This window comes from Serratia sp. LSHTC3 (assembly GCF_057197125.1).
Genome location: NZ_JBXUNP010000001.1, coordinates 961,756 through 1,019,426 on the forward strand (window position 1 = coordinate 961,756; position 57,671 = coordinate 1,019,426).

The window sequence follows — 57,671 nt, forward strand, 5'->3', positions numbered from 1 at the left end:
CTGGCGGAACTGGCGACGCGCCTCGAGGCGCAGGGCTTCCGGCCTTACGTGGTGCCGGTGGGCGGCTCCAATGCGCTGGGCGCGCTGGGATACGTGCAGTGCGCATTGGAAATCGCCGAACAGAGCCAACGCAGCAACGTGGCGTTCAGTTCGGTGGTGGTGGCGTCCGGCAGCGCCGGCACCCACGCCGGGCTGGCGGTGGGGCTGCAGCAGCTGCTGCCCGAAACCGAGTTGATCGGCGTGACCGTCTCGCGCACCGTGATCGATCAGTTGCCGAAGGTGGAACAAATCCAGAAAGCCCTGGCCTGTTCGCTGAATATTGACAAACTGGCGCCGATCGCGTTGTGGGATGATTACTTCGCGCCGCAGTACGGCATGCCGAACGAAGAGGGCATGGCGGCGGTGCAGTTGCTGGCGCAGCAAGAGGGGGTATTGCTGGATCCGGTGTACACCGGCAAAGCGATGGCCGGTTTGATCGACGGCATCGCCCAGCGGCGCTTCCGCGACGAAGGTCCCATCCTGTTTGTTCACACCGGCGGTGCACCGGCGCTGTTCGCCTACCATCCGCAGGTGTAAACACCGCGTGTTATTCCATTTTGAACTATATTTATAAGGTTATATTCCTTTATGCGGGCGGTTGCACTGTTAAAGTGCTGATATCAAAAAAGATAAACAACATACAGGGGTGTTTATGATGTTTGCGAAAGTTCGTCGTCAATGGTTGTTGGGCGTGGTGGGTATTGCGTTGGCCGCCGGTGTGACGACGCAAACCTACGCCGCCGATAACCTGCTGCAGCAGGTGAAACAGCGCGGCACGCTGATCGTCGGGCTGGAAGGTACTTATCCGCCGTTCAGTTTCCAGGGGGAAGACGGCAAATTGACCGGTTTCGAAGTGGATTTCGCCAACGCGCTGGCGCAACATCTGGGCGTGAAAGCCAAGCTGAACCCGACCAAATGGGACGGTATGCTGGCTTCGCTGGATTCGAAGCGCATCGACGTGGTCATCAATCAGGTGACGCTCTCCGATGAGCGCAAGAAGAAATATGATTTCTCCACCCCTTACACCGTTTCCGGCATTCAGGCGCTGGTGAAAAAGGGCAACGAAGGCACCATTACCAAGCCGGATGACCTGAAGGGCAAAAAGGTCGGCGTTGGCCTGGGCACCAACTATGAGCAATGGCTGCGCGAGAATGTGCAGGGCGTGGACGTGCGCACTTACGACGATGATCCGACCAAGTATCAGGATCTGCGCGTCGGCCGCATCAACGCCATTCTGGTGGACCGCCTGGCGGCGCTGGATCTGGTGAAGAAAACCGGCGATACGCTGGCGGTGGCCGGCCCGGCATTCTCCCGCCAGGAGTCCGGCGTGGCGCTGCGCAAGAATAACCCAGAGCTGCTGGCCGCGATTGACCAGGCGATCGCCGAGATGCAAAAAGACGGCACGCTGGCGAAGATCTCCGAGAAATGGTTTGGCGCGGACGTAACTAAATAATGCACGAAAGTATTCAACTGGCGCTGGATTCAGCGCCATTTTTATTGAAGGGCGCCATACTGACGCTGCAGCTTAGCCTGGGCGGTATGGCGTTCGGCCTGTTGCTGGGTTTTCTGCTGGCGCTGATGCGCCTTTCGCCGCTTTGGCCGCTGTCATGGCTGTCGCGCATTTACGTATCGCTGTTCCGCGGCACGCCGCTGATCGCCCAGCTGTTTATGATCTATTACGGTCTGCCGCAGTTCGGCATCGAATTCGATCCTTTCCCGGCGGCGCTGATTGGCCTGTCGCTCAATACCGCCGCCTACACCTCAGAAACGCTGCGCGCGGCGATTTCGTCGATCGACAAAGGGCAGTGGGAAGCCGCCGCCAGTATCGGCATGACCCGTTGGCAAACCCTGCGCCGGGTGATCCTGCCGCAGGCGGCGCGCACCGCCTTGCCGCCGCTGGGCAACAGTTTTATCGGCCTGGTGAAGGACACCTCGCTGGCCGCTACCATTCAGGTGCCGGAACTGTTCCGCCAGGCGCAGCTCATCACCTCGCGCACGCTGGAAGTGTTCACCATGTACCTGGCGGCATCGCTGATTTACTGGGTGATGGCGACCCTGCTTTCCGCACTGCAAAACCGTCTGGAAGCCCACGTTAATCGCCAGGATCAGGAGTAACGCATGAGTGCCATTGAAGTTAAGCAATTGACCAAGCAGTTCAAAGGTCAGACGGTGCTGCATGGGATCGATCTGGCGGTGGATGCCGGTGAAGTGGTGGCGATCATCGGCCCGAGCGGCTCAGGGAAAACCACCTTGTTGCGCTGCATCAACCTACTGGAGGAGCCGGATTCCGGCACCATTCGCGTCGGCGATATCCTGATCGATGGCAGCAAGCCGTTGAGCAAACAGAAAAATCAGGTGCGCGCGCTGCGCCAGCAGGTCGGTTTTGTGTTCCAGAACTTCAACCTGTTTCCGCACCGTTCGGTGCTCGAAAACATCATTGAAGGGCCGGTTATCGTTAAAGGTGAGGCGAAAGCCAGCGCCGAACAGCGCGCTCGCGCGTTGCTGGCCAAGGTGGGGCTGAGCGGCAAAGAGGCGGCTTATCCGCGTCGGCTGTCCGGCGGGCAGCAGCAGCGGGTGGCGATCGCGCGCGCGCTGGCGATGCAGCCGGAGGTGATTTTGTTCGATGAGCCGACGTCGGCGCTCGATCCCGAGCTGGTGGGAGAAGTGCTCAATACCATGCGTTCACTGGCGGAAGAGAAACGCACCATGGTGATCGTCACCCATGAAATGAGCTTCGCCCGCGACGTGGCCGATCGGGTTATCTTTATGGATCACGGCCGCATCGTCGAACAGGGCCCGGCCAAAGCGCTGTTCGCCAATCCGCAGCATCAGCGCACCCAGCAATTCCTCGACAAGTTCCGGAATCAATAAGGCGTCGGGGGTGTTTCCCCCGACTGAATTCACTCTGCTTTCAACAATTCATTGCGCGCGGCGGCGGCGAGAAATCCGCTGCGGCTGCCGTATCCCGGATGTTGCCGAACCAGAGAGTCAATGCGACTTAACAGGCGATGGGGCAACGTGATGTTAATCCGTTCGGCTCGGCCGTCAAATTTATCCATATTGATAGCGACCAATAGCCATTGTCCTCCCTCGAAGGATCCCGCATCTTTGGCAAGATGGGCTGCGACGGCATGCGGGCGCGGTAGCGGTTGATTGTCTTCGCTCAACAACTCAAAGTGCGCATCCAGTGCGCTTTGGGCATCGGCAAAAGCGTCGTCCAGGCTGGTGCCGGCGAAGTAGCAGCCAGGGACGTCGGGAAAGAAACCGCTGGCGCTGCCGTTTGATTCTGTATGGATATAAGCGGGATAAAACATGGTCTCTCCTGTTAACGCGTGGCGATGTGAAGCGCACTTAACCCCGCGTCTTTAAGTATCTGCCGCAGCGTGCCCAGCTTGAGATCTTTCTTTGGATGCGGCACGGTGATGATCAGCGCAAAATCGGGATGTTTGAATTGATGGTGGCTGCCTTTTACCCGCCGCAATACCCAACCGTGGCTTTCCAGCAGCGCAATCAGTTCTGAACTCTTCACGATGTTATTGTCCTTAATCTACACACCATACACACTATCAGGCAAGAAGATTAATACGCTAACGGCTGACCGGGCTGCGGACAATAAAAAACCCTGCACAAGTGCAGGGTTTGCGTAGCGGTTAGCAAATCAGGCGGCAATGTATTGCCGCCTTGAGGATGCGTTAACCGATGGTCATCAGGCTGGCGTTACCGCCGGCGGCGGCGGTGTTGACGCTCAGCGAACGTTCGATCAGCAGGCGTTCCAACAGGATGTTGGTTTCACCGTGAGCGAAGCCCTGCACCGAGACGATGGCGCCGCCGCGCTGCGCGATCTGCTCGCACAGGGTGCGCAGCTGGTCGGCATCGCCGTGGTAGATGGCGGCGTCGAACTCGACCTTGTCCTGCTGCCAGTCTTTGCTGAAGGCGATGCGCGCCTGCACATCGTTCGGCAAGCGGCGGAACAGATTGCGCTGCAGTTCCGCTTCCGGCCACAGCGCGCAGCTGCCAACCGCCAGCACGGCGGCCAGCTGGATCAGCGCGTCGGTTTCGTTATCCGCCAGGCACAGCACGCGTTCACGCGGCAGCAGGGCATAGGTATTGCGCTCGCCGGTCGGGCCCGGCAGCGGACGTACGGTGCCGCCCTGGCCCAGTTCCGCATAACGTTGCGCCAATGCCGCCAGTTCGCCGTGCTGGCTGGTGACCGCCCATTTCTCCAGCGATTGCAGCGCACCCAACAGCTGCGGCCGCGCGGTGGCTTCCATCGGGCGCTCTTCGTCCTGGCGGTGCAGCGTACGTTGCAGCGCGTCGTCCGGACGGTTAGCCAGCAGACGGTACAGGTACAGCGGGCCGCCGGCTTTCGGGCCGGTGCCCGACAGGCCTTCGCCGCCGAACGGCTGCACGCCGACCACTGCGCCGACCATGTTGCGGTTGACGTACAGGTTGCCGACCTTGGCGCGTTCGGTCACCCGGGCGATGGTTTCATCGATACGGGTGTGAATGCCCAGCGTCAGGCCATAACCGGCGGCGTTGATCTGATCGACCAGCGCGTCCAGATTGTTGCGCTGGAAGCGCACCACGTGCAGCACCGGGCCGAAGATCTCTTTTTGCAGCTCGTCGAAGCTGTCGAGTTCGATCAGCGTCGGCTTGATGAAGGTGCCGCGCGCCCACTCTTTTTCATCCTGCGCGCTGCCTTTGGCGGCCTGGTACACCTTGCGGCCTTTGGCGCGCATCGCCTGGATGTGGCGTTCGATGCCGGTTTTGGCTTCGGCGTCGATCACCGGGCCCACGTCGGTGGACAGGCGCTCCGGGTTGCCCATGCGGCATTCGGCCATCGCGCCGCGCAGCATTTGCAGCGTGTGCTCGGCCACGTCTTCCTGAATGCACAGGATACGCAGCGCGGAGCAACGCTGCCCGGCGCTGTCGAAGGCGGAGGCCACCACGTCGGTCACCACCTGTTCGGTCAGGGCGGAAGAGTCGACGATCATGGCGTTCAGGCCGCCGGTTTCGGCGATCAGCGGCGTCGGCCGGCCTTGCGGATCCAGACGACCGGCGATGCTGCGCTGCAGAATGCCGGCGACGTCGGTGGAGCCGGTGAACATCACGCCGCGGACGCGGGCGTCGTTGACCAGCGTCGAGCCAACGGTTTCACCCTGGCCCGGCAGCAGCTGCAGCACGCCTTGCGGAATGCCGGCTTCCAGCAGGATACGCACCGCCTGCGCGGCCACCAGCGGCGTTTGCTCGGCCGGTTTGGCCAGCACGCTGTTGCCCGCCGCCAGCGCGGCGGCGATTTGGCCGGTGAAGATCGCCAGCGGGAAGTTCCACGGGCTGATGCAAACCACCGGGCCCAGCGGGCGGTGGCTGTCGTTGGCGAAGTCGTCGCGCACCTGGCCGGCGTAGTAGTGCAGGAAGTCGACCGCTTCACGCACTTCGGCGATGGCGTTGTTGAAGGTTTTACCCGCTTCACGCACCAGAATGCCCAGCAGGCTTTGTAGCTGGCTTTCCATCAGTTCGGCGGCGCGTTCGAGGATCGCGGCGCGTTCCGTCGGCGGCGTAGCGAACCAGATTGGGCCGGCGGCCGCGGCGGCGTCGAGCGCGCGGCTGACTTCGCCTTCGGTGGCTTCACGCACGTAGCCGACCACATCGCCCGGCTCGGCCGGGTTGATCACCGGCTGCTCCACGCCCTGATCCAATTCGGCGTCGATGATAGGTTCCGCGCGCCACGGATGGCTGGCGCTGGTGAGCAGGGCGCTGGAGAGCGAGGCCAGACGCTGTTCGTTGGACAGATCCAGACCGCTGGAGTTAACGCGTTTCTCGCCGTACAGCTCGCGCGGCAGCGGGATGCGCGGATGCGGCAGGCCAATTTGACCTTCGCTGGCCGCCAGCGCTTCCACGGCGCTGACCGGATCGGCCACCAGCTCGTCGAGCGGCAGGGTGGCGTCGGCGATGCGGTTGACGAACGAGGTGTTGGCGCCGTTTTCCAACAGGCGACGCACCAGGTAAGCCAGCAGCGTTTCATGGGTGCCGACCGGCGCGTAGATGCGGCAAGGGCGATTCAGTTTGCCGTCGGCCACTTTACCCACCACCTGCTCGTACAGCGGCTCACCCATGCCGTGCAGGCACTGGAATTCATACTGGCCAGGGTAGTAGTTGTTGCCGGCCAGGTGATAGATGGCGCTCAGCGTATGGGCGTTGTGGGTCGCGAACTGCGGATAGATCAGGTTCGGCACCGACAGCAGCTTGCGGGCGCAGGCCAGGTAGGAAACGTCGGTGTACACCTTGCGGGTGTAGACTGGGTAGCCTTCCAGGCCGTCCATCTGGGCGCGTTTGATTTCGCTGTCCCAGTAGGCGCCTTTCACCAGACGGATCATCAGGCGGCGGCGGCTGCGTTGCGCCATGTCGATCACCGCGTCAATGGCGAACGGACAGCGTTTCTGATAGGCCTGGATCACGAAGCCGATGCCGTTCCAGCCGGCCAACTGCGGCTCGAAGCACAGTTTCTCCAGCAGATCGAGCGAGATCTCCAGGCGATCGGCCTCTTCGGCGTCGATATTGATGCCGATATCGTACTGACGTGCCTGCAGGGTCAGCGACAGCAGGCGCGGGTAAAGCTCTTCCATGACGCGTTCGTACTGCGCGCGGCTGTAGCGCGGGTGCAGGGCGGACAGCTTGATGGAGATGCCGGGGCCTTCATAGATGCCGCGGCCGTTGGAGGCTTTGCCGATGGCGTGGATCGCCTGCTGGTAGGAAACCAGGTAGGCCTGGGCGTCGGCTTCGGTCAGGGCGGCTTCGCCCAGCATGTCGTAGGAGTAGCGGAAGCCTTTTTCTTCCAGCTTGCGCGCGTTGGCCAGCGCTTCGGCGATGGTTTCGCCGGTCACGAACTGTTCGCCCATCAGGCGCATCGCCATGTCCACGCCTTTGCGGATCAGCGGTTCGCCGCTCTTGCTGATAATGCGGTTCAGCGATCGGGACAGATTGGCTTCGTTATGCGTGGACACCAGCTTGCCGGTAAACAGCAGGCCCCAGGTCGCGGCGTTGACGAACAGCGACGGGCTGCGCCCCAGGTGCGAATGCCAGTTGCCGTTGCTGATCTTGTCGCGGATCAGGGCGTCGCGGGTCGGTTTGTCCGGAATGCGCAGCAGCGCTTCCGCCAGGCACATCAGCGCCACACCTTCCTGCGAGGAGAGGGAGAACTCTTGCAGCAGGCCTTGCACCATGCCGGCGCGGCCGTTTGCACTTTTTTGGTTACGCAATTTCTCGGCGATGCCATAGGCCATTTTATGAGTAGCCTGTGCAAGATCGGCGGGTAATCGCGCCTGTTCGAGCAACATCGGCACCGCTTCGGTCTCCGGGCGGCGATAGGCGGCGGTGATGGCGGCGCGGGTCACCGACTGCGGCAGAATTTGTTCGGCGAAATCGAGGAATGGCTGGTGTGACTCTTCCTGCGCTTGCGGCATAATGTCGTCCGCTTCAGGCTGGCCCGCTGCGGCCAGCGCTGGAATTTCAGGGATATCGGTACCGCTCTCGAGACGCTCGAGGTAATTAAAGATGGCCTGCTTGATGAGCCAGTGCGGCGTGCGATCGATGCGCTGCGCGGCGCTCTTGATCCGGTCGCGTGTTGCCTCGTCGAGTTTCACGCCCATTGTGGTAGTGCCCATGCCTGTCCAACTCCTGTGTTTAGAACCTATCCCATCAGGCTAGACAAACAGCAGGCCGGAAAGCCTGTTGGGATAGGTTCGTGAGATGTGTGGGTTAAGAATGCAGACAATATCCTGCATGTTGCAACTTTGTGCAACCTTGTTAAATCAGGCTGATGAGCGAAGTGTGAGTTTCATCGATTTTTTAACACGGGCAGTTGGCATGAATGTTGCGTTATTGAGCGAATGCGGCGGGGTTTATTACGTCGCAGGCGCTTTACCCTGCGGTATATAAGGGTAATGGTAAGGTGCAACTCATTTTGCTTGTTGTGAGTGCAACCTTTGAGCCCGGTAAATGTGACGCAGGGTAAACTTTGTGTAACTTTGTTGTTAAATATCTTGTTGGTTGATGAAAGGCTCATCTAGGATAACCGACGGTCAACAATTACGGGCAGAAACTATTTTACCTGCACTCGCTCGCAGGCTGCGTCACGTTCCGGCGCGGCGGCCAGTGAAATGCATTGCGCGTGGGTTTACCGGCGCCGGCTTGGCCGGAGCGAAACGCGAATAATAATGAAAGTGGAGAATTAAATGACAATGAGCACACCTATGCTGGTGACCTTCCTGGTGTACATTTTCGGGATGGTGCTGATCGGCCTGCTTGCCTACCGGGCAACCAACAACTTTGATGACTATATTCTCGGCGGCCGCAGTTTGGGCAGCGTGGTGACCGCGCTGTCCGCCGGGGCTTCCGACATGAGCGGCTGGCTGCTGATGGGCCTGCCGGGCGCCATCTTCCTCTCCGGCATCTCCGAAAGCTGGATCGCCATCGGCCTGACCATCGGCGCTTACCTGAACTGGAAGCTGGTGGCAGGAAGGCTGCGCGTGCATACCGAAGCCAACAACAACGCCCTGACGCTGCCGGACTATTTCACCAGCCGTTTTGAAGACAACAGCAAGCTGCTGCGGGTGATCTCGGCCATCGTCATTCTGGTGTTCTTCACCATTTACTGCGCCTCCGGCATCGTGGCCGGCGCGCGCCTGTTCGAAAGCACCTTCGGCATGAGCTACGAAACCGCCCTGTGGGCCGGCGCCGCGGCGACCATCCTGTATACCTTTATCGGCGGTTTCCTGGCGGTGAGCTGGACCGACACCGTACAGGCCAGCCTGATGATTTTCGCGCTGATCCTGACGCCGGTGATCGTGATCTTCGCCGTCGGCGGCATCGATACCTCGATGCTGGTGATCCAGGCGAAGAACCCGGCCAACCTCGACATGCTGAAGGGACTGAACTTCGTCGCCATCCTGTCGCTGCTGGGTTGGGGCCTGGGCTACTTCGGCCAGCCGCACATCCTGGCGCGTTTCATGGCAGCGGATTCTCACCGCACCATCCGCAGCGCGCGCCGCATCAGCATGACCTGGATGATCCTGTGCCTGGCCGGGACCATCGCCGTCGGTTTCTTCGGTATCGCTTACTTCGCCAATAACCCGGATCAGGCCGGTAACGTGTCGCAGAACGGCGAACGCGTGTTTATCGAACTGGCGATGTTGCTGTTCAACCCATGGGTGGCGGGCGTGCTGCTGTCGGCGATTTTGGCGGCGGTCATGAGCACCCTGAGCTGCCAGCTGCTGGTATGCTCCAGCGCGATCACCGAAGACCTGTACAAGGCGTTCCTGCGCAAGGGCGCCAGCCAGCGTGAGCTGGTGTGGGTCGGCCGCGTGATGGTGCTGGTAGTGGCGTTGATCGCCATCGCCTTGGCGGCCAACCCGGAGAACCGCGTGCTGGGCCTGGTGAGTTATGCCTGGGCCGGTTTCGGTGCCGCCTTCGGCCCGGTTGTGCTGATCTCGGTAATGTGGTCGCGCATGACCCGCAACGGCGCGCTGGCCGGCATGCTGGTCGGTGCGGTGACGGTGATCGTCTGGAAACAGTACGAATGGCTGGGCCTGTACGAAATCATCCCTGGCTTCATCCTGGGCTGTCTGGCCATCGTGGTGGTGAGCCTGATGGGCCGCCAGCCATCCTCAACCATGACCGAACGTTTCGATCAGGCGGAAGCCGAATACAAAACGGTATAACGCCGTTTGATGTCAGTCGGCAAGGGGCGCGCAGAGCGCCCCTTCTTTTTGCCTGTTTGCCCGTCATTCGGCTGTAACACCTGGCGACATTTGATTAGAAAAAATCACGCTTGCGCCTCTTGTATTTCTTTTTGCCAGAATGATAATCACTCTCGTTGTATTTTACGTTTCTTTACATACTCGCCGCGGCTCATTTCGAGCCGGTTTTCTCTGCCGCCGCGGTCTTTTCAGGGGTGATTAGTTATGTTCGTTCCCTTTCTTATCATGTTCCGTGAGGGGCTGGAGGCCGCGCTGATCGTCAGCCTGATCGCCAGCTACCTGAAGCGCACGCAGCGCAGCCAATGGCTGGGCGCGGTGTGGATCGGCGTGATTGTCGCCGCGGCGCTGTGTCTGGCGCTCGGCATCTTCATCAATGAGACCACCGGCGAGTTCCCGCAGAAACAGCAAGAGCTGTTCGAAGGCATCGTGGCGGCGGTGGCGGTGCTGATCCTCACCTATATGGTGTTCTGGATGCGTAAGGTGTCCAAATCGGTCAAGGTGCATCTGGAAGGGGCTATCGATCAGGCGCTCAGCGCCGGTAAAGGGCAGGGGTGGGCGCTGGTGGCGATGGTGTTCTTCGCCGTGGCGCGCGAAGGGCTGGAGTCGGTGTTCTTCCTGCTGGCGGCGTTCCAGCAAGACGTGGGCGCCGCGGCGCCGATCGGCGCGGTGCTCGGCCTGGTGGCCGCCATCGTGCTGGGCATGATGATTTACTGGGGCGGGGTGAAGCTGCACCTGGCCAAATTCTTCAAATGGACCAGTCTGTTCATTTTGTTCGTCGCCGCCGGCCTGGCCGCCGGGGCGATCCGCGCCTTCCACGAAGCCGGCCTGTGGAACCACTTCCAGGACATCGCCTTCGATTTCAGCAACACCCTGTCGACCCATTCGCTGTTCGGCACCCTGCTGGAAGGCATTCTCGGTTACCAGGAAGCGCCGACGGTCAGCGAAGTGGCGGTCTACTTCCTGTATCTGATCCCGGCGCTGATTTTCTTTTTCCTGCCGCAGCGCGCGGAGCCGGCAGCGGCCCCGGCGCAACGTAAAATCAATCATTAATGTTTAATAGGGAATCTCGTATGTCTACTCCGTTATTTCGCCGCAAGGCGTTGCACGCAGCATTACTGGCTATCCCGGCGTTTGCGCTGAGCATCGACGCCTTGGCGGCGGACGTGCCGCAGATCAAGGTTACGGTTAACGACAAGCAGTGCGAACCGATGCAACTGACGGTCCCGGCCGGCAAGACACAGTTTGTGGTGCACAACACCAGCCAGAAAAACGTCGAATGGGAAATCCTGAAAGGGGTGATGGTGGTGGAAGAGCGCGAGAACATCGCGCCGGGCTTTACCCAGAAAATGACCGCCACGCTGGAAGCGGGCGAATATGACATGACCTGCGGGCTGCTGAGCAATCCGAAAGGCAAACTGACTGTCACCGCCGCGGCCAACGGCGCCACCGACGGCAAGCCGAACGCGCTGGACCTAGTCGGCCCGATCGCTGAATACAAGGTTTACGTCACCAAAGAAGTCGATGGGTTGGTGAAACAGACCAAGCTGTTTACCGACGCGGTGAAGGCCGGCAACGTGGAGCAGGCGCGCAGGCTGTATGCGCCGACCCGCCAGCACTATGAGCGCATTGAGCCGATCGCCGAGCTGTTCTCCGATCTGGACGGCAGCATCGACGCCCGTGAAGACGACTACGAGAAGAAAGCGGCGGACCCGAACTTCACCGGCTTCCACCGTCTGGAGAAGGCGCTGTTTGCCGACAATTCGACCAAAGACATGAGCCAATATGCCGATCGTCTGTATCACGACACCGTTGAGCTGCAAAAACGCGTGAGTGAACTGACCTTCCCGCCGAGCAAAGTGGTGGGCGGCGCAGCCGGGCTGATCGAAGAGGTGGCGGCCAGCAAGATCAGCGGTGAAGAAGACCGTTACAGCCGCACCGATTTGTGGGACTTCCAGGCCAACGTCGACGGCGCGCAAAAGATAGTCAATCTGCTGCGCCCGCTGCTGGTTAAGGCCAATAAGCCGCTGCTGGACAAAATCGACGCCAACTTCAAAACTGTGGACACCATTTTGGCGAAGTACCAAACCAAAGAGGGTTATGAGTCCTATGAGAAGCTGACCGATGCCGATCGCAATGCGTTGAAAGGGCCGATCACCACGCTGGCGGAGGATCTTTCCCAGCTGCGCGGCGTATTGGGTCTGGACTGAGGCATACGGTTATGAGCAACAAGGCAGGCCCGAATAACGGGCCGCATCCGCAATCGCAGGGGGCGGCATCGCCTTCGCGCCGCCGTTTGCTGCAAGGGCTGGGGCTGGGCGCGCTGGCGCTGGGCGGCAGCCGCCTGGCGCAGGCGGCGGGCAACGCGGCGGAGCCGTTGGCGACGCCGCAGGATGAGCGCTGGCAGAAACAGCCGTTTTATGGCCGCCATCAGGCCGGCGTGCTGACGCCGCAACAGGCGGCGATGATGCTGGTGGCGTTCGATGTGCTGGCGACCGACAAAGCGGGGCTGGAGCGCCTGTTCCGGCTGCTGACCGAGCGCATCGCCTTCCTGACCCACGGCGGCAAGGCGCCGGAGGTGGACGCCAAACTGCCGCCGCTCGATTCCGGCATCATGGGGCCGGAGATTTACCCGGACAACCTGACCATCACCGTCTCGGTCGGCGCATCGCTGTTCGATGAACGCTTTGGTCTGCAGGCGCAAAAGCCGCTGCGGTTGCAGAAAATGACCCGCTTCCCCAACGATGCGTTGGACGCCGCGCTTTGTCACGGCGACCTGCTGTTGCAGATCTGCGCCAACACTAACGAAACGGTGATTCACGCGCTGCGCGACATCATTAAGCATTCGCCGGATCTGCTCAGCGTGCGCTGGAAGCGGGAGGGGTTCATCTCCGCGCACGCGGCGCGCAGCAAAGGCAAAGAGACGCCGATCAACCTGTTGGGTTTCAAAGACGGCACTGCGAACCCGAAAACCGACGACAAACCGCTGATGGATAAGGTGGTGTGGGTCGGCGACAACGTCGGTGAGCCGGCGTGGACGGCGGGCGGCAGCTATCAGGCGGCGCGCATTATTCGTTTTCGCGTCGAGTTTTGGGATCGCACGCCGCTGCAGGAGCAGGAAACCATCTTCGGCCGCGAGAAGCACAGCGGGGCGCCGCTGGGCATGAAGCGTGAACATGACGAGCCGGACTACGCGAACGATCCCGACGGCAAGGTGATCCCGATGGATGCGCACATCCGGCTGGCTAATCCTCGCACGCCGGAAAGCCAAAGCAACCTGATGCTGCGGCGCGGCTACAGCTATTCCCTTGGCGTCTCCAATGCCGGCCAGCTGGAAATGGGGCTGCTGTTCGTCTGCTATCAGGCCGATCTGGAGAAAGGCTTCCTGACGGTGCAAAAAAGGCTGAACGGTGAAGCGCTGGAGGAATACATCAAGCCGATTGGCGGCGGGTATTTCTTCGTATTGCCGGGCGTGAAAGAGGGTGGCGATTATCTGGCCAGCGGCCTGCTCAAGGCCTGAAGCCGAAATGACGAGGCGGGATCTTCCGCCTCGTTTTACGTTTGTCTTACCCGCTGCAGGGGGGCAGTTAACGATGAAACGCAATTCAATGCTTTGCCAGCAGATAAAAAAACACCCATCTCTGCTGCTTTTGATTGCGCAAAATTTAATCGGGAAACCAAAGTGTCATTCGCGGATTTTAATTGTAATTCATTGATATTTATTGATTATAATTTTCTATGGAATGATGTCTTGGGCGTGATATAGTGTTTTAGCGATAACTAAAAACAAAACATATAAAATTTTTTTACATTTTAGTAACGCGACAGGATTGAATGTCATTATACTGTAATCATCTGGCGGTAGTTTTCACACGGTGCACAGCTTGAAGCTGTAAATATCACTGCGGGGATCGCTAATGGTAAAGTCCTTGGTTGGGCTGGAAAGAAAAAATAACACATCTCCCCTGATTTCTCGTTGTAACGAGGGTTCTCTCTCCGACTCTCTTTTACCGGCAACTCCGCACCCTTATCGCTACCGAATCTCATCACTTTTTACTCCACGTTTATTGATGCAGTCCGCGTTGTCCCGTGAAGACACAGCGCTTAAGCGTTGCCGTCGATTCACTTTGTCCCTTGGCTCTTATTGGCTCGGAGGAGGCCAAAACCTAATACGTGTGTGAAACATAATCGCGCGGCCTGGCCGTTGCGGTAGGTGAAACAAACTGTAAGGTGCCACTATGGGTAGACAGAAAGCAGTGATCAAAGCACGTCGTGAAGCGAAACGCGTTATTCGTCGTGACGCTCGTAGTCATCGCCAGCTGGAAGAAGAGTCTGTGACCTCGCTGGTGCAAATGGGGGGAGTCGAGTCTATCGGCATGGCGCGAGACAAGCGCGATAGCTCACCCATCGAGGCTAGAACCGAAGCTCAGGGTCATTACTTATCAGCCATAGAGAATAAGCAGCTGATCTTCGCCACCGGCGAAGCCGGCTGCGGCAAAACATTTATCAGCGCCGCCAAGGCGGCGGAGGCGCTGATCCATAAAGAGGTGGATCGGATTATCGTTACCCGTCCTGTTTTGCAGGCGGATGAAGACCTCGGTTTCTTGCCGGGGGATATCGCCGAGAAGTTCGCCCCTTATTTCCGCCCGGTGTATGACATTCTGGTGCGCCGTTTGGGCTCTTCCTTTATGCAGTACTGCCTGCGCCCGGAAATCGGCAAGGTAGAGATTGCGCCGTTCGCTTATATGCGCGGACGCACCTTCGAAAATGCGGTCGTTATCCTGGATGAAGCCCAGAACGTGACCGCCAGCCAGATGAAAATGTTCCTGACCCGCCTGGGGGAAAACGTGACGGTTATCGTTAACGGCGACGTGACCCAGTGCGACCTGCCGCGCGGCGTAAAATCCGGTCTCAGCGATGCCCTGGAGCGCTTCGAAGAGGACGAGATGATCGGCGTCATCCGCTTTGAAAAACAGGACTGCGTACGCTCCGCTTTGTGCCAGCGCACGCTCAACGCTTACAGTTAACCTATCCGCTAATGGAAAGGCCGCTTCGGCGGCCTTTTTTATCGCCGCCTATTTACCATTTCGTTTAACCTTTGTGTAAATTATTGTGGTTATTTGTATAGATTTTCGTTGAGTTAGCGTTAATGATTAATGGGTTCCAGATTGGCGCGCAGTTTGCGTGCGCCGCCAAAAGGACATTTTCTGGGGTGTGCGCCGCGCGGCGCATAGCGTGTGGGTTCCTTGCTGCGATTCAAACATGAAATACATCATTCTGCTTTTGCTTATTTTATGCGTCGTCTATGTGCATTACCGCGGGCGGGTGCGCTACAACGTGTGGCGGCAGCTGTCTGACCATTCCACCTTTACCGCACCGTTGAACGTCTTCATGTATCTGTTTTCCCGTGTGCCGACCACGCCGTACCTGAAGCCGGAGCAATTTCCTGAGCTGACGGTACTGCGGGAGAACTGGGAAACCATCCGCGACGAAGGACAGAAGCTGATGGAGATCCAGCAGATCAAAGCGTCCGATCAATTCAACGACGCCGGTTTCAACTCGTTCTTCAAGACCGGTTGGAAACGCTTTTATCTGAAATGGTATGAGGACAGCCATCCCTCCGCCATGACCCTGTGCCCGCAGACCACGGAACTGCTGCGCAGTCTGCCTTCGGTCAAGGCGGCGATGTTCGCCGAACTGCCGGACGGCAGCCGTTTGCCGCGCCACCGCGATCCTTACGCCGGTTCGCTGCGTTATCACCTGGGGCTGATTACCCCCAATGATGACCGCTGCTTCATTGAGGTGGACGGTGAGCGCTACAGCTGGCGTGACGGTGAAGGGGTGATGTTCGATGAAACCTATCTGCACTATGCGGAAAACCAGAGCGGGCAGAATCGCCTGATCCTGTTCTGCGATATCGAACGGCCGATGCGCTACCGCTGGGCGCAGGCGGTTAACCACTGGTTGGGGCGCAATCTGATGAGCGCCGCCACCGCGCCGAATGAAGAGGGCGATCGCACCGGCGGCGTCAACAAGATGTTCAAATACATCTATGCAATTCGCCGGGTGGGGAAACGGCTGAAGGCCTGGAACCGCACCGGTTATTACATCATCAAGTGGATTTTGTTCGGGGGGATCGCCGCGGCGATATTCTTCTCGGTATAACGCAGGCAGGGGCGCACAGAGTGCGCCCCTTTTTGATCAGGCGAAGATAGTCATCATGTAGGCGGCGAACAGCGCCAGGTGGGCGGTGCCGTTCAGCACGTTGGTGCGGCCGGTCGAGAACGACAGCTGGCACAGCAACAACACCGTCAACATCACCACGATATGCGGCGTTTGCAGGCCGAAGATCAGCGTCTGCCCGGTCAGGGTAGCGATGATGGTCACCGCCGGCACCGTCAGGGAGATGGTCGCCAGCACCGAACCGAAGAACAGGTTCATGGCGCGTTGCACCTGATTGTTCAACACGGCGCGCAGCGCGCCCAGGCCTTCAGGCGACAGGATAAGCAGCGCCACCAGGAAACCGGTGAACTGCGCCGGTGCATTCATTTTGGTCAGCAGGCCTTCGAGCGGATTGGCGTTGAACTTGGTGACGGCGATAACCGCGATCAGGTGCACGATGAGCCAGGCGGCGTGCCAGGCGCTGCTGTGCGAAGAGGGCTTGCCGTGGTGCGGATCGCCATCGTCGTCTTCATGCTCGTACACGAACAGGCTCTGGTGGGTTTTGGTCTGGATCACCAGGAATACGCCATACATGGCGGCGGAAATCAGCGCCACCAACAGCGCTTGCCCGGTGCTGAAGTTGCCGCCCGGCAGCGCACTCGGGAACACCAGCACGATCACCGCCAGCGGGAAAATCGCCATCAGGTACTGTTTGATGCCGCCGAGGTTGACGTACTGGGTGGCGAACTTGCGCCCGCCGAGCAGCAGCGCGAAGCCGACCAGGCCGGCGGAAACGATCATGATGATGGAGTACAGCGTGTCGCGCATCAGCGCCGGCGCAGCGTCGCCGGTGGCCATCAACGCCGAGATCAGGCTGACTTCGAGGATCACCACCGACAGGCTGAGGATCAGCGAGCCATAGGGCTCGCCCAGTCGGTGGGCGAGCACGTCGGCGTGGCGCACCACGCTGAAGGCGCTGCTGAGGATCCCCACCAGCGCGAGAATATTGATGCCGACGATCAGCGGAAAGTTAGCGGTGCTGCCCCATAAATTCAACACCACCAGCGCGGCGATGGGGAAGATCAGCGAGTATTCGGTGTGGCGAGATTTGGTGGATCGGCCAGGATCGTGTTGCGACTTCATGAGGGTGACACTCCTTCTCAAACAGCGTAGCCCGTCAGCGCCGGTCGCCGTGATGCGGCAACTCTGCGTTTCCAGTAGGTATTTTATATTAGGATACACCCGCGGCGCCGGTGTGATGTTGTTTTTATCTGAGAAAGCAATTGCTTGCTTTATGTGATCAGAGTAACAAAAAAACCGCACGGAGTGCGGTTTTATTTACTTACTTTTACGCAATAACGTCAATTTACAACGTTAGATTTGAGAAAAGTCGTGTTTACTTATTTAGTGCGTGGTTAATCAAGGAAAATACGACCGTTAGTCGTCAATATTATCCATGATTTCATGCCGTTTATTGTGGTATCCCTCTTCATTTAGCCCTTCACGCCAGTAAGGCACGGCATAAAGACGATTACGATCGCATTGACGTTCGCGGCGCAGGTAACGGCGCAGCTCCACCACCAGGCGATCTTCACCGGCGAGCCAGAAGTGCGCTTCCCCCTGCGGCAGGGACTGCGCGCGGAACCGAGCGATCAATTCGTCGGTTTTCTCCGTGCCGCCGACGATCCAATTCACCTCAACGCCGGCAGGTTTTTCCAGGTCAATCACGTCGGCAGTGCTGTCGACGCGGATGAAAGCGCGCCCGGCGCCGTGCGGCGGCAGGTTTTCCAGCAGCGCGGCCAACGCAGGCAGCGAGGAAGGATCGCCCGCCAGGCAGTAGAAGTCGGCGGCCGGCAGCATCGGTTTGGGGCCGCCTGGATTGCTGATGCCGATTTTATCGCCGGCTTTCGCCTGACGCGCAAAGTCGACCGCCGGTCCCTGGTGGTCATGGATGGCAAACTCGATGTCAACTTCCGCCTGTTCCGGGCGCACGGCGCGAATGGAATAGGTGCGCACGATCGGGCGCACGGCATCCGCAGCCCAGCGCGGGCCGTTTTCAGTCAGCGTCGGCAGATCCGGCTGCGTTTGACCGGCGAGCGGCAAAAAGACCTTGATGTGCGCGGCGGCGGCGTTGGCCGGGTAGTAGCGCAGATCGGGCGCGGTAAAGGTGATGCGGCGCAGGTGCGGCGTAATGTCCTGTACGGCGCTGACGGCGATCAGGTAGGGGGCGCGTGAGCGAGGGGCTTCGGTAGTCACGAGGATCTCCTTATAGTTCGTTTGGCGGTGAGTATACCATGCCGTTTGATAATGAGAATTGTTTGCTCATTGAGGCGCAACCGCGTGTGAGCTAGGCTTAAGGTTCACGCAATACGCACGGGAGGACGTGATGCCATACCAAGACACGAGCGACTTGCCGGACAATGTAAAGCATGTGCTACCGGAACATGCGCAGGCGATCTATAAAGAAGCGTTCAACAGCGCCTGGCAACAATACCGGGATCCCGACGATCGGCGCGGTGACGACAACCGGGAGGAGACGGCGCATAAGGTGGCCTGGGCGGCGGTCAAGCAAAGCTATCGCAAGGGCGACGACGAACGCTGGCATAAAAAGTAACGCTTTTATGCCCCGGTAAAAAACGCGCAGACGTTATGCTGACCTCGGCAATTAATATTATTGCTGCTCAGTACAAATACTTTTCCACGTTAACGCCGCTTTGCAACTTGATTGCGCGGCGGGAAAAGAATATGGTCATTATTAATCGGCGCGGTTATTGAATTAATAAAATTCCGCACCAAAAAATAAAATTGCAAAGGTTCAGTAGTGGCGAGGGAGGACGAGAAATCGTATTCCCGGGAGGTTGTAACAGTGTTAACGCGAGATTTTCTGCAAAAAGCGGATTGCAAAACCGCCTTTGGCGCTATTGAGGAGTCGCTGCTGCTGACGCCTGAACAGCGCGCAGCCTCGTTGGAATGCACGTTATCGCGCCGGCCGGATCACAGCCCGGTATGGGTATTCGGTTACGGTTCGCTGATGTGGAATCCGGTTTTCGAATCTGAAGAAGTGCGGCCCGCCATGCTGCAGGGCTGGCATCGGGCGTTCTGCATGCGTTTGACCGCCGGGCGCGGCACGCTGCATCAGCCGGGGCGCATGCTGGCGCTGAAAGAGGGCGGTCAGACCACCGGATTGGCGTTTCGTCTGCCGGAAGGTAAGCTGCGTGAAGAGCTGGAGCTGCTTTGGAAGCGCGAAATGGTGACCGACTGCTACGTGCCGACCTGGTGTGAACTGCAGTTGGATGGCGGAGAGACCGTCACGGCGCTGGTGTTCGTGATGAACGCGCAGCACCCGTTGTTTGAAGCAGACACCAGCCACCAGGTGATCGCGCCATTGATCGCCAGCGCCAGCGGCCCGCTGGGTACCAACGCGCAATACCTGTTTGCGCTGGATAACGAGCTGAAACACCACGGCATGCAGGATGATTGCATCGGCGATCTGGTGCGCTATGTACAGCAGTGGTTGCAACAGAACCGCCCTGGCGCTTTCGGGGCTGAGGCTACCGCCTGAGGCGTTAGCAGGGCAGCAGACACTTAAGGGCTCAGCATGCTGAGCCCTTTTTCATATATCTAATACCTCTATTTAATAACTTTATTCTGCATGACGACTTAAGGCTCTTTATTTGTATGGTTATTTATCTCATTATTTTTAAAGCCATTCATCATTTTCCCCCGTCCTCACCCCCCGAGAGCCACGATAAATAATTCACTTAGCATTAAATTGCATAAGTAAAGGTTATTTCTTATTTGTTCAGCCCCGCAGGACTCCGTATCAATATGGCAGACGCTACTGCAAGTAACAGGGAGACGGGAATGAACTTTCAACAATTAAAAATTATTCGAGAATCGGCGCGCTGCAACTACAACCTGACCGAGGTCGCCAATACCTTATTTACTTCGCAGTCCGGCGTTAGCCGGCATATTCGCGAGCTGGAAGAAGAGCTGGGCATCGAAATATTCATTCGCCGCGGCAAACGGCTGTTGGGCATGACCGAACCCGGCAAAGAGCTGCTGGTGGTAGCGGAACGGATTCTCAACGACGCGAACAACATCCGTCGCCTGGCGGATGTCTTCAGCAGCAACGATTCGGGGCAGCTGCATATCGCGACGACGCACACCCAGGCGCGCTATAGCCTGCCGGGGGTGATCAAAGAGTTTCGCGCGCTTTATCCACGGGTGCGGGTGGTGCTCAATCAGGGCAGCCCGGAGGAGATCGTTTCGATGTTGGCCGCCGGTGAAGCCGATATCGGCATTGCCAGCGAACGGCTGATGAGCGACGAGTCGCTGGCGGCGTTCCCCTACTACCGATGGCATCACACCATTTTGGTGCCGGAAGGGCACGAGTTGACGCGGCAGCCGCAGGTGACGCTGGAGATGCTCAGCACCTTGCCGTTGATCACTTACCGCCAGGGCATTACCGGCCGCGCGAAGCTGGATGCGGCGTTCAAATCAGCGGGCCTGACGCCGGACATCGCGCTCAGCGCGCAAGATTCCGACGTGATTAAAACCTATGTCGAGCTGGGGTTGGGCGTGGGCGTGCTGGCGGACATGTCGTATGAAAAAGAGCGCGATCGCGGGTTGGTCAGCCTCAACGCCGAGCATTTGTTTGAACCCAATACGGTCTGGCTGGGCCTGAAACGCAGCCAGCTGCAGCGCAACTATGCCTGGCGCTTTATTCAGCTGTGCAACCCGACGTTGTCGCTGACCGAAATCAAAGACAAGGTCTTCTCGTCGCAGCTGGATGCGGTGATTGACTACCAGATTTAACAACACGGGATTGCCCTGCAGGATCGCTTGCGGGCTAATGCATGGTCAGTCATCGGTACGTTCGATAAGGTGACGCTTGCTTTTTCTGAACGGGCCGATGGCTTCCCATTCCGGGAGTTCTTCGGCTGGACGTGGGTTAGCCATCTCCCAGCGATGGTATTGACGTAAAATCTCGATGGCGATGCGTTTTTGCTCTTGAATGGAGAGCGTGGGGTCGGTCAGATCCTTATTTTCCATTTTGGCTTCCTTGCTGCTCGTTATTTATACGCACCTTATCACATCTGGCACCGTATTTTTCCAGCGATTGTATGTACTTTTTCAGTGCGTTGAAGCTGGTTTTACATGTCATGGTGTCGGGTATTACTTCAAAGGCGGCCTGACGTGTATACAGTGCTAACACGTGATGGTTAATGGCGTGGCTGATAAGTATGTCCGGCGGATACGCCGGCGTCAGCCCCTGCTCTTGCAGGTTCAGCCCATACAGATATAGCGCCTGCAAGCAGTTGCGCAGCATATTGCCTTTCAGGGGATGTTGCGTTTCGCGCAGGGAGAAATTCTCCAGCGCGACAAGTTCGATAACGTTCTCCGCCTGGAGATAACGGCACAGGCAAAAGCCGGCGCGGCTCAGCGGGCTGGCTATTTGCCGGTAGACAAAAGCGAAACTCATCGGCATTTGGACATGATATTTAAACAGAGAGCGCCAATTTAACGTATGGCCGTTTTTTCTGCCTTTTTGCCAGCGCCGGTCTTGTACCGTCAGACGAGTCATAGACAGATTCGACTCAAGCAGCACGCTGTTCATGTCTGCCAGCGTTTGCTCTATCGCTCTCTCATGCAGGAGTGAGCAGCCATTTTCTGATGGATGGTTTGCCATTTGCCCGTCCTTTGGGTGACTGAGCTCACGTTAGTCACCCGATGAAACAGACTCAAACCCCGACTTTCATCGCTGCGAATCGTGCTGCAAAGACAGTAGGCAATTGCCGCGACGTGTCGCGAGAGTGCGACCTGCCGCGCAATCCTTGCCCTAATAATCAAAATCCCATCTATATACATAAAAAGAATATCTATAGTGATTTAAGTACCTTCAGCTGCCGATCGTGCTCGCATACACTCGAAAAATTATTATAAATTCCATCCGCTTGGAGAGTTTCAGATGAAAGCGCTCGTTCCTTCTTTGCTGTTTTTGGCCGTGGCGGCCAGCGTTAACGTACAGGCGGCGACGCCGGCCAACACGCTGGTGATCGCGCAATCTATCGATGACGTGGTCAGCTTTGACCCGGCCCAGGGATTTGAGTTAACCACGGTGCAGTCGTTCAACAGCCTGTATCAACGTCTGATCCAGTCAGATCCGCACAATCCCATCGATCTTAAACCAACCCTGGCCAGCAGCTGGCAGGCCGGCGCCGACGACCGCAGCCTGACTTTCAGCCTGCGCCCGGACGCCAGGTTCGCCAGCGGCAATCCGCTGCGGCCGGAAGACGTGATCTTCTCGCTTTCACGGGTGGTTAAACTCAATCTCGAACCGTCGTTTATCCTGACGCAGCTGGGCTGGAACGCGAAGAACGTGGAGCAACACCTGAGCAAGGTGGACGAGCACACGGTAAAAATCAGCTGGAGTGAGAACGTCAGCCCGGCCTTCGTGCTCAGCCTGCTGTCGGCGCCGGTATCCTCGATCGTCGACGCCAAAGAGGCGCTGGCGCACCAGCAGGGCGACGATCTGGGGCATCAATGGTTGAACAGCCACTCCGCCGGCAGTGGCCCTTACAAAATCCGCACCTATGTGCCGCACGAAGTGGTGGTGCTGGACGCCAACCCGGGCTCGCCGGAAGGGGCGCCGACGCTGAAAACCATCCTGATCAAAAACGTGCCCGATCCGGCGGCGCGCCGTTTGCTGATCGAGCAGGGCGATGCCGATATCGCACGCAACCTGGGGGCAGACCAGATGGTGGCTCTGAAGGGCAAGCCGGGCGTCAAACCGCTGGCTATTCCTTATGCTTCGCTTTATTTCCTGCAGTTCAACGCCAAGGCGTCGCCGGCGCTCGGCAATCCGGCGTTCTGGGAGGCGGCGCGCTGGCTGTTCGATTATCAAGGCATCGCCGACGATCTGCTGAAAGGGCAGTTCCAGAGCCATCAGGCATTCCTGCCGGACGGTTATCTGGGCGCGCTCAAAGATAGGCCGTACAGCTTCAATCCGCAGAAAGCCAAAGAAATACTGGCCAAGGCGGGGCTGAGCAACGTCAGTTTCCGTCTGGACGTCAACAACCAGCCGCCGTACCTGGACATCGCTCAGGCGCTGCAGGCCAGTTTTGCTCAGGGCGGCGTGAAGGTCGAACTGGTGCCGGGCATCAGTTCGCAGGTCTCCACCAAGGTGAAAGCGCTTAACTACGATGCGACGCTGACCTCCTGGGGGCCGGATTACTTCGACCCTAACACCAACGCCGCCGCCTTCGCCTACAACCCGGAAGACGGCAGCAAGACGCTGGCCTGGCGCGCCAACTGGCAGATCCCGGCGCTGAGCAAGCTGACGCTGGCCGCCACTGCGGAAAACGACACCGCCAAACGGGTGGCAGACTACCAGCAACTGCAAAAACAGGTGCAGCAAAGCTCGCCGTTTGTCATCGGCCTGCAGGCGCGCAGCCTGATTGCGGTGCGTGATAACCTCAAGGGCTATGTGCAGGGCATCAACCCTGACATGGTGTTCTACAGCAAGGTCAGCAAGTAATGGCCGCTGATCTGTCCGCCGGCGCCGGGGCGGCCCGGCGGTATTGGCGCTGGGGCGGGCGACTGCTCGGCGGCGCGCTGTCTCTGGCGTTAACGCTGCTCGGCCTGCTGCTGTTCACCTTCATGCTGTCGCACCTGGCGCCGATCGATCCGGCGCTGCAGGTGGCGGGCGATCACGCCAGCGAAGCCACCTATGCGCAGGTGCGGCACGAGCTGGGGTTGGATCAGCCGCTGCCGGTGCAATTTTGGCGTTACCTGGTGCACCTGGCGCACGGCGATTTGGGCATTTCGCGTATTACCGCGCAGCCGGTGTTGAGCGATCTGTTGCGTACCTTCCCGGCGACGGTGGAGCTGGCCACCTGCGCCATTATCCTCGGCGCCCTCGGCGGCATTACGCTGGCGTTTCTGGCGGTGCTCAAACCGGGCAGCTGGCTGGATAACGCGGCGCGTCTGCTGTCGCTGATCGGTTATTCGGTGCCGATTTTCTGGCTGAGCCTGCTCGGGCTGTTGCTGTTCTACGCCACGCTGCATTGGTCGGCGGGGCCGGGGCGGCTGGACGACATTTACTTGTACAGCATGGAGCCGCGCAGCGGTTTCGTGTTGATCGACAGCTGGCTGTCCGGCGATCGTGAAATGTTCTACAACGCCATCGGCCACCTGTGGCTGCCGGTGGTGGCGTTGGCGCTGCTGTCGATGGCGGGCATTACCCGGCTGCTGCGGGCGGCGATGCTGGAAGAGTGCAACAAGGAATACGTGACGCTGGCGCGTTCCAAGGGCGCCGGCCGCCTGCGCATTCTGCTGCGCCATGTATTTCCCAATGTGCTTGGTACGCTGATCACCGTACTGTCTCTCTCCTACGCCAGCCTGCTGGAGGGCGCGGTATTGACCGAAACGGTGTTCGCCTGGCCCGGCGTCGGGCGTTACCTGACCTCGGCGCTGTTTGCTGCCGACACGCCGGCGATCCTCGGCGCCACGCTGCTGATCGGCACCTGTTTCGTGCTGTTGAATGCGCTGGCCGACGCCTTGACCTATTTAGTGGATCCGCGAACTCGATGAGCCAATATCTCTCTGAACACGAACCGCAAAGCGAGCCAGCCGTCGGTGACCGCCGCGGTCGGCGTCTGACCACGCTGACGCTGGGTGCGGCGCTGGTGGCGATCCTGATTGTCACCGCGCTGCTGGCTCCGTGGCTGGCGCCTTTCGATCCCAATCTGCAGCATATCGAGCTGCGGTTACTGCCGCCTTCGGCTGCACATTGGCTGGGCACCGACGGCTTTGGCCGCGATTTGCTCTCCCGCGTGATTTACGGCGCGCGGCCGACGCTGATCCTGGTGTCGCTGATTCTGGTGTTGACCATTCCCATCGGCCTGCTGGTCGGCATTTGCGCCGGTTACCTCGGCGGCTGGGTCGAGCGCATTTTGATGCGTCTGACCGACATTTTCCTGTCGCTGCCGAGTCTGGTGATCGCGCTGGCGTTCGTGGCGGTGATGGGGCCGGGGCTGATGAACGGCGCGCTGGCGCTGGCATTGACCAGCTGGCCGGCCTTTGCCCGCCAGGCGCGGGCCGAAACCCTGGCGCTGCGCCGCAGTGACTACCTGGCGGCGGCGCGCATGCAGGGCATCAACGGGTTGCGGCTGATGGTCGGCCACATTTTGCCTTTATGCCTGCCGAGCGCGGTGGTGCGTGCGGCGCTGAGCCTGGGCGGCATCATCCTGTCCGCCGCCGGTCTGGGGTTCCTCGGCATGGGCGTCGCGCCGCCGACCGCCGAATGGGGTTCGATGGTGGCCGAAGGCAGTAAAGTGATTTTCGACCAATGGTGGGTCGCCGCCGCACCAGGCGGGGCGATCCTGTTCGCCAGTCTGGCGTTTAACCTGCTGGGCGATGGCCTGCGCGACAAAATGGATCCTCGTCATGGGCACTGATAACACTTTATTGACCGTCGAACGGCTGGCGATCGGCGTGCCGGGGCCGCAGCCGGCGGCGCTGGTGAAGAATATCTCGTTCAGCATGGGGCGGGAGCGGCTGGCGCTGGTCGGCGAGTCCGGTTCCGGCAAGTCGTTGACCGCGCGTGCGCTGATGGGGCTATTGCCGCCGCCGTTGCAGCTGCAGGCGCAGCGCCTGACGCTGGGCGATGAAGACTTGACGCGCCTGAGCGAACGCCAGTGGAGCCGCCTGCGCGGCGACCGGCTGGCGATGGTGATGCAAGATCCCAAACATGCGCTGAATCCCAATCAGCCGATCGGCCGTCAGGTGGAGGAGCCGCTGGTGCTGCATGCCAAGCTGAGCCGCGCCGAGCGGCGTGAAAAGGTATTGGAGATGCTGGCGGCGGTGGGATTGCCCGATCCGGCGGCGCTGTGCGGCCGTTATCCGCATCAGCTCTCCGGCGGCATGGGGCAGCGGGTGATGCTGGCCATTGCGTTGATCAACGATCCGCAGCTGTTGATTGCCGACGAACCGACTTCGGCGCTGGATCACCAGATGCGCGATCAGGTGCTGCAACTGATAGACAATCTGGTGGCGCAACGCAACATGGGGCTGATCTTGATCAGCCACGATTTGCAGCAGGTGGCGCACCACTGCGAGCGAGTGCTGGTGATGTACAAAGGCGAGCTGTTGGATCAACTGCCGGCGGCAGAGCTGGCGCAGGCCACGCATCCTTACACTCGCACGCTGTGGGCGTGCCGGCCGAGCCGCGAGACGCGCGGCAAACCGCTGCCGGTGCTGGACCGCGCGCTGTTGGAGACGTTGAAATGAGCGTAATTGCACTGGAGAACCTGAGCGTCAGTCACCGCCAGGGCTACGAGCTGCGCACCGTGGTGCATGAGGTTAACCTGCACATCGAAGCGGGTGAGTGTTTCGGGCTGGTGGGGCCTTCCGGCTGCGGCAAGTCCTCGTTGCTGTGGGTGCTGGCCGGGCTGAATGGCAGCTGGCAGGGCGGTTTTGAGCTGCTGGGGCGGCGGCTGCAGCCGGGGCAGGCATTTACCGGCGAGCTGCGGCGCGAGGTGCAGATGGTGTTTCAGGATCCCTATGCTTCGCTACACCCCAAGCACCGGCTGTTGCGCACGCTGTCGGAACCGCTCAAACTGCTGCAGGAAAGCGATATCGAACGCAAGATCAGCGCGGGCTTTCGCCAGGTGGGGTTGGATCCGCGCCTGCTGGATCGCTACCCGCATCAGCTGTCGGGCGGCCAGCGGCAGCGCGTGGCGATCGTGCGCGCATTGTTGCTGCGGCCTAAGTTGTTGTTGCTGGATGAACCGACTTCGGCGTTGGACATGTCGGTGCAGGCGGAGATCCTCAATCTGCTCAACGAGCTGAAGCAGGCGGGCGATCTGACTATGGTGCTGGTCAGCCACGATGCGGACGTGATTGACCATATGTGCGATCGTTCGGTGGCAATGGCGCACGGCCGCATCATCATTTAAACCTGTGCCCGCCAACGCGGCGGGCATATCCATCTTGGTAATAAATAAAGCAATTTATCGTCGTTCTTCTGTTAATTCTTACCCCCTACACTCGAAAAACAGCGCAACCGCGTGATTGTGGAGAGTGTATCGATGAAACGGTTAATTCCAACCTTATTGTATGGCGCGCTGGCGGCCGCTTTCGGTGCGCAGGCTGCCACCCCGCAGGATACCTTGGTGGTGGTCAGTTCGTTGGAGGGCATTATCAGCCTCGATCCGGCGGAGAGCTTTGAAACCGTCAGTTCGGCCAATCTGGTCAACCTCTATCAGCGCCTGGTGGCGCCGGATCGCGCCGCGCCGCAAAAGCTGGCGCCGGACGCCGCAGGCAGTTGGCAAGCGGGCGCCGATGGCCGCAGCCTGACCTTTACCCTGAAACCGCAGCAGCGTTTCGCTTCCGGCAACCCGCTGCGGCCAGAAGATGTGATTTTTTCGCTGGTTCGCGCGGTGAAGCTGAACAAGGCGCCGTCGTTTATTCTCGGCGAGTTTGGCTGGACGCCGGATAACGTTGAGCAACAGCTGAAGAAGGTGGGAGATAACCAGGTGCAACTCAGTTGGCCCGCCAACATCGGCAGCGAGTTGGCGCTGCGGCTGCTGACGGCGAATGTGGCTTCGATCGTGGATGAAAAGCTGTTGAACGAGCACGCGCAGCAGGGGGACTACGGTAACGGCTGGCTGCGCAGCCATTCCGCCGGCGGCGGCCCGTATCGGGTGAACAACTATGTGCCGCATGAAGCGCTGCTGTTTGGCCGTAATGACTACGCTCCGTCGCCGGCAAGGTTGAAAACGGTGTTGTTCAAGAACGTCAGCGACGCCGGTACCCGCCGTTTGCTGTTGCTGAAAGGGGATGCCGACGTGGCCTACGATCTGGGGGCCGACCAGTTCGACTCACTGCGTAACGCGTCTGGCGTGCGCATTGAGCAGGCCGATGCGCCCCGGATCTATTACCTCGGTTTCAACACCGGCAGCAAAGACAATCCGGCGCTGGGCAATCCGGCGTTGTGGCAGGCGGCGCGCTGGCTGGTCGATTATCAGAGCATCGCCGAGCAACTGCTGAAAGGGCAATATCGCGTGCATCAGGCCTTCTTGCCGCAGGGATTGGACGGGGCACTCGACGATCGGCCGTTTAAGCTCGACGTGGACAAAGCCAAACAGATCCTGCGCGATGCCGGCATCGCTGAAGGCACGCGCATCGATCTTATCGTCATCAACCAACCGCCGTATACCGACATCGCGCAGGCGCTGCAGGCCAGTTTTGCGCAGGCCGGGCTGCGGTTGGATATCCATCCGGTGGTAGAAAGCGATCTGTGGGGCAAGATGCGCGGCCGCGATTTTCAGGCGATCTTCACCTACTGGGGCGCCGACTACCTGGATCCGAACACCAACGCCAGCGCCTTTGCCTATAACGTGCCCGGTGGGCCGAAAACCCTGGCCTGGCGCACCCAGTGGAACATTCCCGCCATCAGCGCGGAAACGCGCGCCGCGGCTGCGGAAGGGAACAGCGCCGCGCGCAGCGCACGTTACGTCACGTTGCAACGGGAACTGCAGGCCAGTTCGCCGTATGTGGTGGCGCTGCAGGGGCAAACGCTGGTGGCATTGCGGGACAACGTCGAAGGTGCCCGGTTGGATATCGCCAACAGCATGCTGTATCTGGATCGGGTCAGCAAGTAGCGGGCCTGGCCGAGCTTTCTGTCGCACCAAAGGCCAACGGCGAGTGAAATCGCTGGCTGTTGCTACCTCGGATCGCGAGATGTTGTGTCAGGGTGAAATAAAATGAAATTTCATAACGCGCTCATATGACGGTGATAGATTGGCACTGAAAGGCGGCGTTGTTTACGCCTTTCACCGCGGCCGTCCGCAATGATGCGGACACATCACGTCAGGAGATATTATGGACAATAACGAAAACGCTTCAGGAGCGCGCGCAGCAACCTTGATCGCCACCGGTGAGGTTGTTACGCCGGAACAGTTTTATCAGGACAGCGATGGAAGCAACTGGGGGCCGGCGATCAACAAAGCGGCGGCGGCGGCGCTGCAAGCCGGCGGTACGCTGTCCCTTGGGAAGCGGGTGTATACGGTCGCCGGACACGTACTCATTCAGACGACAACGGACATCTACGGCGGCATCGGGTTGCGGGTGGTCGGATTGGGACGGGCGACCAAAATTGTCAAGACGGCGGACAGCAGTTACACCAACGAACAGGGCGAAACGAAGAAAGCGGTGATCGTGGTGAAAGGCTTCGCCAATCTGACGCTGCACGGCTTGACGTTGCGGGATGATACCGGCGTAGACGACACTCACGGCGTGTGGTTCAGCGATCGCAATATGACGAAGTTTGATATTCGCGACATCTACACCAAGGTCGGCGGTTATTCGCTGTTTGTCTCGGGCGACATGTTCATTAACTGGCTGGTGAACGTGCAGATGGAGGCAAACGCCAATCGCCCGGGCGATGGGGTGCTGTGGATGGACAAGTCCGGCACCACCAATTTTATAGACGGCCTCTACGCCGCTCGCGCCAAGGGGACTGCGTTCAGAATTTCAGGGTTTTACTCTACTATCGGCTCGTTGGCTGCGGATGACTGCATCGGCGATATCTACTCGTTCAAAGATTTTAACGGCACGATCAATTCGTTGGGTTGCGAGAACCGCAACACGCAGCGCGCCGCCAATGTCAGCGTGTTGTCCACCAACTTTGCCCAGGGCACGATAGGCAATATCAATATCCAGGACGCGCAGAATGTGGAGAGCGGGAGCGTGTTGTGCCGATTCATCAACGAATCTCGTTGGGACATCGGTCAGTTGACTCTTTACAGCGGTTCTAAGACGCCGTTCCCGGCGGCGATCGCCGCCTGCAGCAACAATACCGAGGTAACCTTCAGTAACGTATACAACGGCGGCGTCCCGGTGGCCGGCAAAAGCACCGTCGACGTTACGTCGTTTTTAAGCGGGGTCGAAGCGATGTACAGTCTGGGCGAGCGGGGAATTGCCCCTTCCGCCACCAGCAACCATTTGCCGCGCAATATCTCGAAACAGCAATCGTGGACTTTTTTAGGCACCCTGACCGCGCCGGATCGGCAACCAACAACGCGCATTACTCTGCAACAGGGCGTAAGCACCAAGGTGCTGGCGTGCGATTTATATATCACGTTCGATCTGTCTTCGCAGGCGACCGCCTTTGTCGTCAATAAAGGCAGCTATAGCGCGAAAGGCGCCTTTATGTTGCGGCGCACCGGGCCGTTAAGCTGCGAAATATATTACCGCGTCGAGAAAGATTTCGGCTTTGGCAGTTATCAGGTGCAGACTACGCGCGGCAGCTACTGGCGGCCGGACGGCGTTTCATTGAGCACGCCACCCGCCGATGCGTTGGAAATCCGCAGCGATGAGGTGTTATCCACCACCAGGCTCGCGGTGATCCAGCCACTGGCCAATCCGACAACGGCCAGCACTGCGGAAGTGGCCGGATTGCTCAATCGGCTGATCGAGACACTGAAGAACTAACCGAATAACGCCGGCGCATTCTGGCCGGCGTCCATCAAGAGCAACAGCCAGCCGGCGGCCGCCAAGGCGATGCCGAAAGGTTGCCGCGTTCGCCAGGCGCGGCGGTTGCGGCGGCCGCGCGTCAATGCCATGCCTAATCCGAACATGGCCGCCAGACAGACCAGCAGCGGCAGCATCGTCCAACCGAGCCAGGCGCCCAGCGCCGCCAGCAGTTTGAAATCACCCTGGCCGATGCCGTTACGCCGCCGCACCTGCCGATAAAGCGCATTGAGCAGCCACAACCCCCCGTAGCCGGCGGCGGCGCCGATAACCGCGTCGCCCAGCGTCGCCCAGCGTCGCCCAGCGAGCATCAAGATTGCACAGCATCCCGCCCCACAGCAGCGGCTGGGTTAACCGGTCCGGCAGCCACCGGTGGCGCCAGTCTAGCCAGGCCAGGGCGATCAGCAGCGCCGCGGCCGGCGGCAACCACAGCCGGTGTGCTGCCGGCAGGTCGAAGGGCAGCGCCGTCAACGCCAAACCGAAGGCCGTCAGCAGCAGGCTACGGCGGCGCAATTTCGGTGGGCTGGCGCGCCCGGCCGCCATTCGCTCCAACCGGGTGATGAGCGTGAAGGCGACCGCACCTGCTGACAGCAGCGCGGTGAAAAACAGCGCGGGCCACAGTAAGGAAAGAAACATCGGGGCTCCGTCAGTCGTGAAATAGATGTTTAAAATAACGGCAAAATGCGTATTTCATCGGGGTGAAATGCGGTGGGCTGTGAGGAATGCGCAGTTGTACGCATCGCCACTTCACGTATTGCAGAGTGAGGCAATGTCATGCGCGGAGGCGTGCAGCAGTGGGGTGTTGCGTTTTTTATCGGCAAAATCGGTGCTGAAATGGTGTGAATTCACCTGGCGGCCGGAATGGATCGGTAAATGGCGTAAGTGACGGCGTCACTGGGGAGTGATTGAGGTTTATCCTATTGTTTCTGTTCGTCAAGCCGTTAGGCTTTAAGGGAGAGGCGCCCCGGCCTGGACGGGGCGTAGGGTTTCCAGAACTGCCGCGGGAAAGGCGACAGCAAAGCAGTGGGTTGGCCCGCTCCAGGAGGGAGGGGGGACAACGGTGCCATGAAAGACGAAATTCAGCCGGGACTCATCAAAACCAAAAAACGACGCTGGCACAGCCGGCGGACGATGTGGCTGGCCGGGGCGCTGGTGTGGCTGGCCGGCGCGGCGCCCGCCTGTGCCGAATCCCCGCCGGCGCCGGAGAGCGTTGTCTCTTCCGCACCGGCCGCCGCAGATCCGGCGGCGAACTTGCCCGAACTGGGCGGCGCGCCCGATGACGCCGCGCGCGAGAAGCAGTGGGCCGAGATGGCGAAGCAGTTCGGCGAAAAAGATCTGAATAACGTTTCCCGTCAGCAGATGCGCAGCCGCGCCGAGGATTATCTGCTGGGCCAGGCGACCGGCGCGCTGCAACAGCAGGCGCAGGAACTGTTGTCGCCGCTGGGCACCGCCCGATTATCGCTGAAGATGACCGGTGAGGGGGACTTTACCGGCAGCAACGGGCAGTTATTCAGCCCGCTGTACGACGTCGACGGATTGCTGACCTACAGCCAGATCGGCTGGCTACAGCAAAGCGCCGGGGCGCTCGGTAATTTCGCGCTGGGGCAGCGCTGGATCGCCGGTGACTGGCTGCTGGGGTACAACACGGCGCTCGACAGCGATTTCGCCCGGCAGCGCAATCGCGGCAGCGTCGGCGCGGAGGCCTGGGGAGACTACCTGCGTTTCTCCACCAACTATTACTACCCGCTGTCGGCGCTGGCGCAACAGCCTGGCGATGGCGTGTTTTTCAGCCGCCCGGCGCGCGGTTACGACATTACGACGCAAGGCTATCTGCCGTTTTATCGCCAGATCGGCGGTTCGCTCAGCTATGAGCAGTATCTCGGCGATAATGTCGATCTGTTCGGCAGCGGCAAAAAACAAAACGATCCGCGCGCGATGCAGCTGGGGCTCAATTACACCCCGGTGCCGCTGGTGACGATGAAGGCGCTGCATAAGATTGGCGCGGGCGGGCAGAGCCAGGATCAGATCGAGCTGGCGCTGAGCTATCGGCTCGGGGTGCCGTTGGTGAAGCAGATTTCGCCGGAGTATGTGGCGCAGGCCAAGTCGCTGCGCGGCAGCCGCTACGATCCTATCGAACGCAAGAACGTGCCGGTGTTGGAGTTCCGCCAGCGCAAAACGCTGCAGGTGTTCCTCGCCACGCCGCCGTGGAGCCTGCAGGCGGGGGAAACCGTGCCGCTGGTGCTGGAAATCAAGGCATTGAACGGGATTTCTCACGTCAGTTGGCAGGGGGATACGCAGGCGCTGAGCCTGACGCCGCCGCACAACGCCAACGATCCGCAGGGCTGGACGGCGATCGTGCCACCGTGGGACGATGCGCCGGGCGCCGCCAACAGCTACCGGCTATCGGTCACGCTGGAGGACGATAAACAGCAGCGCGTGACGTCCAACTGGATAGAGCTGAAAGTGGCGCCGCCGCTGACGGCGACCGCCGGTGATGACGCGGGCCTGCCGCCGATCAAAACCCTGACGCCGCCGCCGATCCCGGCGCAAACCGGGCCGCTGTACGGCGGCGACTAACCGTTTTTACCCTGCAGCACCCACACGGCGGCCTCGACGCGGGATTTTAGCTTCATCTTTTTCAGCAGGTGTTTGACGTGTACCTTGACGGTGCTTTCGGTGATGGTCAGGCGGCGGGCGATCAGCTTGTTCGGCAGCCCCTGGGCGATCAGCTTCAGAATATCCCGTTCGCGCGGCGTCAATTGCTGAATATCGCGATCGGCGCTGGGGCGGTTTTCCCGCAGGCTGGCGGCGAGGATCGGCGTCAACGTTTCGCTGAGCACCATCTGCCCGGCCGCCGCCTGATGCAGCGCCTTCAGCAGATCCTCCGGCTCCATGTCTTTCAACAAATAACCGTCGGCACCGCGTTTGAGCGCGCTGACGACGTCGTCTTCATGGTTGGACACGCTGAACACCACAACGCGCCCCGACAGGTCGGTCTGGCGCAGACGATCCAGCGTTTCCAGCCCGTTGATGCCGGGCATGTTGAGGTCGAGCAGGATCAGATCCGGATCGTGCTGCTCCGCCAGCGTGACCCCTTGTTCTCCGTTGCTGGCTTCGGCGATGACCTGCAGGCGAGCGTCCAAGCCAATCAGCTGTTTTACGCCGTTGCGCAGCATCGGGTGGTCGTCGATCAGTAAGATGGTGGCGGCGGTTTCTGTCGTCATGGTGTCTCCGTTAGTCGATGGCGTGGTTATCCGGCGTGAAGCTGACTCGCACCTCGGTGCCGCCGCCGCTGCGCGGTAAAATGTCGCAACGGCCGTGCAGGCTCTTGGCGCGATCGCGCATGATGATCAAGCCGTAATGGTCGGGGCGGGATGTTTCGGCCGGCAGGCCGCGTCCGTTATCGCATACGCTCAGGGTCACTTCGCCCCGTTTGTTGATGACCTGAATGCTCACCTCGCTGGCGGCGGCATGCTTAAGGATGTTGCTGAGCGCCTCGCGGGCGATCTGCAGCAGATGAATGGCCTGGTAGGCGGGCACCGTGCGAGGCCCCAGTTGGTAATCGAGGCTGATGTTCAGGCCCAGTTTGGGATTGAACTCCGCTACCGTCGATTGCAGCGCCGCCAGCAGGCCCGGTTCGGTCAGCTGCAGGCGGAAGGTGGTCAGCAGCTCGCGCAGCTGGCGATAGGCGCCGTTCAGCTCTTCGCGCATCTGCTGCACCAGCGCCTGGCTGGCGGACGAGAGCGTTTCGCCTTGCATCTGCAGGCAGGCGATCTGCATTTTCAGGCAGGAGAGCGATTGGGCGATGGAGTCGTGCAGCTCGCGGGCGATTGCCGCCCGTTCTTCCATCAGCATCAGCTGCTGCTGGTGGTCTACCTGACGTTCGATGGCCAGCACGCTGGTCAGTTGCTCCACCAAAGTGTTGACCAGCTGGCGGTGCTCATCGTTCAGCGGCTGTTGCGGCGCATGTTGCGCCACGATCACGCCGTAGTCGCCAAGTTTGTCACTCAGGCTCCAGCTCAGCGACGGGTTGTCGGGATGCTGGCGGTCGCTGTCGTGCAGGCAGGCGCTGCACACCGGATTATGGCAATGCTCCGGCCGCAACGGCTGGTTGCCGCTCAGCTGCAGCAGCGGCTCCCGGCTGTCGTTTTCATACAGCCGCACCTGAATGGCGCGCAGCGGCGTCAGGATTTGCAGTTGGTTGAGCAGCGGCGTCAGGCGGCTGCACAATGGCTCGCTGGCGTGCAGCAGGCGGCTGGCGCGATAGAGGAAGCTCAGCATCTGATTTTTTTGCTGCAGGTCCGCGGTCTTCTCGGCTACGCGCTGCTCCAGCCCGCTGTAGGTGGCCGACAGTTCGTCAGACATGGTGTTCAACGCGCCGCCGAGCGACGCCATTTCATCCTGATGGCCGCGCTGCGCGAAGCGGCGGCTAAAGTCGCCGCGGCCCACCGCCAACGCCATTTCCACCAGCTGCCGCCACGGATGCAGCAACCGGCGGCGCAGGTAGCAGGTGGTGCCGATCAGCAGCAGCAGGGTCAGCGCGATAAAGCCGGCCTGCACCAGCGTCACCATCAGCAGGCGGCGTTCGGTTTGCCTGTCGATATCCGAGACCAGCTTATCCAACAGCTGCACGAAGTGCGCTACCTGCGGCGCGGCGTCGGCCGGGCGCTGCGCGCTACGCAGGCGAGGTTGCAGGGTCTGTTGCCAGTAGTCGCGCAAGGTGTCGAAAGGTTGCGTCAGCCCTTCCTGTTCCACCGAACGCTGCAGGTCGGGGCTGTTTTCGTCGCGCTCCAGTTCGCGGATCAACGCTTCATGCCGTTCATCCAGCGGCACCTGCGCCAGCAGACGGTAGCTTTGCATACGCAGCGAGCCGGCCTTGTTGATGGCATGCGCGTTGCCTTGAATGCTTTGCGACATCCAGGCGGAAATCCCCATGCCGGCCACGCCCAGAATGCCCGACAGCAACATCAGCAGGGCGACCTGATTTACGATCGAAAGCGGGGCCAACAGGCGTTTCATAAGCGCGGGTTCCTGGCATTTGGCGCCGCAGAAGCTCAGGGGCGAAGGCGGCGATGGGGTAAACAAGTAACGATTCAGCCGTATTTTTGATTATCCCTGAGCATAACCCCATACCTCGAATGAAGTACCCATTAGTTTCCAGCGGGGCGGCAAAACGGTAAGAATGACGAAGTGGTTGATTATAATTTATTGATTATAAATGATTTAATTTTTATCCGGAACGTACCCCTAAGGGGATGAAGGCGCTATTTGTGCCGCCAACTACTTGCATTCGGGTTGATATACATCAACTTTGCCGCCGGGGCCGCCCCCTAGGGTGTCGGAATAATCCCCCGTGTCTGAGGTTTTTATGTCGCAACTTGCAACGCCTTCATCAAAGAAAACCGGTGCGCTGATTCAGGATTGGCATCCTGAAGACAGCGCCTTTTGGCAGCAGCGTGGCCATCGCATCGCCACCCGCAACCTGTGGATTTCCATTCCCTGTCTGCTGCTGGCCTTCTGCGTCTGGATGCTGTTCAGCGCCGTTGCGGTCAACCTGAACAAGGTTGGCTTCAACTTTTCCACCGATCAACTGTTCCTGTTGACAGCGCTGCCGTCGGTCTCGGGCGCTATTTTACGCGTGCCGTATTCCTTCGTGATCCCGCTGTTTGGCGGCCGTCGCTGGACCGCTATCAGCACCTGCTTCCTGCTGGTGCCGTGCTTGTGGCTGGGATTCGCGGTGCAGGACAGCAGCACGCCGTACAGCGTGTTCGTCATCATTTCCCTGCTGTGCGGTTTTGCGGGCGCCAACTTTGCCTCCAGCATGGCCAATATCAGCTTCTTCTTCCCGAAAGCGCGTCAGGGCGGCGCGTTGGGTCTCAACGGCGGGTTGGGGAATCTGGGCGTCAGCGTCATGCAACTGGTCGCGCCGCTGGCGATCTCTTTCAGCCTGTTTGGTCTGTTTGGCGGCACGGCACAAGATCAGGCAGAAGGGGGGCAGCTGTGGCTGGAAAACGCCGCCTGGATCTGGGTACCGTTCCTGCTGGTTGCCACCTTGGCGGCCTGGTTCGGTATGAACGATCTGGCGGCGGCCAAGGCATCGCTGCGCCAGCAACTGCCAGTGCTCAAACGTGGGCATTTATGGATGCTGAGTTTGCTGTACCTCGCGACCTTCGGTTCTTTCATCGGTTTCTCCGCCGGTTTCGCCATGCTGTCGAAGACGCAATTTCCGGAGGTCGTGATCCTGCATTACGCTTTCTTCGGGCCGTTCCTCGGGGCGCTGGCGCGGCCGGTCGGCGGCGCGCTGTCTGACCGTTTCGGCGGCGTGCGGGTGACGTTGATCAACTTTGTGGTGATGGCCGTGTTCGCCGCGCTGTTGTTCCTGACCTTGCCGACGGCGGGCGAGGGCGGTTCGTTCATCGCCTTCTACGGCATCTTTATGGTGCTGTTCCTCACGGCGGGGCTGGGCAGCGGATCGACTTTCCAAATGATCGCCGTCATTTTCCGTAAAATCACTGTCGATCGCGTGAAAGCGGCCGGCGGTAGTGACGAAAGCGCACAGCGTGAAGCGGTGACGGACTCCGCCGCCGCATTGGGCTTTATCTCGGCGATCGGCGCTGCAGGCGGCTTCTTTATTCCCCAGGCATTCGGTACCTCGCTGGCGCTGACCGGTTCGCCGGCGGGGGCAATGAAAGTATTCCTGGTGTTCTATATCTTGTGTGTGGTCATCACCTGGGCGGTGTATGGCCGCAAGAAAAAGGCCTGAGTATCAAACTGCTTTCTCAATCCCTCCCGCCAGGGGAGGGATATTTCTCTCATTCCGAGTCATCTCTCCTCGCCTCCTCAGTGAAATTTTCTGTCTTTAGGTAAAATTCTCATCTTCGCTTGCCGTTTTTTTCTTTTTTTATAGCACTATCTCTCAATGTGAGAATGTTTTCGCCAAAACGGATTATATTATTTGCACGTTTTTTTCGTTTTATTGAGAGTATTCTTACATTAAGGCGTTAATGTTTTTTCGCAGATTAAATGAAATTTCCGGGAGGGCAAAGCATAATTAGTGCGATTGTTATAAAATCAGTAATAGGATTTTGTCTTAGATGCAGCACACACCGAGTGGAATGTGTAACGGGGTTAAATCAGATAACTCTCATTCTGTTTTTTTCGGCTTTTTGTAGTCTATCTGACAATCAGATTAGGTGGGAAAACACCATGAATTCACGGATAAGAATGAAATTTCACAATTTCATTCGATTAACAATCGAACAACATAGTTAGTTTTTTCTTTTTAAATCAATGAGGTGTTCATTTGAATTTTACGGTAACCATGAAAGAAATCCATGTTGCCAACAGGGAAAAAGAGTCATTTGGATAAACGGAACATCCTTAATATGGCCTAATGTAAAAAATGAAATCAGAAAATTTTTATAAAGGCCAATATCCGATGAATGCAACCTGTTGAGTTTACATTTAATTTCTTGAACATTTTTTGATATTTCTATACAAAGTGTGCAGGACAGGCACGCTAAGGAAATTAAAAGTGAATCTTGATAAAAGAATAAAGATTAGGAATCTAGATGTTCTGACTCCTGCCGGGGAGAAATTTCGTCTGCGTTGGAAGGAGTATCAAATTCTTTCGCTGCTTGTCGCCAGATCGCCAGAACTGGTTACCCGAACGGAAATTATAGAAAATATCTGGAAAGGAACCTATTGCTCAGATTCAACGATAAATCAAACAATTAAATCTATTCGCCAAAAGATTAGCGATACGGAACACACGCTTATCAGAACCATTCCTCGTTTGGGTTACAAGGTGGAAAATCAAGCGGCTTTTCACTTTATATCCGAGGATGAAGACTACGCTGATGATGATATATTAAATGGCGGTGAAGATATTGGTGTTAATATTCAAGCGGAACTTTCTGAAAGTGAAAGTGAGTCGTCTGAAACAAACGATGAAAAAATAGATAAGCCGCATAAATCGACGCTGGTTGCTGCGCCTGTTGCAACGGTGGAGTCATCCAAAGAACCGGCGCGTGAAAAAAAGTCGGCGGCGGCGCGTCGCTTTTTCAGCATGCCCGCCAGCCGTGTAGTGAAATACCTGACGGTATTCGCCTCTTTGCTGGTTATTTCACATTTTTCATACGTGCTTGGCAACCAAACTCGCCCCCCGGTGATCAATGATATTCAGAACAACACGCGTGTGGTGTTGACGCTGACGCTGAATAACCCTCATACCAACAGCCCGCAAACTCTGTTCTGCCTGTACCAGGGCGAGAGCATGGAGCAGGCGACCATCGAATGTGTCGATCCTAAGCAAGGCCAGCTGAAATTGCCGGTAAAATATGAGACCTCTTCGTCCACCGGCAAGGGTCGGATTAATCTTATATTGCCGAATAAAACCTTGCAATATCAAGTTGCTTACGATGTTAAAAATTAGCGCTGAATGAGGTTTTATCTATAGCGATAATTTTACATTTGATGAAATCTTTTATTTCATTATTTGTTATTTGAAAGCCAGGTTCGATTTGTCCAGTCTGGAACTCATTACCTAACGCGTATTAGCGTCCTGCCCCAATCGGGTGACGGGAATAATGAGAACCTGCTGAGTGACAAATTATGGATAAGCGTAAAGTAGCTATTATCGGGGGTTCCGGTTTTATCGGAACACGCCTGGCGAAACGTCTCAGTAAGCGCGATGATCTGACATTGGTCATCGTCGATAAGCAACCCAGTGCACATTTTCCATCCCTTTATCAGTATGGCGATGTGACGCAACCCCAGACCTTGCAAGAACCGCTGGCGGGCTGCGACGCCATCATTAATCTGGCGGCGGAGCATCAGGACAATGTCGATCCTATTTCGCTCTATTATCAGGTTAATGTCGAAGGCGCGCGCCATGTCTGCATGACCGCCTCCGCCCTGAATATCCGTCAAATCATTTTCACCTCCTCGGTCGCTGTTTACGGCTTCGTCAAACAGGAGACCGGCGAAGAAGGACGTTTCGAGCCTTTCAACCATTACGGCAAGTCCAAGCTTGAGGCGGAATACGTTTATGAAGCCTGGCGCAAGGCCGATGAGGAAAATCGGTTGACTATCATCCGCCCAACGGTGGTATTCGGCGAAGGCAACCGTGGCAACGTGTATAACCTGTTCCGTCAGATCGCCAGCGGACGTTTCGTGATGATTGGCAGCGGCAATAATATGAAGTCGATGGCCTACGTTGAAAATATTGCCGCGCGGCTGGAATATGCGCTGGATCAACAGTCAAGTTATCAGGTCAGCAACTACGTCGATAAACCGGACTTTACGATGAATCAATTGGTTGACGTAATTTCCTCTTCATTGGGGAGAGAAAATAAGACGATTCGCATTCCTTATGCCGTAGGCATATGCGGTGCAACCGCATTGGATGTTGTGAGTAAAATAAGTCGCAAAAAATTCCCAATCAGTCGCGTCAGAGTACAGAAATTCTGCGCCAGAACGCAGTTTAAAAGTAATGTGAAAAATAATTTCGTGGCGCCTGTTGAACTTGATTCGGCAATCGAAAGAACCATTAAACATGAGTTTTCTGATAGATAACTTAATCGCACGCTGACGTTATTTGATTATTCCGCCGACAAGCGGATAAATCTGTATTTTTCAGGATAAATTCATGCTGACTTATATCCTGGCAGGATCAATTTTGTTTTTGTTAATAGCGCATTGGGAGCTGTAACTCAAGGGCGGTAGCGTGCTTATTCGCTGGAGGAACGATGTTATATCAACTGAGCGTGATATTTGTGCTGGCGGTCGCGTGGATCCTTATTGCCCGCCGGGTCGCCTTGACGGTGGGATTAGTGGATAAGCCCAATGCGCGCAAGCAACATCTGGGACATATTCCGTTGGTCGGCGGCATCGCCGTGTACCTGACGCTGATGCTGATGACGCTGTGGCAACCCGACTGGCTGCCCGACAACACCGTCTACCTGCTGTGCATCACGGCGCTGGTGGTGTTGGGCGTACTGGATGACCGCTTTGATCTGCCCGTGGCGCCGCGCCTCATGGTGCAGGGAGGGATCGCGCTGGCGATGATGCTGGCGGCAGGGATGCAGCTTTCCTCATTGGGCCATGCCTGGGGCCATCAGGAAGTGATGCTCGGTTATGGCGCGTTGCTACTCACGCCGCTGGCGGTATGGGGGGCGATCAACGCCTACAACATGGTGGATGGCATCGACGGGCAACTGGGCGCCTTGTCCTGCGTGACCTTTGTTGCGCTGGCCATCGTGTTCGGACTGGGTGGCCGGGAAGATCTGGCGCTGTGGTGCCTGGGCATGATCGTCGCGCTGGCGGCTTATCTGCTGTTCAACCTGAGCTTGTTCGGCGCGCGTAACAAAATCTTTATGGGGGACGCCGGCAGCATGGTGATCGGCTTCAGCGTGCTGTGGCTGGTGTTGCTGGCGACGCAGGGGCAGCAGGCGGTAATGCGCCCGGTCACCGCGCTGTGGCTGATCGCCATTCCGCTGATGGACATGGTGACCGTGATGGTGCGCCGCCTGTTGCGCCGCCAAAGCCCCTTCAAAGCGGGCCGCGATCATTTGCACCATATTCTGATGCGTCGCGGGCTCAATGCGCGTCAGGCACTGGCGATGAGCACCATGCTGGCGGTGACGCTGGCCTGCATCGGCATTTGCAGTGAAGTGTTGCAGCTGCAGGAAAGCCTGATGCTGGTGGCGTTTCTGTTCTGTTTTTGCGGTTATTTCGCCATGTTGCGCGAACCGCGTCAGGCGACGATGCTCAGCGATAATCCAACCGTCGGGCGTTAATCCTCTCACGGGCTGCGGCAGCAGCCCGTTTATCACGGTATTTCCATGAATTTTCATTTGCCTCTTTTGATGCCGTTGGCCTTCACCTCCGCGTTGTTGAGCGGTTGTACGGTGGTTCCCGGCTCACATTTACCGACCAGCGGAAAAGCCATCGTCGTGCAACAAGACGACGATTTCGATTTGAACAGCCAGGTACAGGTCTACCGCATGTCACCGATGCTGCTGCAGAAAATGCGGCGTATTGAACCGGTCGCCCAGCCGAATCCGGCACTGGATCAGCGGTTGCAGAGCTACCAATACCGTATCGGCGTTGGCGACGTGTTGAACGTCACCGTCTGGGATCATCCCGAGTTGACCACGCCGGCCGGGCAATATCGCAGCGCCAGCGACACCGGTAACTGGGTGCATGCGGATGGCACGATCTTTTACCCCTATATCGGGCGCGTGGCGGTGGTGGGCAAAACCGTCACCGAAGTACGCAGCCTGATCGCCGGCCGTCTGGCGCAGTATGTGGAAAGCCCGCAGGTGGATGTCAGCATTGCCGCGTTCCGCTCGCAGAAGGCTTATGTGACCGGTGAGGTGAAAACCTCCGGTCAGCAGGCGATCACCAACGTGCCGCTGACCATTCTGGATGCGATCAACGCCGCCGGCGGCCTGACGGACAATGCCGACTGGCGCAACGTGGTGCTGACCCATCAGGGCAAAGAGCGGGCCATCTCGCTGCAGGCGCTGATGCAGCGTGGCGACATCAGCCAGAACGCGCTGCTGCAGCCGGGCGACATCCTCTACATTCCGCGCAATGACAACTTGAAAGTGTTCGTGATGGGCGAGGTGGGCAAGCAAGCGACGCTGAAGATGGATCGCAGCGGCATGACCCTGACCGAAGCCCTCGGATCTTCCGAAGGGATCAGCCAGACGGTGGCGGATGCGACCGGGGTGTTCGTGATCCGGCCGAGCGGCGGCAATCCCCCGCAGCGGCTGGCGACGCTGTATCAGTTCGATCTCTCCGACGCCAGCGCGCTGGCGATGGGCGCTGAATTTCAGCTGCACCCTTACGACGTCGTGTACGTCACCGCGGCGCCGGTCGCGCGCTGGAACCGTTTGATCAGCCAGCTGGTGCCGACCATCAGCAGTTTTAACGATCTCAGCGAGGCTACCTTGCGCGTGCGCAACTGGTAACTCAGCAGGGTGAATAAGGAACAGAAGATGAAAAATAATGCGCTGTCCGTGATGGTGGCCGAACAAGATGAAAAGCTGGAGTGGGAGCGTCTGGTAGGGCCGCTGTGGGATAACCGCTGGCGGATCGCCGTCGTGACCGGCGTGGTCGGTGCGCTGGGCGTCGCCTACGCTCTGTTGGCTACCCCGGTGTACCAGGCCACGGCGGTGGTGCAGGTGGAGAATCAGCTGTCCGGCGATTCGCTGCTGCGTGAAACGCTGGACAGTTCGCTGGGGCAAAATGCGGCGACGCAGGATGAGGTGACGCTGGTCAAGTCGCGCTACGTGCTCGGCAAAACGGTGGATGCCCTCGGCCTGACGGTGCGCGTCGAACCGGACTATTTCCCGGTATTCGGTAAAGGCTTTGCCCGACTGAGCGGTGAAAAGGCGCCGGTATTGGACATCGCCACGCTGACAACGCCGGCGGACATGCAGGGCGAAGCGCTGACGCTGACGGTGCGCGATGGGCAACATTACGAGCTGAGCCATGACGGCGCCAAATTGTTCAGCGGCGTGGTTGGGCAACCGGTGGCGCAGGGCGAGTGGGGCATGACCGTTTCGGCGCTGGACGCGGCGCCGGGCACCAGTTTCACCGTGGTTAAAGTCGCGCGTCAAGAAGCGGTGGACGATCTGCGTAAATACCTGGGCGTAGTGCCGAGCGGCAAAGACAGCGGCATCATGACGTTTACGCTGCCGAGCGAAGATCCGCAGCGTGCCGAGGCGGTGCTGAAGAACATCACCGATAACTACCTGCAGCAGAACGTGGATCGCAAAACGGAAGAGGCGCAGCGGATGCTGGCCTTCCTGCAGGAGCAGTTGCCGCAAACGCAAACCTCGCTCAACAACGCCGAAACCCAGCTCAACCAGTTCCGCCAGCAAAACGACTCGGTGGATCTGTCGCTGGAAGCCAAGTCGGTGCTGGACACGCAGGTACAGCTCGAAGCCCAGCTCAACGAGCTGACCTTCAAAGAGGCGGAGATTTCCAAGCTTTATACCCGCGTGCACCCGGCTTACCGGGCGCTGATGGAAAAGCGCGCCACGCTGGAGGCGGAAAAGGCGCGGCTCGGCAAACAGGTACAGACGCTGCCGAAAATGCAGCAGGAGATCCTGCGCCTCACCCGCGACGTGCAGGTGGATCAGCAGGTTTACATGCAACTGATGAACAAACAGCAGGAGCTGAGCATCAGCAAGGCCGGCACGGTGGGTAATATTCGCATCGTTGACGAGGCGGAAACCGCTATCCGACCGATTCAGCCGCAAAAGATGCTCATCGTGTTGTTGGCGTTGATATTGGGCGCTGCAGGCACCGCGGCCGTGGTGCTGCTGCGTACGGCCTTCCATCGCGGCATCAATGATATCGATACGCTGGAGAAGCGAGGCATCAACGTCTACGCCACCGTGCCGCTGTCGCCATGGCAGGCGAAACGCAATCGCGAACAACGCCTGCTGTTGCCCAAATCCGGCGGTCGTCGCCTGCCGATCCTGGCGGTGGCCGAGCCGGCGGATCTGTCGGTGGAGGCCATTCGCAGCCTGCGCACCAGCCTGCATTTCGCTATGCTGGAGGCCAAAAACAACATTTTGATGGTCTCCGGTGCCAGCCCGGAAAGCGGCAAGAGTTTTACCAGCACCAACCTGGCGGTGGTGGTGGCGCAGGCCGGGCAGCGGGTGCTGTTGATCGACGCGGATATGCGTAAAGGATTTTTGCATCGTTGGCTATCGGACGACGCTCATCAAGGGCTGTCCGACATGCTGGTGGGCAAAGTGACGACGGAACAGGCGGTGCGGAAAACCGCCATTGCCAATCTGGATTTCGTACCGCGTGGCCAGGTGCCGCCGAACCCGTCCGAGCTGCTGATGCATCGCCGTTTCGCCGATTTCCTGCGCTGGGCCGGGCAAAACTACGATCTGGTGCTGATTGATACGCCACCGATTCTGGCGGTGACGGACGCGGCCATCGTCGGCAATCACGCCGGTACGTCACTGTTGGTGGTGCGTTTTGAGGTGAACACCGTCAAGCAGATCGAAACCAGCATGCGCCGTTTCGAACAAAATGGCGTGGCGATCAGAGGCGTAATCCTCAACGGCATCGTGAAGAGGGCGGCGACCGACATGAGCTATTACAACTTCGCCTATCCAAGCCATCGGGAAGATCACCGGCAGGCAGAGGAATAAGCGGGTGAAGGCCATTATCACCAACGCCCTGTGGCTGATGCTGGAACGCGTTTCGCTCAGCCTGTCCGGCATCTTCGTCTCCATTTACGTTGCGCGCTATCTGGGGCCCGCCCAGTTTGGCGCTCTCAACTATCTATTGGCGACGATCGCCATCGTGGTGCCGCTGGTGCAGCTGGGCGCCGACAGCATCATTTTCAACCGCGTCGCCCGCCGCCAGCCGAGCGGCATTCGCCTGATGTTGGCTTCGATGCGTTTGCGCCGCCGGCTGTTCCTGGTGGTGGCGCTGCCGATGCTGATATGGAGCTATTTCAGCCAGCCGCCAGCCAGTCAACTGATGACGCTGTTGCTGCTTATCAGCGCCTATTTCTCGATTCAGGACGTGTACAAAATTTATTACGATGCCCGCCTGCAGTCGAAACGCAATACGCTGATCAACAACCTGGCGCTGCTGCTGTCGATCGGGCTGCGGCTGGCGCTGGTGAGCGTTGCGCTGCCGCTGGTGTGGTTCGCGGTACCCTACATCCTCAGCAGCGCCGTACCTTATCTGGCGCGCCTCTGGCTATTCCGTGGGGAAGCTGCGGCCACGCCGCGGGTTACGCCGCGCCAGGCCAGGCGCTATGGCCGTTATTTGCTGAAAGTGGGCCTGCCGTTGGCCATCTCCAGTCTGGCGATAGTGATTTATACCCGCATCGATCAAATCATGCTGGGCAATCTGGTCGGCGAGCAGGCGGTGGGCTGGTTCAGCGCCGCTACCACCCTCAGTCAGGGGTGGGTTTTTGTGCCGATGGCACTGATCACCTCGTTGATGCCGGGTATTGCCAACTGTCGCGATCCGTTGGAGCAGGAGTACCGCATCCGGGTGCTGTATCTGGTGGTATTGGGCCTGTCGTTGCCGGTGCTGCTGGGGCTGTGGTGGTTCGCCCACCCGGCTATTGCGCTGCTGTATGGCGCCGCTTTTCAACCGGCCGCCGACATCCTGGCTATTTGTACGCTGACCTCGCTGTTCTCAGTGATGGGGACGGTTTCGTACCGCAGCATCGTGCTGTTCGCCGGTTATCGCTTTATCGCCATCAAGATGCCGTTGGTGGCTCTGATGAACGTGGCGATGAATCTGCTGCTGATCCCGCGGTACGGCCTGACCGGCGCTGCGGTGTCTACGCTACTGGCGGAATTCATTTCATTCTTCGTTCTGAACAGTTTATTCCGTGGCGGGAAAATTACCCGACTGCAGCTGACCTGTTTTTACTGCCTGCCGCGTCTTGTCAGCAAATTAAGGAGAGAGCATGTTAAACACCCTGGTTAAAAGCATTTCCAAGCGCCTGCCCGATGCCTGGCACCATCAGGTTAAATACGCGCTCTATTTCAAAAAACTGCCGCACCTGTCAAAACCGACCGGCTTCAGCGAAAAGATCATGCGCCGCAAAATTTATCCGCGCAGCATCTACACCACCTTGTCGGACAAATACAAGGTCCGTGAATTTATTGCCGGCCTGTGGGGCGAAGAGTATCTGGTGGAGCTGTATGCGCATGGCACGGAACTCAGCTACGACACGTTCAGGCAGTTGCCCGACGCCTTCGTGCTGAAGGCCAACCATGGCAGCGGCTATAACCGGTTGGTGTTCGACAAGCAACAGGTTAGCTACGCGGAATTGTACGATCTCAGCAGTTCGTGGATGCGCAGCAACTTTTACGAGCAGAGTCGCGAAAAGCATTATCTGGACATCGAACCCTGCATCATGGTGGAACGCATGTTGCTGGATGGTGAGCAGGTGCCGAACGATATCAAGTTTCATTGTTTCAACGACAACCATGAAATTCGCATGTTCATCCAGGTGGATTACCAGCGTTTCGGCACCCATCGGCGCGACATTTTTGATATCGACTGGAACCGCACCGAAATCCGCATCAGCTTGCCGAATGCCGACGAACCGATGCCGCGGCCTACGCGGCTGGAAGAAATGACGCGCTTGGCTCGCCAGGTTGCGCAGCAGTTCTCTTATGTCCGCGTGGATTTCTACCAGGTCGGTGAGAAGGTCTATTTCGGTGAATTGACGTTTACGCCTGGTGCGGGGTTAAGCAAGCTTAAGCCGGAAAACATCGAGCAGGAATGGGGCAGTTATTTTACTGAGTAAACGCTTATGCAGAGAGTCGCCTCCAATTTTCACATGCATGCCAATGTCGGTTATAATCAGTCGCGGGATTTGGTCAATCAATCAATCATATTGACCTTCCTGTTGATCTTTTTCGTGAAAACTTTCCTGACCTCGGGATCGTTCAACAGCGAGCTGATTAATAAAACCGTGACGGGGCTTAATGCCCTAATGTTGCTCTATGTCGGCTATGCATTTTTCATCGCTACGATGGCGGAAAAAGCGGTTGCGGGTTTTTTGGTTCTGCTGTTTCTGGTTAATATCGCCACCGGACATGGTGATTACCTTTTTGGCGCGGTATTCAGCTCGGCGGTGATAATTTTATTCCGCCGCATCGAGATGGTGCGCGGCGCTGAAATGTTCGCTATCGCTTTTGTGGTTGCCGGGCTGTTGATGGTTATCCCCTATACCTTTTACACCGAGGGATTTGTTTATCTTGATGAGCGCTATGGCAACAGATTAACGCTGGGTTTCGATAACCCGAACACCTTGGCGTATTATTCTTTTGCCTTGTTCGCCATGCTGCTGTGCCTGATCGACCATGCAAAATTAACGCGTGGAATGAAAAATATCGCCTCACTGGGGGTGTCGGCGTTAATTATCCCGGTGCTGATGTATTCCTATTCCCGCACCTGTTTTATGTTGGCGCTGTTGATGTTGTTGCTGTTTTGGCTGGCGCCGCTGCTGCGTTTTACCCCCAATAGAAAAGTCTGCATTGCGCTGACGTTGGCTATCATAGGCTTTCAGTTCGCCAGCGTTATACGCTGGGGGAACAATCCGGCATTGGACGCGCTGTTGAACCAGGCGTTGACCGGGCGCATCTGGTTCTCCTGGCAGATGTTTCAGGCGGTGGGGCTACCCAATCCGCTGTTCGGCATGAATATCGAACCCTATAAGCCGGTCGATTTTTTCTTCATCGCCATGTTTTATTCGGCTGGTGGGATAGCCTCTGTTGTCATGCTTTTTTGTTATTTTCACCTGTTGGGGAATATGCGCAGGCTGAGTCGATTCATGCGCTGGGTGGTGGTGGTTTTCCTGCTAACAACTTTTACGGAAACCTATTTTTTGGTCCCGGTATTTAACGTGTCGTTATTGCTGCTTTGCCGTGGAAAAGAAATGATAAATTCTAAGTTGGAGGGTTAAGAAATGGATTTCTCGATCGTGATCCCTATTTATAATAGTGCGCGTTACCTGCCTAAAACTCTGAAGCGGATTTTCAACGCTTGCCAAGGGTTCGACTATCAGGTGATTTTGGTTGATGATTGCTCTGACGAGGATGATATCAAATATATTCGCCAGATAGCGGCGACTAATAGCAACGTGATGCTGCATGAGAAAAAACAAAAGAGCAATGCGGCGGTATCGCGCAACCTGGGCGCCAATTTAGCGCAATCGGAGATCGTGTTTTTTCTCGATTCGGATGATTACTTCACTACCAACTATATTATTCGCCGCATGAAGAAGCATGAAGATCGCCATATTGATATTATCTTCGGTAATTATGCAGAGGTGAGTGGTGATTCGGTACGCGACTTCAATTTCCACTACAAATCCGGTTCTTCCGGTGAGGATTTTCTTTTTCTGGAAATGGGTGATATTCGGTCATCCACCATCAGCATGCGTAAAAAAAGCGATCGCCGCTTTTTATTTCCCGAGTTTCTCAACAAACATCAGGATTGGGGCTTTCTGGTCAACGCCACCAATTTGGGCGCGCAAGTGGCGCATGACGCCGGCGGCGGGGTGTTTCTCGACGTGGGGCGCTACGGACGCATGACGGCGAAGCTTAATCTGGAGGCCAGCGACCGCTTCATCAATACCTTCCTCAGCCCCAGCGATCGCCATATCAGCGGATTCGCCTGCAAGCACCTGCTGGCCTCGCTGTATTCGGAAAACGCCCAGGCGTTCAACTATTATTCGTCGCGCATCGTGCGGCACAGCCTGAGCGGCAAGTTCAAGATGATCAAATGGTATGGCGATTGTCTGACGCGGCTGGGGTTGTTCTCGGTTGGCGGCCGGCTGTTGCGCAATGTGCGCCAGGGATTCAGGAGATGATATGCAAGCACGCAAGGTAATCATCGTCATCGAAAATATGGCGGGCAAGGGCGGCACTGAACGGGTCGCCAGCGGTTTGGCCAATGCGCTGGCGCGTCTGCCGAATTACGAGGTGGCGGTGTTTTCGCTGTGTGGCGAACGGAGCTTCTTTCCGCTGGCGAGCAACGTCCGGTTACGCTGTGGCGGCGGCGATTCGCTGTTCTGGCCATGGCGGCTGGCGTTGGCTCTGCGGCGTGAACGCGCGGATGTGATCATTACCGTTTCCATGGGAAAACTGTCGGTGGTGATGACGCCTTTTCTACGTTTGTTCTGTGCCCGCAGCCGGCTGTTATTGAGCGAACACGTCAGCTTTCACCAGTATCCGCGCGTATTTAAATGGTTGAAGTTGTTGGTTTACCGCTTGAGCGATCGCGTGATTTTCCTGACGCGGCAAGATAGCGACGCCATCGCTCGCTGGGTGGGCGCCGGGAAATGCCGGGTGATCGAGAACGTTTCGCCGTTCGGCGCACAGGCGCCGACGCCGGCGCTGCAGGAAAAGGTGGCGCTGGCGGTGGGGCGGTTGAGCAATCAGAAAGGCTTCGATCGTCTGATCGCGCTGTGGCGAGGGGTGGCGGCGCAGATGCCGGATTGGCGGCTGTTGATTATTGGCGACGGCCTTGAGCGCGACGCACTGCGGCGGCAGATTGAAGGCGCCGGGCTGGAGCAGCAGGTGAGCCTGCTGCCGGCCACCGCCGACGTGGCGGCCTATTATCGCCAGGCCAGTTTGTACGTGATGACGTCGCGCTATGAGGGGTTGCCGATGGTGCTGATCGAAGCCATGAGTTTCGGCCTGCCGCTGGTGGCCTACGACTGCAAGACCGGCCCGGCCGAGCTGATAGACAACGGCGTCAACGGCTATCTGGTGCCCGATGACGATGCCGCCGCCTTCAGCGAAGGCGTGCTCGAACTGATGCGCGATCCGGCTCTGCGCGAGCGCTTTTCTGTCGCTGCGCTTGATAAGTCTCGCCGTTTTTCTCCCGAACGTATTTATCCCCAGTGGCAACAGCTCATTGAGTGAGGACCGAATGGAAAAGATATCCGTGATAATGCCCGCCTACAACGCGGCAAACTCAATCAAAGAATCGATTCTTGGTGTGCTGAACCAGCAATTTACCGACTATCACCTGTATGTGATCGATGATGCGTCCACCGACAACACCGCCGAGGTGGTGCGGCCGTTTATCCACGATCGCCTCACCTATATACGCAATGAGCATAACCAGGGCGTGGCGGAAACGCGCAACATCGGCATTGAGGCGGCGAGCGGGGATTATATCGCTTTCTGCGACAGTGATGACGTATGGCTCCCCAACAAGCTGTCGCGCCAGGCGAGCATTTTGCAAACCCGCCGCTATGACGTGGTGTGTTCCCATTATTACACCTTCGAAGACGATCTGAAGTTGATCAAAAACACCCGTGGTGCGGATGAGCTTATCGGCTATCAGGACATGTTGAAAAGCAACTGGATCGGCAATCTCACCGGCATCTATAACCAGAAGCGCATCGGTAAGGTGTATCAGCAAAAAGTGGGGCATGAGGACTATTTGATGTGGCTGGCGGTGCTGCAGAAGGCGCGTAACGGCCTGGCCTACTGCATTCCCGAACCGCTGGCCTGTTACCGATTGTCTACTCATTCGCTGTCGGGCAACAAAATCCGCGCTGCGGACTGGCAATGGCGGATTTACCGTCAGCATTTGGGGCTGTCGTACCAGAAATCCTGCTATTTGTTCGCCACCTATCTGTTCAATGCCGTGGTGAAAAGGAAATGACCATGAGGGGGATGTATCGGCGGGCGGCTCTGGGCTGTTGCGCCTTGTGGGGCGCAGCGGCTCTGGCGCAGAACTGCCAACCCAATCTGTTGATCAACCCCGGCTTTGAGCAGGGGCTCAGCGGCTGGCGAGCGCAGGGCGCGCAGGCCGACGGCGATACGCACAGTGGCAGGGGGAGTCTGCGTTATGACAATGCAGATGTAGCGCAATACCGTACCTTCAACCAGGCGCTGCAGGTTGTGCCCGGACAGACGATAGATTTCGGCGTCTGGCTCAAGACTCGCGGTGTACGCGGGCAAAGCCGCGACGGCGGCGCTGGGGTTTATCTGCAGAGCTTTGATGCGCAGGGGCGCTTTCTGGAAGGCAGCTATCCGGCTGGGGTAACCGGCGACAGCGGCTGGCGGCAGGTGAACGCCAGCTATACCGTGCCGCCGCAGGCGGCGCGAATCACTTTTGGCGTTTATCTGCGTAAGGGGAGCACCGGTACCGCCTGGTTTGACGACGCCTATGCCTGTGCTCGAGCGTCTATGCCGGCGTTATATCAGCTCGGCGCGTCGGCGCAGGGGAAGGTTGACACGCTGGTCGTCACTTCGCAGCCGCAGCATTTGCAGGTCGACAGCGAATTGCTCAATGCCGAGGGGCAGGTTGTTCACAGTAGCCGCGACCGTTATCAGGTTGAGGGACAACGCCGTATCGAATACCAACCGCCGGCCGGCCTGGCCCAGGGTGAATACCGCCTGCGTCAGCAGGTTACCGGTCCACAATCCCGCCAGGCTCAGGGCAGCGAGCTGTCTTTTCGCGTCGGGCAGCCTGCGGCCAAAGTGGCGATCGACAGCGAAGGTTTTACCCTGCGCGACGGTCAACGGCTTTTCCCGTTGGGCATTTACGCCAACGTGGCTACCGATGAGCATTTGGCGCGCATCGCCTCGGCGGGATTCAACACGGTGCTGAACTATGATTACGGGGAAAAGAAAGATCCATACGCCTTTTTCCGCAACGCACGCAAGCGCGGGCTGTTGGTCATTTACTCCGTCAAAGATCAGTACCGCGGCAGCCGCTTCGCGCCGGCCGTCCGCGGTGGCGACTACGCGGCGCTGACTGCCTGGTACGTGCAGCGTTTGCGCTCTCAGCCCAACCTGCTTGCCTGGTACATCAACGATGAGCTGGGGCCGGAATATCTCGATAAAATCGAGGAAAAAAACCTGCAAATAAAGCGACTTGACGGCGATCATCCGACTTTCCAGGTGCTGAACAAAACCGGGGAGTTGGACGCTCACTTCAACAGCAGCGACATTTTGGCGACCGACCCTTATCCGGTGGGGAACGATAGCGATCTGACGCGCACCACGCGTTATACCGCACTGACGGTGCAGGCCGCCCGCCAGGCACGCGGAGCCTGGGTGGTGATGCAAATCATGGATCACGCCGCTTATGACGCCCGCCGCAAGCCACATCCGCCGTCAGAGGCGGAAATCCGCAATCAGGCCTGGCAGGCGCTGATCGGCGGCGCCAAGGGGCTGTTGTTTTATTCTTATACCGATCTGTTTTACAAACGCAAAACCGGCCGCTTCGACCAACGGGAGTTTGACGCCACCTGGCGTGGTGTGGCTGCCGTGTCGCAGCAAATCGCCGCCTTCACCCCTTATCTGCTGACGGGAAAATCGACGCCGCTGGCGGGAAGCGACCCGCAAATGCCGGCGCGGATGTTTATTCTGGGCGATCGCGCCTTGCTGCTGGTAGCCAATCCTTACTATCGGGAGGGAAGCACCCGCTTGCGCCTTCCGGCGGGCTGGCGGCAGCAGGGCGCGGGTGCGGAGATCGCGCTGGCGTTGCCCGCAGTGGGCACCGCGACGCTGTGGCTCCAACGCTGAAAGCATCGAGTTAGCATCACGCGGGAGGTTTCTCCCGCGTGAGATTGATGACAAACCTTATACCCTTGCCGGGTTGGCAGAGAGCACCAAATAAAAAACAAGGAAAATCAATTTATTGATTTTCGGCCGCTCACCACAAAGGGGGAAAAACCACGCTTTTTCCCCCTGTGTCAACAGTCTGACGCGGGAGGTTTATCCCGCGTCCTACCCCCAAATACCCCGCCTTGCCTCCCTCCTGCCCACCTTTATCTCTATATTCTGTTTTACTCGTTTTAATTCAATCAATTAACTTAATTTTTCACACCTATACTTTGGTGGTATTTCTCAGCCGACGCGCGCGGTGCCTCCCGCTTTCTCTTGATCGCAATCAATTTGCCGCCTCTTGGCCGTCAGTAGGCTGGCGGCAGATTGAGCATGTCTTCTTATAACGACAAGAGCCTTCAGGAGCATTCCGGATGAGCAAATTTTTAGACCGTTTCCGCTATTTCAAGCAGTTGGCGGAGCCTTTTTCTGGCGATCACGGCCAGACCTTGAACACCAACCGCGACTGGGAAGACGGCTACCGCAGCCGTTGGCAGCACGACAAAGTGGTGCGTTCCACCCACGGCGTGAACTGCACCGGTTCCTGCAGTTGGAAGATCTACGTGAAGAATGGTCTGGTGACCTGGGAAACCCAGCAAACCGACTATCCGCGCACCCGCCCCGATCTGCCCAACCATGAACCGCGCGGCTGCCCGCGCGGCGCCAGCTACTCCTGGTACCTGTACAGCGCCAACCGGCTGAAATACCCGCTGATGCGCAAGCGCCTGCTCAAGCTGTGGCGCGAAGCGAAAGCGCAGCACAGCGATCCGGTCGAAGCCTGGGGCTCTATCGTCGGCGATGCGGAAAAAGCCAAGAGCTACAAGGTGGCGCGCGGCCGCGGCGGTTTCGTCCGCTCCAGCTGGCAGGAGGTCAATGAACTGATCGCCGCCGCCAACGTCTACACCGCCAAAACCTTCGGCCCGGACCGCATTATCGGCTTCTCGCCGATCCCGGCGATGTCGATGGTGTCCTACGCCGCCGGCGCCCGCTACCTGTCGCTGATCGGCGGCGCCTGCCTGAGCTTCTACGACTGGTATTGCGATTTGCCGCCGGCTTCGCCGATGACCTGGGGCGAGCAGACCGACGTGCCGGAGTCCGCCGACTGGTATAACTCTTCTTACATTATCGCCTGGGGCTCCAACGTGCCGCAAACGCGCACCCCGGACGCCCACTTCTTTACCGAAGTGCGCTACAAGGGCACCAAAACCGTGGCGGTGACGCCGGACTATGCCGAAGTCGCCAAGCTGTGCGACCACTGGCTGAATCCGAAGCAGGGCACCGACAGCGCGATGGCGCTGGCGATGGGCCACGTGATGCTGAAAGAGTTCCATCTCGATCGCGAAGTTGGCTACTTCCGCGACTATGTGCGTCGCTATACCGACATGCCGATGCTGGTGCTGCTCGAGCCGCGTGAAGGCGGCCACTACGCCGCCGGCCGCCTGTTGCGCGCCGCCGATCTGGTGGACGGGCTGGGCCAGGAAAACAACCCCGAATGGAAAACCGTCGCTATCGACAGCCGCAGCGGCGAGCTGGTGGCGCCGCAGGGCTCCATCGGCTTCCGCTGGGGCGAGAAGGGCAAGTGGAACCTGGAGCAGCGCGAAGGCAAGTCGCAACAGGAAGTCGAGCTGCAACTCAGCCTGTTGGGCATGCATGACGACGTTGCCGAGGTGGGTTTCCCGTACTTCGGCGGCGCCGACAGCGAGCATTTCAACAGCGTGGCGCTGGACGAGATCCTGCTGCACAAACTGCCGGTGAAACGCCTGCAGTTGGCGGACGGCAGCGAAGCGCTGGTGACCAGCGTGTACGATCTGACGCTGGCTAACTACGGCCTGGAGCGCGGGTTGGGCGACGCCAACTGCGCCGCCGACTATGACGAGGTCAAGGCTTACAGCCCGGCCTGGGCCGAGCAGATCACCGGCGTGTCGCGCCATAACATCATCCGCATTGCCCGCGAATTCGCGCAAAACGCCGAGAAGACCCACGGCCGTTCGATGATCATCGTCGGCGCCGGCGTCAACCACTGGTATCACATGGACATGACCTACCGCGGCCTGATCAATATGCTGATCTTCTGCGGTTGCGTCGGCCAGAGCGGCGGCGGCTGGGCGCACTACGTCGGCCAGGAAAAACTGCGGCCGCAAACCGGCTGGCTGCCGCTGGCGTTCGGCCTCGACTGGCAACGCCCGCCGCGCCATATGAACAGCACCTCGTTCTTCTACAACCATTCCAGCCAATGGCGCTATGAAACCGTCGGCGCCGATGAGCTGCTGTCGCCGCTGGCGGACAAATCGCGCTTCGGCGGCAGCCTGATCGACTTCAACGTGCGCGCGGAGCGCATGGGCTGGCTGCCGTCGGCGCCGCAGCTGGGCGCTAACCCGTTGCGCCTGGCGGAGCAGGCCCGCGCCGCCGGCCAATCGCCGGTCGAGTTCACCGTCGACAGCCTGAAGAGCGGCGCGCTGGGCTTTGCCGCCGAGCAGCCGGACAATCCGCAGAACTTCCCGCGCAACCTGTTCGTCTGGCGCTCCAACCTGCTGGGCTCTTCCGGCAAGGGTCATGAATACATGCTCAAATACCTGTTGGGCACCGAGAACGGCATCCAGGGGAAAGATCTCGGCCAGCAGGGCGGCGTGAAGCCGCAGGAAGTGGAATGGCGCGAGCAGGGCGGCGAAGGCAAGCTGGATCTGGTGGTGACGCTCGATTTCCGCATGTCGAGCACCTGCCTGTATTCCGACGTGGTGCTGCCGACCGCCACCTGGTACGAAAAAGACGACATGAACACCTCCGACATGCACCCGTTCATTCATCCGCTGTCGGCGGCGGTCGATCCGGCCTGGGATTCGAAGAGCGACTGGGAAATCTACAAGGGCATCGCCAAAGCCTTCTCCGAGGTGTGCGTCGGCCATCTGGGCCAGGAAACCGACGTGGTGACCTTGCCTATTCAGCACGACTCCGCCGCCGAGCTGGCGCAGCCTTACGGCGTGCAGGACTGGAAGAAAGGCGAGTGCGAACTGATCCCCGGCAAAACCGCGCCGCACATCATCGCGGTGGAGCGCGATTATCCGGCCACCTACGAGCGTTTTACCTCCCTGGGGCCGTTGATGGACAAACTGGGCAACGGCGGCAAGGGCATCAGCTGGAACACCCAGACCGAGGTCGATTTCCTCAAGCAGCTGAACTACGTCAAGGCCGACGGCCCGGCGGCGGGGCGGCCGAAGATCGAGAGCGCGATAGACGCGGCGGAAGTGATCCTGTCGCTGGCGCCGGAAACCAACGGCCAGGTGGCGGTGAAAGCCTGGGAAGCGCTGAGCAACGTCACCGGCCGCGATCACCGGCATCTGGCGCTGAACAAGGAAGACGAGAAAATTCGCTTCCGCGACATTCAGGCGCAGCCGCGCAAAATCATCTCCAGCCCAACCTGGTCCGGCCTGGAAGACGAACATGTCTCCTATAACGCCTGCTACACCAACGTGCACGAGCTGATCCCGTGGCGCACCCTCAGCGGCCGTCAGCAACTGTATCAGGATCACGAGTGGATGCGCGCCTTCGGCGAAAGCCTGCTGGCGTACAGGCCGCCGATCGACACCCGCGCCGCGCAGCCGCTGCTCAACAGCAAGCCGAACGGCAACAAGGAGAAGGCGCTGAACTTCCTGACGCCGCACCAGAAGTGGGGTATCCACTCCACCTACAGCGACAACCTGCTGATGCTGACGCTGTCGCGCGGCGGGCCGATCGTCTGGCTGAGCGAAGACGACGCCAAAGATCTGGGCATCGCGGACAACGACTGGATCGAGGCCTTCAACGCCAACGGCGCGCTGACGGCGCGCGCGGTGGTCAGCCAGCGTATCCCGGCCGGCATGACCATGATGTACCACGCACAGGAGCGCATCGTGAATCTGCCGGGCTCGGAGATCACCAGCCAACGCGGCGGCATCCACAACTCGGTGACCCGCGCCTGTCCGAAGCCGACCCACATGATCGGCGGCTATGCGCAGTTGGCCTACGGCTTCAACTACTACGGCACCGTCGGTTCCAACCGCGACGAGTTCGTGGTGGTGCGCAAGATGAACCGTATTGATTGGTTGGACGATGAAGGCAACGACTACGCGCAGGGCAGTCAGCAGGAGAACCACAAATGAAAATTCGTTCGCAAGTCGGCATGGTGCTGAATCTGGACAAGTGCATCGGTTGCCACACCTGTTCGGTCACCTGCAAGAACGTCTGGACCAGCCGCGAAGGCATGGAATACGCCTGGTTCAACAACGTGGAAAGCAAACCCGGCGTCGGCTATCCGCACGCCTGGGAAGATCAGGAAAAATGGAAGGGCGGCTGGATCCGTAAAATCAACGGCAAGCTGGAGCCGCGCATGGGCAACCGCGTCGGCGTGCTGGCGAAAATCTTCGCCAACCCGGACGTGCCGGCGCTGGACGACTACTACGAGCCGTTCGATTACGACTACCAGCATCTGCACACAGCCAAACAGGGCAAACACCAGCCGGTAGCACGCCCGCGCTCGCTGATCACCGGCCAGCGCATGAACAAGATCGAAAGCGGCCCGAACTGGGAGGAGATCCTCGGCGGGGAATTCGAAAAACGCTCGCAGGATAAAAATTTCGACAACCTGCAGAAGGCGATGTACGGCCAGTTCGAAAACACCTTCATGATGTACCTGCCGCGCCTGTGCGAGCACTGCCTCAACCCGGCCTGCGTCGCCACCTGCCCGAGCGGGGCGATCTACAAGCGCGGCGAAGACGGCATTGTTCTGATCGACCAGGACAAGTGCCGCGGCTGGCGCATGTGCCTGACCGGCTGCCCGTACAAGAAAATCTACTTCAACTGGAAGAGCGGCAAGTCCGAGAAGTGCATCTTCTGCTACCCGCGCATCGAAGCCGGGCAGCCGACGGTGTGTTCGGAAACCTGCGTCGGCCGCATTCGCTACCTCGGCGTGCTGCTGTACGACGCCGATCGCATCGAGCAGGCGGCGGCGGTGGAGAGCGACAAGGATCTGTACCAGAGCCAGCTCGATATCTTC

The 57,671-nt window shown here is 58.7% G+C and carries 47 protein-coding genes (2 of these 47 only partly in view); 36 read left to right on the forward strand and 11 right to left on the reverse strand.

The window, feature by feature from the left end:
* The 4 genes from AC2CGI_RS04610 to tcyN all read left to right on the forward strand — a co-directional run.
* Window positions 1-576: the 3' portion of a D-cysteine desulfhydrase gene (locus AC2CGI_RS04610; RefSeq protein WP_015378235.1), read on the forward strand. It extends 417 nt beyond the left edge of the window; only the last 576 of its 993 coding nucleotides appear in the window; its start codon lies beyond the left edge, outside the window; it ends in the stop codon at window positions 574-576.
* Between the two features lie 115 nt (window positions 577-691).
* Window positions 692-1,492 (forward strand): cystine ABC transporter substrate-binding protein, encoded by an 801-nt coding sequence (tcyJ, locus tag AC2CGI_RS04615; RefSeq protein WP_015378234.1) that lies wholly within the window; start codon window positions 692-694, stop codon window positions 1,490-1,492.
* Window positions 1,492-2,154, forward strand: coding sequence for a cystine ABC transporter permease (gene tcyL / locus AC2CGI_RS04620; RefSeq protein ID WP_015378233.1), 663 nt, complete (start codon window positions 1,492-1,494; stop codon window positions 2,152-2,154). The genes tcyJ and tcyL overlap by 1 nt, the downstream gene beginning before the upstream one ends.
* Window positions 2,155-2,157: 3 nt before the next feature.
* Window positions 2,158-2,910, forward strand: a complete 753-nt coding sequence (gene tcyN / locus AC2CGI_RS04625; RefSeq protein WP_015378232.1) for an L-cystine ABC transporter ATP-binding protein TcyN — start codon at window positions 2,158-2,160, stop codon at window positions 2,908-2,910.
* Window positions 2,911-2,939: 29 nt separating this feature from the next.
* On the opposite strand, the gene AC2CGI_RS04630 is transcribed toward tcyN, so the two are convergent.
* The 3 genes from AC2CGI_RS04630 to putA form a co-directional block, all read right to left on the reverse strand.
* Entirely contained in the window at window positions 2,940-3,353 is a 414-nt protein-coding gene (locus AC2CGI_RS04630) for a type II toxin-antitoxin system HicB family antitoxin (RefSeq protein ID WP_015378231.1), read from the reverse strand.
* Window positions 3,354-3,364: 11 nt separating this feature from the next.
* A complete protein-coding gene (locus tag AC2CGI_RS04635; protein WP_015378230.1) occupies window positions 3,365-3,568 on the reverse strand; it encodes a type II toxin-antitoxin system HicA family toxin in 204 nt (67 codons plus the stop codon).
* Between the two features lie 163 nt (window positions 3,569-3,731).
* Window positions 3,732-7,703, reverse strand: coding sequence for a trifunctional transcriptional regulator/proline dehydrogenase/L-glutamate gamma-semialdehyde dehydrogenase (putA, locus tag AC2CGI_RS04640; protein WP_015378229.1), 3,972 nt, complete (start codon window positions 7,701-7,703; stop codon window positions 3,732-3,734).
* Between the two features lie 570 nt (window positions 7,704-8,273).
* Between putA and putP the strand changes: the two genes are divergently transcribed.
* The 6 genes from putP (at window position 8,274) to lpxO (ending at window position 15,959) form a co-directional block, all read left to right on the forward strand.
* Window positions 8,274-9,758: a sodium/proline symporter PutP gene (putP, locus tag AC2CGI_RS04645; RefSeq protein WP_015378228.1), complete on the forward strand. Its 1,485-nt coding sequence runs from the start codon at window positions 8,274-8,276 to the stop codon at window positions 9,756-9,758.
* A 243-nt stretch (window positions 9,759-10,001) separates the two neighbouring features.
* The gene (efeU, locus tag AC2CGI_RS04650; protein WP_004934730.1) at window positions 10,002-10,847 is read left to right on the forward strand and encodes an iron uptake transporter permease EfeU; all 846 of its coding nucleotides are present in this window, start codon (window positions 10,002-10,004) and stop codon (window positions 10,845-10,847) included.
* Between the two features lie 20 nt (window positions 10,848-10,867).
* Window positions 10,868-12,004: an iron uptake system protein EfeO gene (gene efeO, locus AC2CGI_RS04655; RefSeq protein WP_021504077.1), complete on the forward strand. Its 1,137-nt coding sequence runs from the start codon at window positions 10,868-10,870 to the stop codon at window positions 12,002-12,004.
* An 11-nt stretch (window positions 12,005-12,015) separates the two neighbouring features.
* A complete protein-coding gene (gene efeB / locus AC2CGI_RS04660) occupies window positions 12,016-13,314 on the forward strand; it encodes an iron uptake transporter deferrochelatase/peroxidase subunit (RefSeq protein WP_076740734.1) in 1,299 nt (432 codons plus the stop codon).
* Window positions 13,315-14,032: 718 nt separating this feature from the next.
* Window positions 14,033-14,821: a phosphate starvation-inducible protein PhoH gene (phoH, locus tag AC2CGI_RS04665; protein WP_004934726.1), complete on the forward strand. Its 789-nt coding sequence runs from the start codon at window positions 14,033-14,035 to the stop codon at window positions 14,819-14,821.
* 235 nt (window positions 14,822-15,056) lie between these two features.
* On the forward strand, window positions 15,057-15,959 hold the full coding sequence (lpxO, locus tag AC2CGI_RS04670; RefSeq protein WP_021504035.1) for a lipid A hydroxylase LpxO: 903 nt from the start codon (window positions 15,057-15,059) through the stop codon (window positions 15,957-15,959).
* 36 nt (window positions 15,960-15,995) lie between these two features.
* Here the strand turns inward: lpxO and chaA are convergent, their stop codons facing one another.
* Both chaA and AC2CGI_RS04680 read right to left on the reverse strand, forming a co-directional pair.
* Window positions 15,996-17,099: a sodium-potassium/proton antiporter ChaA gene (gene chaA, locus AC2CGI_RS04675; RefSeq protein ID WP_004934723.1), complete on the reverse strand. Its 1,104-nt coding sequence runs from the start codon at window positions 17,097-17,099 to the stop codon at window positions 15,996-15,998.
* Between the two features lie 294 nt (window positions 17,100-17,393).
* Entirely contained in the window at window positions 17,394-18,212 is an 819-nt protein-coding gene (locus AC2CGI_RS04680) for a siderophore-interacting protein (protein WP_021504034.1), read from the reverse strand.
* A gap of 130 nt (window positions 18,213-18,342) precedes the next feature.
* Here AC2CGI_RS04680 and chaB point away from each other — a divergent pair, with 130 nt between their 5' ends.
* From chaB to cbl, 3 genes are all read left to right on the forward strand, one after another.
* Window positions 18,343-18,570, forward strand: a complete 228-nt coding sequence (gene chaB, locus AC2CGI_RS04685) for a putative cation transport regulator ChaB (protein WP_076740735.1) — start codon at window positions 18,343-18,345, stop codon at window positions 18,568-18,570.
* A 252-nt stretch (window positions 18,571-18,822) separates the two neighbouring features.
* A complete protein-coding gene (locus tag AC2CGI_RS04690) occupies window positions 18,823-19,518 on the forward strand; it encodes a gamma-glutamylcyclotransferase (protein ID WP_021504033.1) in 696 nt (231 codons plus the stop codon).
* A 302-nt stretch (window positions 19,519-19,820) separates the two neighbouring features.
* A complete protein-coding gene (gene cbl / locus AC2CGI_RS04695; protein ID WP_004934716.1) occupies window positions 19,821-20,774 on the forward strand; it encodes an HTH-type transcriptional regulator Cbl in 954 nt (317 codons plus the stop codon).
* 45 nt (window positions 20,775-20,819) lie between these two features.
* On the opposite strand, the gene AC2CGI_RS04700 is transcribed toward cbl, so the two are convergent.
* Together AC2CGI_RS04700 and AC2CGI_RS04705 are read right to left on the reverse strand one after the other, a co-directional pair.
* Entirely contained in the window at window positions 20,820-21,011 is a 192-nt protein-coding gene (locus AC2CGI_RS04700; protein WP_015378216.1) for a hypothetical protein, read from the reverse strand.
* Complete coding sequence (locus AC2CGI_RS04705; protein WP_076740736.1) at window positions 21,001-21,648, reverse strand: hypothetical protein; 648 nt, start codon at window positions 21,646-21,648, stop codon at window positions 21,001-21,003. The genes AC2CGI_RS04700 and AC2CGI_RS04705 overlap by 11 nt, the downstream gene beginning before the upstream one ends.
* A gap of 279 nt (window positions 21,649-21,927) precedes the next feature.
* On the opposite strand from AC2CGI_RS04705, the gene AC2CGI_RS04710 reads away from it, so the two are divergent.
* The 7 genes from AC2CGI_RS04710 to AC2CGI_RS04740 all read left to right on the forward strand — a co-directional run bounded on the left by AC2CGI_RS04710 (window position 21,928) and on the right by AC2CGI_RS04740 (window position 30,455).
* Window positions 21,928-23,496, forward strand: a complete 1,569-nt coding sequence (locus AC2CGI_RS04710) for an ABC transporter substrate-binding protein (protein ID WP_076740737.1) — start codon at window positions 21,928-21,930, stop codon at window positions 23,494-23,496.
* Window positions 23,496-24,551: an ABC transporter permease gene (locus AC2CGI_RS04715; protein WP_004934713.1), complete on the forward strand. Its 1,056-nt coding sequence runs from the start codon at window positions 23,496-23,498 to the stop codon at window positions 24,549-24,551. Before AC2CGI_RS04710 ends, AC2CGI_RS04715 begins: the two co-directional genes overlap by 1 nt.
* Window positions 24,548-25,417 carry an ABC transporter permease gene (locus AC2CGI_RS04720; protein ID WP_033632776.1) on the forward strand — a complete coding sequence of 290 codons (870 nt, stop codon included), beginning with the start codon at window positions 24,548-24,550 and terminating at the stop codon, window positions 25,415-25,417. Before AC2CGI_RS04715 ends, AC2CGI_RS04720 begins: the two co-directional genes overlap by 4 nt.
* Window positions 25,407-26,249 (forward strand): ABC transporter ATP-binding protein, encoded by an 843-nt coding sequence (locus tag AC2CGI_RS04725; protein ID WP_076740738.1) that lies wholly within the window; start codon window positions 25,407-25,409, stop codon window positions 26,247-26,249. Before AC2CGI_RS04720 ends, AC2CGI_RS04725 begins: the two co-directional genes overlap by 11 nt.
* Window positions 26,246-26,917 carry an ABC transporter ATP-binding protein gene (locus AC2CGI_RS04730; RefSeq protein WP_076740739.1) on the forward strand — a complete coding sequence of 224 codons (672 nt, stop codon included), beginning with the start codon at window positions 26,246-26,248 and terminating at the stop codon, window positions 26,915-26,917. Before AC2CGI_RS04725 ends, AC2CGI_RS04730 begins: the two co-directional genes overlap by 4 nt.
* A 132-nt stretch (window positions 26,918-27,049) precedes the next feature.
* On the forward strand, window positions 27,050-28,624 hold the full coding sequence (locus AC2CGI_RS04735) for an ABC transporter substrate-binding protein (RefSeq protein WP_004934699.1): 1,575 nt from the start codon (window positions 27,050-27,052) through the stop codon (window positions 28,622-28,624).
* A gap of 220 nt (window positions 28,625-28,844) precedes the next feature.
* Window positions 28,845-30,455, forward strand: a complete 1,611-nt coding sequence (locus AC2CGI_RS04740; RefSeq protein WP_004934698.1) for a hypothetical protein — start codon at window positions 28,845-28,847, stop codon at window positions 30,453-30,455.
* Here AC2CGI_RS04740 and AC2CGI_RS04745 read toward each other — a convergent pair.
* Window positions 30,452-30,736, reverse strand: a complete 285-nt coding sequence (locus AC2CGI_RS04745; RefSeq protein WP_484593935.1) for a prepilin peptidase — start codon at window positions 30,734-30,736, stop codon at window positions 30,452-30,454. The genes AC2CGI_RS04740 and AC2CGI_RS04745 overlap by 4 nt on opposite strands.
* Complete coding sequence (locus tag AC2CGI_RS04750) at window positions 30,693-31,130, reverse strand: prepilin peptidase (RefSeq protein ID WP_484593936.1); 438 nt, start codon at window positions 31,128-31,130, stop codon at window positions 30,693-30,695. Before AC2CGI_RS04750 ends, AC2CGI_RS04745 begins: the two co-directional genes overlap by 44 nt.
* 429 nt (window positions 31,131-31,559) lie before the next feature.
* On the opposite strand from AC2CGI_RS04750, the gene AC2CGI_RS04755 reads away from it, so the two are divergent.
* Entirely contained in the window at window positions 31,560-33,071 is a 1,512-nt protein-coding gene (locus tag AC2CGI_RS04755; protein WP_130054771.1) for a YchO/YchP family invasin, read from the forward strand.
* Here AC2CGI_RS04755 and narL read toward each other — a convergent pair.
* Both narL and narX read right to left on the reverse strand, forming a co-directional pair.
* Window positions 33,068-33,718 carry a two-component system response regulator NarL gene (gene narL, locus AC2CGI_RS04760; protein WP_033632781.1) on the reverse strand — a complete coding sequence of 217 codons (651 nt, stop codon included), beginning with the start codon at window positions 33,716-33,718 and terminating at the stop codon, window positions 33,068-33,070. The two genes, AC2CGI_RS04755 and narL, sit on opposite strands and share 4 nt — an antisense overlap.
* Before the next feature lie 10 nt (window positions 33,719-33,728).
* Entirely contained in the window at window positions 33,729-35,513 is a 1,785-nt protein-coding gene (narX, locus tag AC2CGI_RS04765; protein WP_015378206.1) for a nitrate/nitrite two-component system sensor histidine kinase NarX, read from the reverse strand.
* A gap of 349 nt (window positions 35,514-35,862) precedes the next feature.
* Here narX and AC2CGI_RS04770 point away from each other — a divergent pair, with 349 nt between their 5' ends.
* The 15 genes from AC2CGI_RS04770 to narH form a co-directional block, all read left to right on the forward strand.
* Entirely contained in the window at window positions 35,863-37,257 is a 1,395-nt protein-coding gene (locus tag AC2CGI_RS04770; protein WP_004934679.1) for a NarK family nitrate/nitrite MFS transporter, read from the forward strand.
* Window positions 37,258-38,028: 771 nt separating this feature from the next.
* Window positions 38,029-38,928: a winged helix-turn-helix domain-containing protein gene (locus AC2CGI_RS04775; protein WP_033632783.1), complete on the forward strand. Its 900-nt coding sequence runs from the start codon at window positions 38,029-38,031 to the stop codon at window positions 38,926-38,928.
* A gap of 179 nt (window positions 38,929-39,107) precedes the next feature.
* Complete coding sequence (locus tag AC2CGI_RS04780; RefSeq protein WP_015378203.1) at window positions 39,108-40,070, forward strand: NAD-dependent epimerase/dehydratase family protein; 963 nt, start codon at window positions 39,108-39,110, stop codon at window positions 40,068-40,070.
* A 173-nt stretch (window positions 40,071-40,243) separates the two neighbouring features.
* Window positions 40,244-41,293, forward strand: a complete 1,050-nt coding sequence (gene wecA / locus AC2CGI_RS04785) for a UDP-N-acetylglucosamine--undecaprenyl-phosphate N-acetylglucosaminephosphotransferase (RefSeq protein WP_076740741.1) — start codon at window positions 40,244-40,246, stop codon at window positions 41,291-41,293.
* A gap of 45 nt (window positions 41,294-41,338) precedes the next feature.
* Entirely contained in the window at window positions 41,339-42,472 is a 1,134-nt protein-coding gene (locus tag AC2CGI_RS04790) for a polysaccharide export protein (RefSeq protein WP_076740742.1), read from the forward strand.
* A 27-nt stretch (window positions 42,473-42,499) separates the two neighbouring features.
* On the forward strand, window positions 42,500-44,680 hold the full coding sequence (locus AC2CGI_RS04795; RefSeq protein WP_015378200.1) for a polysaccharide biosynthesis tyrosine autokinase: 2,181 nt from the start codon (window positions 42,500-42,502) through the stop codon (window positions 44,678-44,680).
* A gap of 4 nt (window positions 44,681-44,684) precedes the next feature.
* The gene (locus AC2CGI_RS04800) at window positions 44,685-45,983 is read left to right on the forward strand and encodes a flippase (protein ID WP_044031032.1); all 1,299 of its coding nucleotides are present in this window, start codon (window positions 44,685-44,687) and stop codon (window positions 45,981-45,983) included.
* On the forward strand, window positions 45,964-46,812 hold the full coding sequence (locus AC2CGI_RS04805) for an ATP-grasp fold amidoligase family protein (protein ID WP_015378198.1): 849 nt from the start codon (window positions 45,964-45,966) through the stop codon (window positions 46,810-46,812). The genes AC2CGI_RS04800 and AC2CGI_RS04805 overlap by 20 nt, the downstream gene beginning before the upstream one ends.
* Window positions 46,813-46,818: 6 nt before the next feature.
* Window positions 46,819-47,973 (forward strand): hypothetical protein, encoded by a 1,155-nt coding sequence (locus tag AC2CGI_RS04810; RefSeq protein ID WP_015378197.1) that lies wholly within the window; start codon window positions 46,819-46,821, stop codon window positions 47,971-47,973.
* Window positions 47,974-47,976: 3 nt separating this feature from the next.
* Window positions 47,977-48,882, forward strand: coding sequence for a glycosyltransferase family 2 protein (locus tag AC2CGI_RS04815; protein ID WP_004934661.1), 906 nt, complete (start codon window positions 47,977-47,979; stop codon window positions 48,880-48,882).
* A 1-nt stretch (window position 48,883) separates the two neighbouring features.
* Window positions 48,884-49,939, forward strand: coding sequence for a glycosyltransferase family 4 protein (locus tag AC2CGI_RS04820; protein WP_076740743.1), 1,056 nt, complete (start codon window positions 48,884-48,886; stop codon window positions 49,937-49,939).
* A 7-nt stretch (window positions 49,940-49,946) separates the two neighbouring features.
* Window positions 49,947-50,690: a glycosyltransferase family 2 protein gene (locus AC2CGI_RS04825; RefSeq protein WP_015378195.1), complete on the forward strand. Its 744-nt coding sequence runs from the start codon at window positions 49,947-49,949 to the stop codon at window positions 50,688-50,690.
* 11 nt (window positions 50,691-50,701) lie between these two features.
* A complete protein-coding gene (locus AC2CGI_RS04830; protein WP_021504020.1) occupies window positions 50,702-52,561 on the forward strand; it encodes a carbohydrate binding domain-containing protein in 1,860 nt (619 codons plus the stop codon).
* Between the two features lie 455 nt (window positions 52,562-53,016).
* Window positions 53,017-56,778, forward strand: a complete 3,762-nt coding sequence (locus AC2CGI_RS04835; RefSeq protein ID WP_015378193.1) for a nitrate reductase subunit alpha — start codon at window positions 53,017-53,019, stop codon at window positions 56,776-56,778.
* A protein-coding gene (gene narH / locus AC2CGI_RS04840) for a nitrate reductase subunit beta (RefSeq protein ID WP_021504019.1) crosses the window boundary here: on the forward strand, window positions 56,775-57,671 show its 5' portion. The gene runs 648 nt beyond the window's last position; 897 of the gene's 1,545 nt are visible here — the first part of the coding sequence; the start codon lies at window positions 56,775-56,777; the stop codon falls past the right edge of the window. The genes AC2CGI_RS04835 and narH overlap by 4 nt, the downstream gene beginning before the upstream one ends.

Excerpts from the sequence above, each read along its gene's own strand:
- AC2CGI_RS04790 (WP_076740742.1), top strand. The coding sequence starts at position 41,339 with ATGAATTTTCATTTGCCTCTTTTGATGCCGTTGGCCTTCACCTCCGCG.
- AC2CGI_RS04810 (WP_015378197.1), top strand. The coding sequence starts at position 46,819 with ATGCAGAGAGTCGCCTCCAATTTTCACATGCATGCCAATGTCGGTTAT.
- chaA (WP_004934723.1), bottom strand. The coding sequence starts at position 17,099 with ATGAAGTCGCAACACGATCCTGGCCGATCCACCAAATCTCGCCACACC.
- AC2CGI_RS04740 (WP_004934698.1), top strand. The coding sequence starts at position 28,845 with ATGGACAATAACGAAAACGCTTCAGGAGCGCGCGCAGCAACCTTGATC.
- narX (WP_015378206.1), bottom strand. The coding sequence starts at position 35,513 with ATGAAACGCCTGTTGGCCCCGCTTTCGATCGTAAATCAGGTCGCCCTG.
- tcyL (WP_015378233.1), top strand. The coding sequence starts at position 1,492 with ATGCACGAAAGTATTCAACTGGCGCTGGATTCAGCGCCATTTTTATTG.
- AC2CGI_RS04735 (WP_004934699.1), top strand. The coding sequence starts at position 27,050 with ATGAAACGGTTAATTCCAACCTTATTGTATGGCGCGCTGGCGGCCGCT.
- AC2CGI_RS04835 (WP_015378193.1), top strand. The coding sequence starts at position 53,017 with ATGAGCAAATTTTTAGACCGTTTCCGCTATTTCAAGCAGTTGGCGGAG.
- chaB (WP_076740735.1), top strand. The coding sequence starts at position 18,343 with ATGCCATACCAAGACACGAGCGACTTGCCGGACAATGTAAAGCATGTG.
- AC2CGI_RS04725 (WP_076740738.1), top strand. The coding sequence starts at position 25,407 with ATGGGCACTGATAACACTTTATTGACCGTCGAACGGCTGGCGATCGGC.
- AC2CGI_RS04715 (WP_004934713.1), top strand. The coding sequence starts at position 23,496 with ATGGCCGCTGATCTGTCCGCCGGCGCCGGGGCGGCCCGGCGGTATTGG.
- tcyN (WP_015378232.1), top strand. The coding sequence starts at position 2,158 with ATGAGTGCCATTGAAGTTAAGCAATTGACCAAGCAGTTCAAAGGTCAG.
- phoH (WP_004934726.1), top strand. The coding sequence starts at position 14,033 with ATGGGTAGACAGAAAGCAGTGATCAAAGCACGTCGTGAAGCGAAACGC.
- wecA (WP_076740741.1), top strand. The coding sequence starts at position 40,244 with ATGTTATATCAACTGAGCGTGATATTTGTGCTGGCGGTCGCGTGGATC.
- AC2CGI_RS04755 (WP_130054771.1), top strand. The coding sequence starts at position 31,560 with ATGAAAGACGAAATTCAGCCGGGACTCATCAAAACCAAAAAACGACGC.
- AC2CGI_RS04795 (WP_015378200.1), top strand. The coding sequence starts at position 42,500 with ATGAAAAATAATGCGCTGTCCGTGATGGTGGCCGAACAAGATGAAAAG.
- cbl (WP_004934716.1), top strand. The coding sequence starts at position 19,821 with ATGAACTTTCAACAATTAAAAATTATTCGAGAATCGGCGCGCTGCAAC.
- AC2CGI_RS04730 (WP_076740739.1), top strand. The coding sequence starts at position 26,246 with ATGAGCGTAATTGCACTGGAGAACCTGAGCGTCAGTCACCGCCAGGGC.
- AC2CGI_RS04830 (WP_021504020.1), top strand. The coding sequence starts at position 50,702 with ATGTATCGGCGGGCGGCTCTGGGCTGTTGCGCCTTGTGGGGCGCAGCG.
- narL (WP_033632781.1), bottom strand. The coding sequence starts at position 33,718 with ATGACGACAGAAACCGCCGCCACCATCTTACTGATCGACGACCACCCG.
- putA (WP_015378229.1), bottom strand. The coding sequence starts at position 7,703 with ATGGGCACTACCACAATGGGCGTGAAACTCGACGAGGCAACACGCGAC.
- AC2CGI_RS04805 (WP_015378198.1), top strand. The coding sequence starts at position 45,964 with ATGTTAAACACCCTGGTTAAAAGCATTTCCAAGCGCCTGCCCGATGCC.
- efeU (WP_004934730.1), top strand. The coding sequence starts at position 10,002 with ATGTTCGTTCCCTTTCTTATCATGTTCCGTGAGGGGCTGGAGGCCGCG.
- AC2CGI_RS04700 (WP_015378216.1), bottom strand. The coding sequence starts at position 21,011 with ATGGAAAATAAGGATCTGACCGACCCCACGCTCTCCATTCAAGAGCAA.
- AC2CGI_RS04815 (WP_004934661.1), top strand. The coding sequence starts at position 47,977 with ATGGATTTCTCGATCGTGATCCCTATTTATAATAGTGCGCGTTACCTG.
- lpxO (WP_021504035.1), top strand. The coding sequence starts at position 15,057 with ATGAAATACATCATTCTGCTTTTGCTTATTTTATGCGTCGTCTATGTG.
- efeB (WP_076740734.1), top strand. The coding sequence starts at position 12,016 with ATGAGCAACAAGGCAGGCCCGAATAACGGGCCGCATCCGCAATCGCAG.
- AC2CGI_RS04710 (WP_076740737.1), top strand. The coding sequence starts at position 21,928 with ATGAAAGCGCTCGTTCCTTCTTTGCTGTTTTTGGCCGTGGCGGCCAGC.
- efeO (WP_021504077.1), top strand. The coding sequence starts at position 10,868 with ATGTCTACTCCGTTATTTCGCCGCAAGGCGTTGCACGCAGCATTACTG.
- AC2CGI_RS04780 (WP_015378203.1), top strand. The coding sequence starts at position 39,108 with ATGGATAAGCGTAAAGTAGCTATTATCGGGGGTTCCGGTTTTATCGGA.
- tcyJ (WP_015378234.1), top strand. The coding sequence starts at position 692 with ATGATGTTTGCGAAAGTTCGTCGTCAATGGTTGTTGGGCGTGGTGGGT.
- AC2CGI_RS04750 (WP_484593936.1), bottom strand. The coding sequence starts at position 31,130 with ATGTTTCTTTCCTTACTGTGGCCCGCGCTGTTTTTCACCGCGCTGCTG.
- AC2CGI_RS04820 (WP_076740743.1), top strand. The coding sequence starts at position 48,884 with ATGCAAGCACGCAAGGTAATCATCGTCATCGAAAATATGGCGGGCAAG.
- AC2CGI_RS04705 (WP_076740736.1), bottom strand. The coding sequence starts at position 21,648 with ATGGCAAACCATCCATCAGAAAATGGCTGCTCACTCCTGCATGAGAGA.
- AC2CGI_RS04770 (WP_004934679.1), top strand. The coding sequence starts at position 35,863 with ATGTCGCAACTTGCAACGCCTTCATCAAAGAAAACCGGTGCGCTGATT.
- AC2CGI_RS04720 (WP_033632776.1), top strand. The coding sequence starts at position 24,548 with ATGAGCCAATATCTCTCTGAACACGAACCGCAAAGCGAGCCAGCCGTC.
- AC2CGI_RS04630 (WP_015378231.1), bottom strand. The coding sequence starts at position 3,353 with ATGTTTTATCCCGCTTATATCCATACAGAATCAAACGGCAGCGCCAGC.
- AC2CGI_RS04825 (WP_015378195.1), top strand. The coding sequence starts at position 49,947 with ATGGAAAAGATATCCGTGATAATGCCCGCCTACAACGCGGCAAACTCA.
- putP (WP_015378228.1), top strand. The coding sequence starts at position 8,274 with ATGACAATGAGCACACCTATGCTGGTGACCTTCCTGGTGTACATTTTC.